This window comes from Streptomyces hilarionis (assembly GCF_024539675.1).
In the GTDB taxonomy this organism is placed as follows: Bacteria; Actinomycetota; Actinomycetes; order Streptomycetales; family Streptomycetaceae; genus Streptomyces; species Streptomyces hilarionis.
The window spans coordinates 16,884-66,570 of sequence record NZ_JAHHIT010000003.1; the positions used below are offsets into that span (position 1 = coordinate 16,884).

Annotated in this window: 48 protein-coding genes; 32 read left to right on the plus strand and 16 right to left on the minus strand. The window is 73.0% G+C overall.

The features are described 5' to 3' along the window. Nucleotides 1-29 precede the first annotated feature (29 nt). A complete protein-coding gene (gene ileS, locus KMS84_RS01410; RefSeq protein ID WP_256914124.1) occupies nucleotides 30-3,173 on the minus strand; it encodes an isoleucine--tRNA ligase in 3,144 nt (1,047 codons plus the stop codon). Nucleotides 3,174-3,779: 606 nt separating this feature from the next. Here ileS and KMS84_RS01415 point away from each other — a divergent pair. The 5 genes from KMS84_RS01415 to KMS84_RS01435 all read left to right on the plus strand — a co-directional run bounded on the left by KMS84_RS01415 (nucleotide 3,780) and on the right by KMS84_RS01435 (nucleotide 8,615). Beyond that, on the plus strand, nucleotides 3,780-4,790 hold the full coding sequence (locus KMS84_RS01415; protein ID WP_256914125.1) for a TraR/DksA family transcriptional regulator: 1,011 nt from the start codon (nucleotides 3,780-3,782) through the stop codon (nucleotides 4,788-4,790). Nucleotides 4,791-4,857: 67 nt separating this feature from the next. Then, nucleotides 4,858-5,454, plus strand: a complete 597-nt coding sequence (gene lspA, locus KMS84_RS01420; protein ID WP_256914126.1) for a signal peptidase II — start codon at nucleotides 4,858-4,860, stop codon at nucleotides 5,452-5,454. 96 nt (nucleotides 5,455-5,550) lie between these two features. Next, complete coding sequence (locus KMS84_RS01425; protein ID WP_108999912.1) at nucleotides 5,551-6,495, plus strand: RluA family pseudouridine synthase; 945 nt, start codon at nucleotides 5,551-5,553, stop codon at nucleotides 6,493-6,495. Beyond that, nucleotides 6,492-6,962, plus strand: a complete 471-nt coding sequence (locus KMS84_RS01430; protein ID WP_256914127.1) for a GNAT family N-acetyltransferase — start codon at nucleotides 6,492-6,494, stop codon at nucleotides 6,960-6,962. The genes KMS84_RS01425 and KMS84_RS01430 overlap by 4 nt, the downstream gene beginning before the upstream one ends. Nucleotides 6,963-7,028: 66 nt before the next feature. Further along, nucleotides 7,029-8,615 (plus strand): Na+/H+ antiporter, encoded by a 1,587-nt coding sequence (locus KMS84_RS01435; protein WP_256914128.1) that lies wholly within the window; start codon nucleotides 7,029-7,031, stop codon nucleotides 8,613-8,615. A 159-nt stretch (nucleotides 8,616-8,774) separates the two neighbouring features. Here KMS84_RS01435 and KMS84_RS01440 read toward each other — a convergent pair whose 3' ends face one another. Further along, nucleotides 8,775-9,887, minus strand: a complete 1,113-nt coding sequence (locus tag KMS84_RS01440; RefSeq protein ID WP_256914129.1) for a mechanosensitive ion channel family protein — start codon at nucleotides 9,885-9,887, stop codon at nucleotides 8,775-8,777. 98 nt (nucleotides 9,888-9,985) lie between these two features. Between KMS84_RS01440 and KMS84_RS01445 the strand changes: the two genes are divergently transcribed. Further along, nucleotides 9,986-10,555 (plus strand): dienelactone hydrolase family protein, encoded by a 570-nt coding sequence (locus KMS84_RS01445; RefSeq protein WP_256914130.1) that lies wholly within the window; start codon nucleotides 9,986-9,988, stop codon nucleotides 10,553-10,555. Nucleotides 10,556-10,616: 61 nt separating this feature from the next. Here the strand turns inward: KMS84_RS01445 and KMS84_RS01450 are convergent, their stop codons facing one another. From KMS84_RS01450 to KMS84_RS01465, 4 genes are all read right to left on the minus strand, one after another. After that, nucleotides 10,617-12,296, minus strand: coding sequence for an alkaline phosphatase D family protein (locus KMS84_RS01450; RefSeq protein ID WP_256914131.1), 1,680 nt, complete (start codon nucleotides 12,294-12,296; stop codon nucleotides 10,617-10,619). A 119-nt stretch (nucleotides 12,297-12,415) separates the two neighbouring features. Continuing rightward, the gene (locus tag KMS84_RS01455) at nucleotides 12,416-13,228 is read right to left on the minus strand and encodes a thioredoxin domain-containing protein (protein WP_256914132.1); all 813 of its coding nucleotides are present in this window, start codon (nucleotides 13,226-13,228) and stop codon (nucleotides 12,416-12,418) included. Nucleotides 13,229-13,325: 97 nt separating this feature from the next. Then, nucleotides 13,326-14,018, minus strand: a complete 693-nt coding sequence (locus KMS84_RS01460) for a hypothetical protein (RefSeq protein ID WP_256914133.1) — start codon at nucleotides 14,016-14,018, stop codon at nucleotides 13,326-13,328. 67 nt (nucleotides 14,019-14,085) lie between these two features. After that, nucleotides 14,086-15,426 (minus strand): DUF2252 domain-containing protein, encoded by a 1,341-nt coding sequence (locus KMS84_RS01465; protein ID WP_256914134.1) that lies wholly within the window; start codon nucleotides 15,424-15,426, stop codon nucleotides 14,086-14,088. A gap of 214 nt (nucleotides 15,427-15,640) precedes the next feature. Between KMS84_RS01465 and dnaE the strand changes: the two genes are divergently transcribed. Then, entirely contained in the window at nucleotides 15,641-19,180 is a 3,540-nt protein-coding gene (gene dnaE, locus KMS84_RS01470) for a DNA polymerase III subunit alpha (protein WP_256914135.1), read from the plus strand. 87 nt (nucleotides 19,181-19,267) lie between these two features. Here the strand turns inward: dnaE and KMS84_RS01475 are convergent, their stop codons facing one another. Beyond that, nucleotides 19,268-19,432 carry a hypothetical protein gene (locus KMS84_RS01475; RefSeq protein ID WP_256914136.1) on the minus strand — a complete coding sequence of 55 codons (165 nt, stop codon included), beginning with the start codon at nucleotides 19,430-19,432 and terminating at the stop codon, nucleotides 19,268-19,270. A gap of 223 nt (nucleotides 19,433-19,655) precedes the next feature. Here KMS84_RS01475 and KMS84_RS01480 point away from each other — a divergent pair, with 223 nt between their 5' ends. From KMS84_RS01480 to KMS84_RS01495, 4 genes are all read left to right on the plus strand, one after another. Next, nucleotides 19,656-20,876, plus strand: a complete 1,221-nt coding sequence (locus KMS84_RS01480; protein ID WP_256914137.1) for an NYN domain-containing protein — start codon at nucleotides 19,656-19,658, stop codon at nucleotides 20,874-20,876. Between the two features lie 108 nt (nucleotides 20,877-20,984). Beyond that, the gene (locus KMS84_RS01485; protein ID WP_256914171.1) at nucleotides 20,985-21,959 is read left to right on the plus strand and encodes an ABC transporter ATP-binding protein; all 975 of its coding nucleotides are present in this window, start codon (nucleotides 20,985-20,987) and stop codon (nucleotides 21,957-21,959) included. 103 nt (nucleotides 21,960-22,062) lie between these two features. Beyond that, nucleotides 22,063-22,890 carry an ABC transporter permease gene (locus KMS84_RS01490; protein WP_256914138.1) on the plus strand — a complete coding sequence of 276 codons (828 nt, stop codon included), beginning with the start codon at nucleotides 22,063-22,065 and terminating at the stop codon, nucleotides 22,888-22,890. A gap of 34 nt (nucleotides 22,891-22,924) precedes the next feature. Further along, entirely contained in the window at nucleotides 22,925-23,623 is a 699-nt protein-coding gene (locus KMS84_RS01495) for a DUF2567 domain-containing protein (RefSeq protein WP_256914139.1), read from the plus strand. A 47-nt stretch (nucleotides 23,624-23,670) separates the two neighbouring features. On the opposite strand, the gene ybaK is transcribed toward KMS84_RS01495, so the two are convergent. The 4 genes from ybaK to KMS84_RS01515 all read right to left on the minus strand — a co-directional run bounded on the left by ybaK (nucleotide 23,671) and on the right by KMS84_RS01515 (nucleotide 27,732). After that, complete coding sequence (gene ybaK / locus KMS84_RS01500) at nucleotides 23,671-24,174, minus strand: Cys-tRNA(Pro) deacylase (RefSeq protein ID WP_256914140.1); 504 nt, start codon at nucleotides 24,172-24,174, stop codon at nucleotides 23,671-23,673. 19 nt (nucleotides 24,175-24,193) lie between these two features. Further along, nucleotides 24,194-24,934 (minus strand): LON peptidase substrate-binding domain-containing protein, encoded by a 741-nt coding sequence (locus KMS84_RS01505; RefSeq protein ID WP_256914141.1) that lies wholly within the window; start codon nucleotides 24,932-24,934, stop codon nucleotides 24,194-24,196. 11 nt (nucleotides 24,935-24,945) lie between these two features. Next, nucleotides 24,946-25,989 (minus strand): hypothetical protein, encoded by a 1,044-nt coding sequence (locus KMS84_RS01510; RefSeq protein ID WP_256914142.1) that lies wholly within the window; start codon nucleotides 25,987-25,989, stop codon nucleotides 24,946-24,948. Between the two features lie 153 nt (nucleotides 25,990-26,142). Continuing rightward, nucleotides 26,143-27,732 carry an oxidoreductase gene (locus tag KMS84_RS01515; protein WP_256914143.1) on the minus strand — a complete coding sequence of 530 codons (1,590 nt, stop codon included), beginning with the start codon at nucleotides 27,730-27,732 and terminating at the stop codon, nucleotides 26,143-26,145. 166 nt (nucleotides 27,733-27,898) lie between these two features. Here KMS84_RS01515 and hisD point away from each other — a divergent pair, with 166 nt between their 5' ends. From hisD to KMS84_RS01565, 10 genes are all read left to right on the plus strand, one after another. Continuing rightward, nucleotides 27,899-29,224, plus strand: coding sequence for a histidinol dehydrogenase (hisD, locus tag KMS84_RS01520; RefSeq protein ID WP_256914144.1), 1,326 nt, complete (start codon nucleotides 27,899-27,901; stop codon nucleotides 29,222-29,224). Continuing rightward, entirely contained in the window at nucleotides 29,221-30,330 is a 1,110-nt protein-coding gene (locus KMS84_RS01525) for a histidinol-phosphate transaminase (protein ID WP_256914145.1), read from the plus strand. The genes hisD and KMS84_RS01525 overlap by 4 nt, the downstream gene beginning before the upstream one ends. Further along, on the plus strand, nucleotides 30,327-30,920 hold the full coding sequence (gene hisB / locus KMS84_RS01530) for an imidazoleglycerol-phosphate dehydratase HisB (RefSeq protein WP_256914146.1): 594 nt from the start codon (nucleotides 30,327-30,329) through the stop codon (nucleotides 30,918-30,920). Before KMS84_RS01525 ends, hisB begins: the two co-directional genes overlap by 4 nt. Before the next feature lie 4 nt (nucleotides 30,921-30,924). After that, nucleotides 30,925-31,089, plus strand: a complete 165-nt coding sequence (locus tag KMS84_RS01535; protein WP_256914147.1) for a CG2302 family histidine operon protein — start codon at nucleotides 30,925-30,927, stop codon at nucleotides 31,087-31,089. Beyond that, nucleotides 31,086-31,739 carry an imidazole glycerol phosphate synthase subunit HisH gene (gene hisH, locus KMS84_RS01540; RefSeq protein ID WP_285893004.1) on the plus strand — a complete coding sequence of 218 codons (654 nt, stop codon included), beginning with the start codon at nucleotides 31,086-31,088 and terminating at the stop codon, nucleotides 31,737-31,739. The genes KMS84_RS01535 and hisH overlap by 4 nt, the downstream gene beginning before the upstream one ends. Beyond that, on the plus strand, nucleotides 31,736-32,461 hold the full coding sequence (gene priA / locus KMS84_RS01545) for a bifunctional 1-(5-phosphoribosyl)-5-((5-phosphoribosylamino)methylideneamino)imidazole-4-carboxamide isomerase/phosphoribosylanthranilate isomerase PriA (RefSeq protein WP_256914149.1): 726 nt from the start codon (nucleotides 31,736-31,738) through the stop codon (nucleotides 32,459-32,461). The genes hisH and priA overlap by 4 nt, the downstream gene beginning before the upstream one ends. Continuing rightward, nucleotides 32,458-32,856, plus strand: a complete 399-nt coding sequence (locus tag KMS84_RS01550) for a RidA family protein (protein WP_256914150.1) — start codon at nucleotides 32,458-32,460, stop codon at nucleotides 32,854-32,856. Before priA ends, KMS84_RS01550 begins: the two co-directional genes overlap by 4 nt. Next, nucleotides 32,853-33,608, plus strand: a complete 756-nt coding sequence (gene hisF / locus KMS84_RS01555) for an imidazole glycerol phosphate synthase subunit HisF (protein ID WP_256914151.1) — start codon at nucleotides 32,853-32,855, stop codon at nucleotides 33,606-33,608. The genes KMS84_RS01550 and hisF overlap by 4 nt, the downstream gene beginning before the upstream one ends. 137 nt (nucleotides 33,609-33,745) lie before the next feature. Beyond that, entirely contained in the window at nucleotides 33,746-34,333 is a 588-nt protein-coding gene (locus KMS84_RS01560) for an ArsR/SmtB family transcription factor (RefSeq protein WP_256914152.1), read from the plus strand. Nucleotides 34,334-34,344: 11 nt separating this feature from the next. Beyond that, a complete protein-coding gene (locus KMS84_RS01565) occupies nucleotides 34,345-35,601 on the plus strand; it encodes an MFS transporter (RefSeq protein WP_256914153.1) in 1,257 nt (418 codons plus the stop codon). 30 nt (nucleotides 35,602-35,631) lie between these two features. Here the strand turns inward: KMS84_RS01565 and KMS84_RS01570 are convergent, their stop codons facing one another. Next, the gene (locus KMS84_RS01570) at nucleotides 35,632-36,267 is read right to left on the minus strand and encodes a TIGR03085 family metal-binding protein (protein WP_256914154.1); all 636 of its coding nucleotides are present in this window, start codon (nucleotides 36,265-36,267) and stop codon (nucleotides 35,632-35,634) included. Nucleotides 36,268-36,394: 127 nt separating this feature from the next. Between KMS84_RS01570 and hisI the strand changes: the two genes are divergently transcribed. From hisI to lgt, 11 genes are all read left to right on the plus strand, one after another. Next, nucleotides 36,395-36,826 carry a phosphoribosyl-AMP cyclohydrolase gene (gene hisI / locus KMS84_RS01575; RefSeq protein ID WP_256914155.1) on the plus strand — a complete coding sequence of 144 codons (432 nt, stop codon included), beginning with the start codon at nucleotides 36,395-36,397 and terminating at the stop codon, nucleotides 36,824-36,826. An 11-nt stretch (nucleotides 36,827-36,837) separates the two neighbouring features. Then, complete coding sequence (locus KMS84_RS01580; RefSeq protein ID WP_256914156.1) at nucleotides 36,838-38,322, plus strand: anthranilate synthase component I; 1,485 nt, start codon at nucleotides 36,838-36,840, stop codon at nucleotides 38,320-38,322. Between the two features lie 85 nt (nucleotides 38,323-38,407). Beyond that, on the plus strand, nucleotides 38,408-39,058 hold the full coding sequence (locus KMS84_RS01585; RefSeq protein ID WP_256914157.1) for a TIGR02234 family membrane protein: 651 nt from the start codon (nucleotides 38,408-38,410) through the stop codon (nucleotides 39,056-39,058). 145 nt (nucleotides 39,059-39,203) lie between these two features. After that, nucleotides 39,204-39,455: an HGxxPAAW family protein gene (locus KMS84_RS01590; protein ID WP_256914158.1), complete on the plus strand. Its 252-nt coding sequence runs from the start codon at nucleotides 39,204-39,206 to the stop codon at nucleotides 39,453-39,455. 79 nt (nucleotides 39,456-39,534) lie between these two features. Further along, nucleotides 39,535-39,969 carry a DUF2752 domain-containing protein gene (locus KMS84_RS01595; protein ID WP_256914159.1) on the plus strand — a complete coding sequence of 145 codons (435 nt, stop codon included), beginning with the start codon at nucleotides 39,535-39,537 and terminating at the stop codon, nucleotides 39,967-39,969. 196 nt (nucleotides 39,970-40,165) lie between these two features. Continuing rightward, a complete protein-coding gene (gene trpC / locus KMS84_RS01600; protein ID WP_256914160.1) occupies nucleotides 40,166-40,975 on the plus strand; it encodes an indole-3-glycerol phosphate synthase TrpC in 810 nt (269 codons plus the stop codon). A gap of 21 nt (nucleotides 40,976-40,996) precedes the next feature. Then, nucleotides 40,997-41,170 carry a tryptophan biosynthesis modulator TrpM gene (gene trpM, locus KMS84_RS01605; protein ID WP_256914161.1) on the plus strand — a complete coding sequence of 58 codons (174 nt, stop codon included), beginning with the start codon at nucleotides 40,997-40,999 and terminating at the stop codon, nucleotides 41,168-41,170. A 113-nt stretch (nucleotides 41,171-41,283) separates the two neighbouring features. Then, a complete protein-coding gene (trpB, locus tag KMS84_RS01610) occupies nucleotides 41,284-42,567 on the plus strand; it encodes a tryptophan synthase subunit beta (RefSeq protein ID WP_256914162.1) in 1,284 nt (427 codons plus the stop codon). Then, entirely contained in the window at nucleotides 42,564-43,382 is an 819-nt protein-coding gene (trpA, locus tag KMS84_RS01615) for a tryptophan synthase subunit alpha (protein ID WP_256914163.1), read from the plus strand. The genes trpB and trpA overlap by 4 nt, the downstream gene beginning before the upstream one ends. A 77-nt stretch (nucleotides 43,383-43,459) precedes the next feature. Continuing rightward, a complete protein-coding gene (locus KMS84_RS01620) occupies nucleotides 43,460-44,236 on the plus strand; it encodes a thioredoxin domain-containing protein (protein ID WP_256914164.1) in 777 nt (258 codons plus the stop codon). Nucleotides 44,237-44,332: 96 nt separating this feature from the next. Beyond that, entirely contained in the window at nucleotides 44,333-45,568 is a 1,236-nt protein-coding gene (lgt, locus tag KMS84_RS01625; RefSeq protein ID WP_256914165.1) for a prolipoprotein diacylglyceryl transferase, read from the plus strand. A 69-nt stretch (nucleotides 45,569-45,637) separates the two neighbouring features. Here the strand turns inward: lgt and KMS84_RS01630 are convergent, their stop codons facing one another. The 4 genes from KMS84_RS01630 to KMS84_RS01645 all read right to left on the minus strand — a co-directional run. After that, on the minus strand, nucleotides 45,638-46,471 hold the full coding sequence (locus tag KMS84_RS01630) for an HpcH/HpaI aldolase/citrate lyase family protein (RefSeq protein WP_256914166.1): 834 nt from the start codon (nucleotides 46,469-46,471) through the stop codon (nucleotides 45,638-45,640). Continuing rightward, a complete protein-coding gene (locus KMS84_RS01635; RefSeq protein ID WP_256914167.1) occupies nucleotides 46,468-47,664 on the minus strand; it encodes a CaiB/BaiF CoA transferase family protein in 1,197 nt (398 codons plus the stop codon). Before KMS84_RS01635 ends, KMS84_RS01630 begins: the two co-directional genes overlap by 4 nt. Beyond that, nucleotides 47,661-48,554 (minus strand): ribokinase, encoded by an 894-nt coding sequence (gene rbsK, locus KMS84_RS01640; protein ID WP_256914168.1) that lies wholly within the window; start codon nucleotides 48,552-48,554, stop codon nucleotides 47,661-47,663. The genes KMS84_RS01635 and rbsK overlap by 4 nt, the downstream gene beginning before the upstream one ends. Beyond that, nucleotides 48,551-49,687 (minus strand): ADP-ribosylglycohydrolase family protein (locus tag KMS84_RS01645; protein WP_256914169.1); only part of this gene is annotated, 1,137 nt, incomplete at its 5' end. The genes rbsK and KMS84_RS01645, both read right to left, overlap by 4 nt.

Here is a 49,687-nt window from a genome sequence, read left to right on the forward strand (position 1 = left end):
CCGCGTCGTGCGGCCTTGCGCCTTCCGCCCTACGCCTTGCGCAGGCGGAAGGTCAGGGTCAGGGCCTCGTCCGTGAACGGGGCGCCGTAGGAGTCGTCCGCCTCGCCCAGGGCGAAGTCCGTGGCGAGGACCTCGTCGGCGATGAGTCCCGCGTGCCCGGACAGGGCGTCGACGGTCGCCGGGTCGGTCGCGCTCCAGCGCAGCGCGATGCGGTCGGCCACGTCGAGGCCGCTGTTCTTGCGGGCCTCCTGGATCAGCCGGATCGCGTCGCGGGCCAGGCCGGCGCGGCGCAGCTCCTCGGTGATCTCCAGGTCGAGGGCGACCGTGGCGCCGGAGTCGGAGGCGACCGACCAGCCCTCGCGCGGGGTCTCGGTGATGATCACCTCGTCGGGGGCCAGGGCGACCGTCTCGCCGTCGACGTCCACCGACGCGGTGCCCTCGCGCAGGGCGAGGGAGAGCGCGGCCGCGTCGGCGTTCGCGACCGCCTTGGCCACGTCCTGGACGCGCTTGCCGAACCGCTTGCCCAGGGCGCGGAAGTTGGCCTTGGCGGTCGTGTCGACCAGGGAGCCGCCCACCTCGGAGAGCGAGGCCAGCGATTCGACGTTCAGCTCCTCCGTGATCTGCGCGTGCAGTTCGGGGGAGAGGGCGTCGAACCCGGCGGCGGCGACCAGCGCGCGGCGCAGCGGCTGGCGGGTCTTCACGCCCGACTCCGCGCGCGTGGCGCGGCCCAGCTCCACCAGGCGGCGGACCAGGACCATCTGCTTCGACAGCTCCGGGTCGATCGCCGAGAGGTCCGCCTCGGGCCAGGAGGACAGGTGCACCGACTCCGGGGCGCCGGGGGTGACCGGCACGATCAGGTCCTGCCAGACCCGCTCGGTGATGAACGGGGTCAGCGGCGCCATCAGCTTGGTGACCGTCTCGACGACCTCGTGCAGGGTCCGCAGCGCCGCCTTGTCGCCCTGCCAGAAGCGGCGGCGGGAGCGGCGCACGTACCAGTTGGACAGGTCGTCCACGAAGGCGGAGAGCAGCTTGCCGGCGCGCTGGGTGTCGTAGGACTCCAGGGCCTGCGTCACCTGGTCGGTGAGGGCGTGGAGCTCGGACAGCAGCCAGCGGTCGAGCAGCGGCCGCTCGGCCGGGGCCGGGTCGGCCCCGCTGGGCGCCCAGCCGGACGTGCGCGCGTACAGGGCCTGGAAGGCGACCGTGTTCCAGTACGTGAGGAGCGTCTTGCGGACGACCTCCTGGATGGTGCCGTGGCCCACCCGGCGGGCCGCCCACGGGGAGCCGCCGGCCGCCATGAACCAGCGGACCGCGTCGGCGCCGTGCTGGTCCATGAGCGGGATCGGCTGAAGGATGTTGCCCAGGTGCTTGGACATCTTGCGGCCGTCCTCGGCGAGGATGTGGCCGAGGCAGACGACGTTCTCGTAACTGGACTTGTCGAAGACCAGCGTGCCGACCGCCATCAGCGTGTAGAACCAGCCGCGGGTCTGGTCGATGGCCTCGGAGATGAACTGGGCCGGGTAGCGGGACTCGAACAGTTCCTTGTTCTTGTACGGGTAGCCCCACTGCGCGAACGGCATGGAACCCGAGTCGTACCAGGCGTCGATGACCTCCGGCACGCGCGTGGCCGTCGCGCCGCAGCCGTCGTGCGGACAGGCGAAGGTGACGGCGTCGATGAACGGGCGGTGCGGGTCCAGCTCGGACTGGTCCGTGCCGGTGAGGGCGGTGAGCTCCGCGCGCGAGCCGACGACGGTGAGGTGGTCCTCCTCGCAGCGCCAGATCGGCAGCGGGGTGCCCCAGTAGCGGCTGCGCGACAGGGCCCAGTCGATGTTGTTGTTCAGCCAGTCGCCGAAGCGGCCGTGCTTGACGGTGTCGGGGAACCAGTTGGTCTTCTCGTTCTCCTGGAGGAGGCGGTCCTTGACGGCCGTCGTGCGGATGTACCAGGAGGGCTGCGCGTAGTACAGGAGCGCGGTGTGGCAGCGCCAGCAGTGCGGGTAGCTGTGCTCGTAGGGGATGTGCCTGAACAGCAGGCCGCGCTGCTGGAGGTCCTCGGTGAGCTGTTCGTCCGCCTTCTTGAAGAAGACGCCGCCGACCATCGGGACGGACTCCTCGAAGGTGCCGTCCGGGCGGACCGGGTTCACCACGGGCAGCCCGTAGGAGCGGCAGACCTTGAGGTCGTCCTCGCCGAAGGCGGGGGACTGGTGGACCAGTCCGGTGCCGTCCTCGGTGGTGACGTACTCGGCGTTGACGACGTAGTGCGCCTCGGCCGGGAACTCCACGAGCTCGAACGGACGTTGATAGGTCCAGCGCTCCATTTCGGCGCCGGTGAAGGTCTGGCCGGTGGTCTCCCAGCCCTCGCCGAGCGCCTTGGCGAGCAGCGGCTCGGCGACGACGAGCTTCTCCTCGCCGTCGGTGGCGACGACGTAGGTGACCTCCGGGTGCGCGGCCACGGCCGTGTTGGACACCAGGGTCCAGGGGGTCGTCGTCCACACCAGGAGTGCTGCCTGGCCGGCGAGCGGACCGGAGGTGAGCGGGAAACGGACGTACACGGACGGGTCGACGACCGTCTCGTATCCCTGCGCCAGCTCGTGGTCGGACAGGCCGGTGCCGCAGCGGGGGCACCAGGGGGCGACGCGGTGGTCCTGGACGAGCAGGCCCTTGTCGAAGATCTCCTTCAGCGACCACCAGACCGACTCGATGTACTCGGGGTCCATCGTGACGTAGGCGTCGTCGAGGTCGACCCAGTAGCCCATGCGGGTCGTCAGGTCGGAGAAGGCGTCGGTGTGGCGGAGCACGGACTCGCGGCACCGGGCGTTGAAGTCGGCGATGCCGTACGCCTCGATGTCCTTCTTGCCGCTGAAGCCGAGCTCCTTCTCGACCGCCAGCTCCACCGGCAGGCCGTGGCAGTCCCAGCCGGCCTTGCGGGCCACGTGGTAGCCGCGCATGGTGCGGAAGCGGGGGAAGACGTCCTTGAAGACGCGCGCCTCGATGTGGTGGGCGCCCGGCATGCCGTTCGCGGTGGGCGGGCCCTCGTAGAACACCCACTCGGGGCGGCCCTCGGACTGCTCCAGGCTCTTGGCGAAGATCTTCTGCTCGCGCCAGAAGTCGAGCACCGCGTGCTCGAGGGCGGGCAGGTCGACCTGGGCGGGCACCTGGCGGTACTGCGGCGTTGTCATCTGCGAGCTTCCTCCGGCGGACGTGCTGCCTTCCGTCGGAGGGACGAGAGCCTTCTTGCCTGTCTACGCCGTGTGCGGCGCGCTCCCGCGGTACCACCCTCCTTGGCCCTCCGGGGCGTCCTGCGCTCCGGTGAGCCCCCTCATTGGGGTCGCGATGCCGGTTCTACCAACCCCTGCGGGGTCTTCTTCCGGCGGCTCCGGGGTGATCTTCACGTCGCGCTCGCCCCCGGGCTTCCACCGTCCCCGGGTCGCTCTGGGCTGCGTACGCCGCTACTCGTCCCCATCCACGCTTCTCGCTGCGCCCAGTGTACGGCTCGGCGACGACAGCGGCCGACCGGTTTACGGAGGCGACGGGTGGGGCGGGCCGGCTGGTCCGGTATGCCCCGAATGGTGGCTGAATGGGGAGGTGTGCGTGTTCGCATCGCGGGACGCCGGGTTCGGCGGATTACCGGGCGGGGAGCTGGGCACAACGCAGGCAGGCTTGCCGCGTGGCGTGCGCGAGGCGGGCGAATCGGGCGGTGTGCCCCGTTGCCGCGGGCTCCAAGTCGATTTATCGTCCCAGCACGATTCGCGTGCAAGATCACAATATGTGAAGGGGCCGCGGCCATGGTGGCGAAGAAGACCGCCGTACAGCACTCGGCGTCCGACCGGGACACGGATGCTGCCTCCGGCGCGGCCGGCGAGAAGAAGGCGGGGCGGGCCGCGGGGACGGTGCGCTCGGCCGCCGCGGGAAGAGCCGCGAAGACGACGGCCGGGAAGGCGGCGGCCGGGAAGGCGGCGCCCGGCAGGAAGGCCGCGGCCAGGAAGACCCCTGCCGCCGGGAGCGTCCCGGAAGGGACCGCGACGGAGGCCGGCTCCGCGACGGAGGCCGGCTCCGCGACGGAGGCGGGGTCGGCGCAGCAGGCCACGGTGAGGAAGGCGGTCGGCGAGAAGGCCCCCGCCCGCAAGACCGTGGCCAAGAAGGCGGCCGCCGGGAGGGCGACCGCGAAGAAGGCGGTCGCCGGGAAGGCCGCCCCCAGGAAGGCGCCGGCCGGGAAGGCCGCCGGCGCCGGGAGCGTGGCCGCGACGAGCGCGGGCAGGAAGAACACGGCCAAGAAGGTGGGCGCGGCCTCGGCCGCGGAGCAGACGGGAGCCACGACTGTGGTTGCGAAGAAGACTCCGGGTACGGCCACGGCGGCGAAGACCGCCGTCCCCAAGGCACGCCTCGCCGCGGCGGAGCCGGGCGAGCTCGCGGTGCGCCCCGGCGAGGAGCCGTGGACGCCCGAGGAGGTCGAGGAGGCCCGCGGGGAGCTGCAATCCGAGAGGGAGCGGCTGCGCGCGGAGCTGTCCTCGTCCGAGGCGGCCCTGATGGGCCTGATGCGCGACTCGGGGGACGGCGCCGGCGACGACGAGGCCGACACCGGCACCAAGAACATCACGCGCGAGCACGAACTGGCGCTGGCCGCCAACGCGCGCGAGATGCTGAACCAGACCGAGCACGCCCTGGAGCGCCTGGACGCCGGCACCTACGGACTGTGCGAGAACTGCGGGAACGCCATCGGCAAGGCCCGGATGCAGGCCTTCCCGCGAGCGACCCTGTGCGTCGAGTGCAAGCAGAAGCAGGAGCGCCGGTACTGATCGCCTGACGGCCGGGGGGCGTGCCGTACCCTCGTCCTCAGTCAGGCACCTAGGTTGAGGGACTCACGTGGCAGAGGCGGAGCGCGTCATCGGTACGCCGGACACCCCAGAGACGGGATCCGAGCCGGAGCAGTCGACCGGCCCGGGCGAGCAGGAGAGCGCGGGGGAGCGGCCCAGGGGCCAGCGCCGTATCGCCGTGCTCTTCGCCGTGGCCGCCTTCGCGTACGCCCTCGACCTGGTGAGCAAGATGCTCGTGGTCGCCAAACTGGAGCATCACGCGCCGATCGAGATCGTCGGGGACTGGCTCCGGCTCGAGGCCATCCGCAACGCCGGCGCGGCCTTCGGCTTCGGCGAGGCCTTCACCGTGATCTTCACGGTGATCGCCGCGGCCGTGATCGTGGTGATCGCCCGGCTCGCCCGCAAGCTCTACAGCCTGCCCTGGGCGATCGCCCTGGGCCTGCTGCTGGGCGGTGCGCTGGGCAACCTCACCGACCGGATCTTCCGCGCGCCGGGGGTCTTCGAGGGCGCCGTCGTGGACTTCATCGCGCCGAAGCACTTCGCGGTGTTCAACCTCGCCGACTCGGCGATCGTGTGCGGCGGCATCCTGATCGTGCTGCTGTCCTTCCGCGGGCTGGACCCGGACGGCACCGTCCACAAGGACTGAACCGCACCCGTCGGGCCGGGGGCCGGACCCCGCGGCCCGGGGCGGTTGTCCACAGGGCCGTACGGCGGTGTCCCGCCCGTCCTGCATACTCGACGGGTGAGCACGATTCCCGAGATCCGTACCCTGCCCGTGCCGGACGGCCTGGAGGGCGAGCGCGTCGACGCCGCCATCTCCCGCATGTTCGGCTTCTCCCGTACGAAGGCCGCCGAGCTGGCCGCGGCGGGGAAGGTCACGGTCGACGGCTCGGTGGTCGGCAAGTCCGAGCGGGTCAGCGGCGGCGCCTGGCTGGAGGTCGAGATGCCCCAGGCCCCGGCGCCCGTGCAGATCGTCGCCGAACCGGTCGAGGGCATGGAGATCGTGCATGACGACGACGACGTGGTCGTCATCGTCAAGCCGGTCGGCGTGGCCGCGCACCCCTCGCCCGGCTGGAGCGGGCCGACGGTGATCGGCGGGCTGGCCGCCGCCGGCTACCGGATCTCCACCTCCGGCGCGGCCGAGCGCCAGGGCATCGTGCACCGGCTCGACGTCGGCACGTCCGGTCTGATGGTCGTCGCCAAGTCGGAGCGGGCGTACACGTCGCTCAAGCGCCAGTTCAAGGAGCGCACGGTCGACAAGCGCTACCACACCCTCGTCCAGGGGCACCCGGACCCGACCAGCGGCACCATCGACGCCCCCATCGGCCGCCACCCCCAGCACGACTACAAGTGGGCGGTCACGGCCGAGGGCAAGCCGTCCGTCACGCACTACGACCTGATCGAGGCCTTCCGCGCGGCCTCCCTGCTGGACGTGAAGCTGGAGACGGGCCGCACCCACCAGATCCGCGTGCACATGGCCGCCCACCGCCACCCCTGCGTGGGCGACCTCACGTACGGCGCGGACCCCACCCTCGCCAAGCGCCTGGGGCTGACCCGGCAGTGGCTGCACGCCGTGCGCCTGGGCTTCGAGCACCCCGGCGACGGGCAGTGGGCGGAGTTCGCCAGCGACTACCCCGAGGACCTGGCCAAGGCCCTCGACCAGGTCCGCGAGGAGACCTACGGATGAGCGCGGCGCGCGCGTACGAGGTGCGCGTGGCCGCGGACCTCGCCGACCGCGAGGCCTGCTTCGCCGTCCGCAAGGACGTCTTCGTCGGCGAGCAGGGCGTGCCCGAGGACCTGGAGTACGACGAGCACGACGCCGACGCCGTGCACGTGCTGGCCGTCGCCGAGGACGGCCGGCCGATCGGCGCGGGACGGCTGCTGCACGGCGAGGCGGCCGCGGCCAGGACCGGCGATCCGTCGGTGGGCTCGCTGGGCCGGCTCGCCGTGACCCGCGAGGCACGCGGGCTGGGCGTCGGCGCCGCCCTGGTGCGGGGCATCGAGGACGCGGCACGCGCGCGGGGGCTCTCGGCGGTGGACCTGCACGCACAGACGCAGGCGCTGGGATTCTACGAACGACTGGGGTATACGGCCTACGGGCCGGAAGACCTGGAGGCGGGCATTCCGCACCGGTTTATGCGGCGTTCGCTGTAAGGGGCGCGGGGCGTGCGACGCTGGGGATCCGGATGTTCTTGATCGTCTAGACCCGGAGCGCTGACCGTGGACCAGTTGGCCCTGTTGTTCGTCCTGCTGCTCGGGGCCGTGGTGAGCGTCCCCGTCGGCGACCGGTTCGGATTGCCCGCGCCGGTGCTGATGACCCTGCTGGGGATAGTCCTCGCGGTGCTCGACTTCGTGCCCAACGTCGAGGTCCCGCCCGACCTCATCCTGCCCCTCCTGCTGCCGCCGCTGCTGTACGCGGCGGTGCGGCGGACCTCCTGGCGCCAGTTCGCGGCGAACGTGCGGCCCATCTTCCTGCTCGCCGTGGCGCTGGTCTTCGTCACGACGGTCTGCGTGGCGGCCGTGGCCCACGCCATCGTGCCGGGGCTGCCGGTGGCCGCCGCCGTCGCGCTGGGGGCGCTGGTCGCGCCGCCCGACCCCGTGGCCGCCACCGCCGTCGCCGGACAGCTCGGCCTGCCCCGCCGGCTGGTGTCCATCCTGGAGGGCGAGGGGCTGTTCAACGACGTCACCGCCATCGTGCTCTACCACGTGGCGATCGCGGCGGCCGTGAGCGGGAGCTTCTCGCCCTGGCGGGCCGGGCTCGACCTGGTGCTGTCCGCCGTGGTGGCGGTGGCCGTGGGCGTCGCGCTCGGGTGGGGCGCCAACCGGCTGCTGGACGTCCTCGGCGACACCACGCTCCAGATCGGCCTGACGCTGCTGGTGCCGTACGCCTCGTACGTGCTGGCGGAGGAGTTCCACGGCTCCGGGGTGCTGGCCGTGCTGACCACCGCGCTGTTCCTCTCCGAGTACGCCACCGACCCCGACGACGTGCTGACCCGGCTGGCCGGCCACACCTTCTGGGACATCGTCGACACCCTCGTCACGGGCGTCGCGTTCGGGCTGATCGGCCTGGAACTGCACAACGCGATCCGCACGGCCGCCGGGCGGTGGCAGGAGATGCTCGGGTGGGCCGGGGTGATCGTGGCGGTGGTCGTCGTCGTACGGCTGCTGTGGCTGATGCCGGCGACCTGGCTGACGCAACGGCTGCACGCCCGCAAGGACCACCTGGAGGACATCCCGACGAACTGGCGGGAGACCGTCGTCATGTGGTGGGCGGGGATGCGCGGGGTGGCCTCGGTGGCGCTGGCGCTGGCCGTGCCGCTGAAGACCGAGGACGGGGGCCCCTTCCCGGACCGCGACGAGATCGTCTTCATCGCCTTCGGCGTGATCATGGCGACGCTGGTGCTCCAGGGGCTCACCCTGCCGTGGCTGGTGAAGCGGCTCGGCGTGCAGTCGGACACCGACCGGGAGAAGGCGTTCGAGAAGGAGCTTGCGGTGCGGGCCGCGAAGGCGGCGAAGAAGCGGCTGCGCGAGATCGAGTCCGAGGAGGCCCTCTCCGAGGAGCTGTCCGAGCAGATGCTGCGGCGGGCCTTCGACATCGGGCTGCGCATCAGCCCGGACGTCGCGGAGGACGAGCGGCGCGAGGGGCACGACCAGCGGGTGCGCCGCCTCAAGCGGGTGCGGCGGATCCAGAACGAGATGCTGAGCGCGGCCCGTCACGAGGTGGTGGCGGCCCGCAGTGAACTGGGCGCCGACCCCGAGATCGTCGACCGGGTGCTGCGGCACCTGGACGTCCGCAGCCTGCGCTGAGACGGCCGCCCGGGCGGTGGACGGCGGGCCGGTGGCCGTCCCGGCGGTGGGGGGACCCGTAGGCGGGCCGCCGAGCGGCCGGGCGGGCCGGGGGGTCTCCCTTTCCGACGGTCGCGTGAACCGTCGCGTCCCCGGCCCGCCGAGCGGGGCGGCCGGCGCTCAGCGTCCCGTGCGGGGCGACTCGGTGGCGCGGTGCGCCGAGCCGTCGGGGGAGGAGCTCTGGGCCGGCAGCCGGCCCGGTGCCAGGGCCGCGTTGGCGGTGTTCACGCGCGGCAGCGCGTACGGGTGCTCCTCCCACAGCCAGCGGATCATCTCCTCGCGGACCCTGACCCGCACCGTCCAGATGTCGTCGGAGTCCTTGGCCGTGACCAGCGCCCGCACCTGCATGGTGTTGGGCGTGGTGTCCGTGACGTCCAGACCGCAGGCGCGGCCGTCCCAGGCCGGGCACTCGCGCAGGATGTCGCGCAGCTTCTCGCGCATCGCCTCCACGGGCGCCGCGTGGTCGACGTGCCAGTAGACGATGCCGGTCATCTGCGGCGTGCCGCGCGACCAGTTCTCGAACGGCTTGGAGGTGAAGTACGACACGGGCATCGTGATGCGGCGCTCGTCCCAGGTGCGCACGGTCAGGAAGGTCAGGGTGATCTCCTCGACCGTGCCCCACTCGCCGTCCACCACCACCGTGTCGCCGATGCGCACCATGTCGCCGAACGCGATCTGGAGACCGGCGAACAGGTTGCTCAGGGTGGACTGGGCGGCCACACCGGCGACGATGCCGAGGATCCCGGCGGAGGCCAGCAGGGAGGCGCCCGCCGCGCGCATCGCGGGGAACGTCAGCAGCATCGCGGCGGCCGCGACCACGCCGACGACGGCCGAGACCACCCGCATGATCAGCGACACCTGGGTGCGCACCCTGCGGACCCGGGCGGCGTCGCGGTGCATCCGCGCGTAGTGCGAGTACGACGTCTCGACGACGGCTCCGGCGATCCGGATCACCAGCCAGGCGGCCGAGCCGATCAGCACCAGGGTGAGGGTGCGGCCGATGCCGACCTTGTGGTCCTGGAGCATCTGCGCCTGGTCGTAGGAGCCTCTCAGCATCGCCGCGCACAGCACCAGCTGATACGGGATGCGACCACGGCGCAGCAGGCCCCACAGAGAGGTCTCGGGGTGCCGTCGGTCGGCCTTGTACAGCAGACGGTCGGTGGCCCAGCCGATGAGGAAGGTCAGCACCACCGATCCGCCCACCACGATCACGGGGCGGAGCAGGTTCTCCATGCCTTCGAACGTAACCAGGTCTACGCGACCTTGAACCTGCCACTTCTGTGAGGAGGCGCACGCACGGCGCTGTCGGCGCAGGCTGGCACCATGGGCGCATGAACATCATGCTCTTCCATTCGACCTACGGTCTGCGGCCCGCGGTGTCCGCCGCGGCGGACCGGCTGCGCGCCGCCGGACACGAGGTCAGCACCCCGGACCTCTTCGACGGGCGCACGTTCGACACGGTCGAGGAGGGCATGGCGTACAAGGAGGAGATCGGCAAGGACGACCTGCTCAGGCGGGCGGTCCTGGCCGCGGCCCCCTACTCCGGGCGCGGGCTGGTCTACGCCGGGTTCTCGCTCGGCGCCTCCGTGGCGCAGACCCTCGCGCTCGGGGACGCCGAGGCGCGCGGCCTGCTGCTCCTGCACGGCACCTCGGACCTCGCGCCCAACGCGTCGGTGGACGGCCTGCCGGTGCAGCTGCACGTGGCCGAACCGGACCCGTTCGAGACGGACGACTGGCTCAGCGCCTGGTACCTGCACATGGGCAGGGCCGGCGCCGACGTGGAGGTCTACCGCTACGCGGGCGCCGGGCACCTGTACACCGACCCCGGCCTCCCCGACTACGACGAGGAGGCCGCCGAGGCCACCTGGCGGGTGGCGCTCGGCTTCCTCGACTCTCTGTGACCGGGAGCCGGGCGGCCGGAGCCGCCCGGCGGGCCCGGCCGGCGCCCGCACCGCCCGGCGCCTACACCGGGTCGTACGTGCGCTCCACCTTCTGCGTGCCGCTGCGCGTGCGGTAGGAGCGCCACCACGACGAGGTCGCGGCGGGGTTCGTCCGGTCGGAGACGACGTAGTAGTCCATCTGCGCGCGGTCGGCGGTGATGTCCAGGACGCCGTAGCCGTGCCGGTCGGTGTCCACGAAGTGCACGTGCCGGTTGGCGGCCCGGATGACCGGCGAGGCGACCGCGGTCAGGGTGCCCTCGGGGACCTTCACGATGTCGTCGAGGTTGTCGGAGGTCACCGAGGTGACGACGAACTCCGTGGCGGCCGAGGCGGACAGGGGGTAGGTCCCCGCGTCCACCGGCACGTCGTTGGCCCACGCCATGTGGATGTCGCCGGTCAGGAAGACCGTGTTGCGGATGGCGTTCGCGCGCAGGTGGGCGAGGAGTTCACGGCGGTCGTCGGTGTAGCCGTCCCACTGGTCGGTGTTGAGGCCGAGGCCGTCCGCGGGCAGGCCGAGCAGCTTGGCCAGCGGCTTGAACAGGTCCGCGGAGAGCGAGCCGATCACGAACGGCGAGATCATCACCGAGTTGCCGACCAGCCGCCAGGCGGTGTCGGAGGCCTTCAGCCCCGCCTTGAGCCAGTCCAGTTGGGCGCGGCCGGTGATCGTGCGGTCGGGGTCGTCCACGGCGCCCTTGCCCACGCCGACCTGCTGGGAGCGGAAGGACCGCAGGTCCAGCAGCGACAGGTCGGCGAGCTTGCCGAAGCGCAGCCGCCGGTAGGTGGTGCCGGCGATCGCCGGGCGGACCGGCATCCACTCGAAGTAGGCCTGCTTGGCGGCCGCCTGACGGGCCGACCAGGCGCCTTCGGCGCCCTCGGTGTGGTTCTCCGCGCCGCCCGACCAGGTGTCGTTGGCGAACTCGTGGTCGTCCCAGATCGCGATGACCGGCGCCTTGGTGTGCAGCGCCTGGAGGTCCGGGTCGGTCTTGTACTTGCCGTGCCGGGTGCGGTAGTCGGCGAGCGTGAGGATCTCGTGGGCGGGCGCGGTCTGCCGTACGACGGTGCCGCGCGTGCCGTACTGGCCGGTGCCGTACTCGTAGATGTAGTCGCCGAGGTGCAGCCAGGCGTCGAGGTCGCCGCGCGCCGCGAGGTGGCGGTACGAGGAGAAGTAGCCGGCCTCCCAGTTGGCGCAGGAGACCACGCCGAAGCGCAGCCCGGTCACCGCCGCGTCCGCCGCCGGCGCGGTGCGGGTGCGCGCCACGGGGGAGTCGACGCCGCCGGCCGAGAAGCGGAACCAGTAGTCGGTGGCGGGCGCGAGGCCGCGGATGTCGGCCTTGACGGTGTGGTCGGACGCGGCGGTCGCGGTGGTCGTCCCCCGGGAGACGACGTCCGTCAGCGCCTTGTCCCGGGCGACGACCCAGCTCACCTCGGTGTCGGGGCCGAGTCCGGAACCCGGTGTGGCCTCGGCGGTGGGCGTCACCCGGGTCCACAGCAGGACGCCGTCGGGCAGCGGGTCCCCGGAGGCGAGGCCGTGCAGGAAGACGGGGGCCTCGGCGGCGCGGGCGGGCAGCGCGGCGACGAGCGGGCCGGCCAGCACGGCGGTGGCGGCGGCCGCCTTGACCACCGTGCGGCGGCGCGGCAGAAGCGTGTCGGGGCGCTGCGACGGGATGGCGGCGCTCTCGGATGTTCCGTGTCTACTGGTCACGGCCGATCAGATTACTGACCGGTATGACAAAAGAGCGGGCGAACTCCCAAAAGTTCGCCCGCTCTTCGGCGGAGCGTCGGATCGGCCTTTGCTCAGGAGCCGGTCGGCCGGTCGGCCGGTCAGCCCTTGAGGGCCGCGTTCAGCGCCGTGTTGAAGTCGGCGACCGTCATCGGGGCGTTCTTGCCGCCGCCGTCGGTCAGCGCCTTGCCGTCCATCTTCAGGGTCGGGGTGCCCGAGACGCCGCTGCTGTCGAAGGTCTTGGACATCTCCAGGGCCCAGCGGTCGTAGGTGCCGTTCTTGACGGCCTTCTGGAAGGCCGCGTTGCCCTTCAGTGCCGGGACGGTGTCGGCCACCTTGATCAGGTAGGAGTCGTCCTTGAACTTGTCCTCGGTCTCCTTCGGGTGGTACTTCGCCGAGTACAGCGCGGTCTTGTACTCGAGGAAGGCCTCGGGGCCGACGTTCAGCGAGGCGCCGAGGGCGCTCAGCGCGTTCTTGGAGCCCTCGCCGGTCAGGCTCCGGTCGAGGAAGGTCGCGCCGACGAACTGGATCTTGAACTTGCCGGCGTCGAAGTCGCTCTTCACCGTCGGGCCGACGGTCTGCTCGAACTGGGCGCAGATGGGGCAGCGCGGGTCCTCGTACATCACGAGGGTCTTCTTGGCGCTCGCCTTGCCCATGACGACGGTCGTGCCGTCCTTGCCGCTGGTGTTGGCCGGCGCGACCAGCTTGGCCTTCGCCGCGTCCTCCCAGTAGCTCGGCTTGTTGGCCTGGACGACGGCGTAGCCTATGCCGCCGGCCACGGCCAGCACGGCGACGGCCGAGCAGGCGACGATGATCTGCCGCCTGGTCTTGGCCCGCTTGGCCTCGCGCTCGCGCTCGATGCGCAGCCGCTCCCGGGCCGCCGTCTTCGACGCCGCGCTGTTCCGCTTGCTCATGGTTTCTCCAAAGGGACGCGCACCCGTGGGTACGCGGAAGTCTTGTGGGGACGTGCGGGGACTCGGGCCGAGCCGTGCTCGGCGGCCGCCGGTCCGGTCAGACCGCGGCGGCCGGGCACGGCGGGCCGCGCCGTCCCAGGGAGTGCACGAGGATCCGCTCGCGGGCGGTCGCCGTACGCGGCGCGGTGCGCGGCAGGCGGCGGGCCGCCGGGGCGCGGCGTACGGTCACGGCCGCGACGGCCAGCAGCAGCGGCCGGAAGGTGTTCGCGGTGGCCGCCCGCAGCAGCTGGGCCAGCGCCCGCTCGCCCCGGCGCAGCCAGGCGGCGGCGAGCAGGCCGACGCCGACGTGTGCCGCGAGCAGCAGCCAGGCGGTGGCCGGGTCGGCGTGGGCGAGCAGACCGCCGAGCCGGTCGGGGTCGGCGCCGGTGACCTGCGCCAGCGGGGTGCCGAAGGGCGTGCCGTCGCCGCACAGCACGTCCCAGCCGACCGAGGCCAGCGGGCCGGCCACGGGACCGCCCGCCCGGCCGTAGCAGACGTGCTGCCCGGTGGTGAAGACGGTGTCGGCGGCCAGCTCCAGCGGGATCAGCAGGGCGGCGATGCGCCCGAAGCCGCGCTCGCGGCCGGCGAGGGCGTACGCCAGCGCGAACACGGCGGCCGCGACGGCGGCCACCGTGTTGAGCGGCAGCGGGACCCGCGACAGCAGCACGTGCGACGCGCTGCTGAGCGTCACGACGAAGGCCGTGAACAGCGCCGCGCGTACGGCTCTGAGGCGGATCCCGGATATGTCCATAGCGCAGGAGAGTGTGTCACGTACTGCTGTAGGAGGCCGCTAAAGGGTCCCTGTGAGCAGCGGACCGTTAGAGACCTGGAATGCGGCCGTTGCGGAAGAGGTCGACGAAGATCTGGTGGTCGGCACGCGCGCGGGCGCCGTAGGCGTGCGCGAAGTCGACCAGCAGCGGCGCGAAGCCGTCCTCGTCGGCCGCGATGGCCGCGTCGATGGCCCGCTCCGTGGAGAACGGCACCAGCGACTCGCCGGACTGGTCGTCCGCGGCCGCGTGCATGGTGGCCGTGGCCCGGCCCAGGTCGGCGACGACGCCGGCGATCTCCTCCGGGTCGTCGATGTCGCCCCAGTCCAGGTCGACCGCGTACGGCGAGACCTCGGCGACCAGCTGGCCCGCGCCGTCCAGCTCGGTCCAGCCCAGCCACGGGTCGGCGTGCGCCTGGAGGGCGCGCTGGGAGATCACCGTGCGGTGGCCCTCGTGCTGGAAGTAGCCGCGGATCGCCGGATCGGTGATGTGCCGGGAGACGGCCGGGGTCTGGGCCTGCTTGATGTAGATCACGACGTCGTTCTCGAGGGCGTCGCTGTTGCCCTCCAGGAGGATGTTGTACGACGGCAGGCCCGCGGAGCCGATGCCGATGCCGCGGCGGCCGACGACGTCCTTGACGCGGTAGGAGTCCGGGCGGGTCAGCGACGACTCCGGCAGCGTCTCCAGATAGCCGTCGAAGGCGGCCAGGACCTTGTAGCGGGTCGCCGCGTCCAGCTCGACGGAGCCGCCGCCCGGCGCGAAACGGCGCTCGAAGTCGCGGATCTCCGTCATCGAGTCCAGCAGCCCGAAGCGGGTCAGCGAGCGGGCGTCGCGCAGCGCGTCCAGCAGCGGGCCCTGCGCGGTGTCCAGGGTGAAGGGCGGCACCTCGTCGCTCTTGGCGCCGGTGGCCAGCGCGTGCACGCGCTCGCGGTAGGCGCCCGCGTAGACCTCCACCAGCTCGGAGATCTGGTCGTCGGAGAGCGCCTTCGCGTACCCGATCAGGGCGAGGGAAGCGGACAGCCGCTTGAGGTCCCAGGTGAAGGGGCCGACGTAGGCCTCGTCGAAGTCGTTGACGTTGAAGATCAGCCGGCCCGTGGCGTCCATGTACGTGCCGAAGTTCTCCGCGTGCAGGTCGCCGTGGATCCACACGCGCGAGGTGCGCTCGTCCAGGTACGGACCGCCCCGCCTGGGGCCGAAGCCGTCGTCGGCGGTCAGGTCGTGGTAGAAGAGGCCCGCCGTGCCCCGGTAGAACGCGAACGCCGAGGCCGCCATCTTCCGGAACTTCACGCGGAACGCGGCCGGGTCGGCGGCCAGGAGCTCGCCGAACGCGGTGTCGAAGACGGCGAGGATCTGCTCGCCGCGGTGCTCGTCGTCGAGCTGCGGAACCGACATCGCTGGGTGCCTCCTGGTGCATGACGTGTACGACAGCGTTTCTGTCGTCTCCAACGGGCGGAGCCGTGCGAAAGTGCCCGTGCCCCTCGCTGTGAAGGTACGCGGGGCAGGCCCAGGAGTGTCAGTGGCGAGGCATAGACTTCGACGCTGTCCCCCGGACCGTCCGCGACCCGTGGGGCGCCCGTCGACCCGTGTTTCCCTGGAGGCCGCAGCCGTGTCAAAGCCGCCGTTCACGCACCTGCACGTCCACACCCAGTACTCGCTGCTGGACGGTGCCGCGCGGCTGAAGGACATGTTCGACGCGTGCAACGAGATGGGCATGACGCACATCGCGATGTCCGACCACGGCAATCTGCACGGGGCCTACGACTTCTTCCACACCGCGAAGAAGGCCGGGGTCACCCCGATCATCGGGATCGAGGCGTACGTCGCCCCCGAGTCGCGCCGTAACAAGCGCAAGATCCAGTGGGGCCAGCCGCACCAGAAGCGCGACGACGTCTCCGGTTCCGGCGGTTACACCCACAAGACGATCTGGGCGGCGAACGCGACGGGCCTGCACAACCTCTTCAAGCTCTCCTCGGACGCGTACGCCGAGGGCTGGCTCCAGAAGTGGCCCCGGATGGACAAGGAGACCATCTCCCAGTGGTCGGAGGGGCTCATCGCCTCCACCGGCTGCCCCTCGGGCGAGCTCCAGACCCGGCTGCGCCTCGGCCAGTTCGACGAGGCCCTGAAGTCGGCCGCCGAGTACCAGGACATCTTCGGCAAGGACCGCTACTTCCTGGAGCTGATGGACCACGGCATCGACATCGAGCACCGGGTCCGCGACGGCCTGCTGGAGATCGGCAAGAAGCTCGGCATCCCGCCGCTGGTCACCAACGACTCGCACTACACGTACGCGCACGAGGCGACGGCGCACGACGCGCTGCTGTGCATCCAGACCGGCAAGAACCTCTCCGACCCGGACCGCTTCCGCTTCGACGGGACCGGCTACTACCTGAAGTCCACGGACGAGATGTACGCCATCGACTCCTCGGACGCCTGGCAGGAGGGCTGCGCCAACACGCTCCTGGTCGCCGAGCAGATCGACACGACCGGCATGTTCGAGGCCAAGAACCTCATGCCGAAGTTCGACATCCCCGAGGGCTACACCGAGGTCAGCTGGTTCAAGGAGGAGGTCCGCCGGGGCATGGACCGCCGCTTCCCCGGCGGCGTCCCCGAGGACCGGCAGAAGCAGGTCGAGTACGAGATGGACGTCATCATCCAGATGGGGTTCCCGGGGTACTTCCTCGTCGTCGCCGACTTCATCATGTGGGCCAAGAACAACGGCATCGCGGTCGGCCCCGGCCGAGGCTCCGCGGCCGGCTCGATCGTCGCCTACGCGATGGGCATCACCGACCTCGACCCCATCCCGCACGGTCTGATCTTCGAGCGGTTCCTCAACCCCGAGCGCGTCTCCATGCCCGACGTCGACATCGACTTCGACGAGCGCCGGCGCGTCGAGGTGATCCGCTACGTGACCGAGAAGTACGGCGCCGACAAGGTCGCCATGATCGGCACCTACGGCAAGATCAAGGCGAAGAACGCCATCAAGGACTCCGCGCGCGTGCTGGGCTACCCGTACGCGATGGGCGACCGCCTCACCAAGGCCATGCCCGCCGACGTCCTGGGCAAGGGCATCGACCTCAACGGCATCACCGACCCCTCGCACCCGCGCTACAGCGAGGCCGGCGAGATCCGCGCGATGTACGAGAACGAGCCGGACGTCAAGAAGGTCATCGACACCGCCAAGGGCGTGGAGGGCCTCGTCCGGCAGATGGGCGTGCACGCGGCCGGCGTGATCATGTCCAGCGAGCCCATCGTCGACCACGCCCCCATCTGGGTGCGGCACACGGACGGCGTGACCATCACGCAGTGGGACTACCCGCAGTGCGAGTCGCTCGGCCTGCTGAAGATGGACTTCCTCGGCCTGCGCAACCTGACGATCATGGACGACGCCGTCAAGATGGTGAAGTCCAACAAGGGCATCGACCTCGACCTGCTGGCGCTGCCGCTCGACGATCCCAAGACCTTCGAACTGCTCCAGCGCGGTGACACCCTCGGCGTCTTCCAGTTCGACGGCGGCCCCATGCGCTCGCTGCTGCGTCTGATGAAGCCCGACAACTTCGAGGACATCTCCGCCGTCTCCGCGCTCTACCGTCCCGGCCCGATGGGCATGGACTCGCACACCAACTACGCGCTGCGCAAGAACAAGCTCCAGGAGATCACCCCGATCCACAAGGAGCTGGAGGAGCCCCTCCAGGAGGTCCTGGCCGTCACCTACGGCCTGATCGTCTACCAGGAGCAGGTGCAGAAGGCCGCCCAGATCATCGCCGGGTACTCCCTCGGCGAGGCCGACATCCTCCGTCGCGTGATGGGCAAGAAGAAGCCCGACGAGCTGGCGAAGAACTTCGTCCTCTTCCAGAAGGGCGCCCGGGACAAGGGCTACAGCGACGAGGCGATCCAGGCCCTGTGGGACGTGCTGGTCCCCTTCGCCGGCTACGCCTTCAACAAGGCGCACTCCGCCGCGTACGGCCTGGTCTCGTACTGGACCGCCTACCTGAAGGCCAACCACCCGGCCGAGTACATGGCCGGACTGCTCACCTCGGTCAAGGACGACAAGGACAAGTCGGCCGTCTACCTCAACGAGTGCCGGCGCATGGGCATCAAGGTGCTCCCGCCGAACGTCAACGAGTCGGTGCACAACTTCGCCGCGCAGGGCGACGACGTGATCCTCTTCGGCCTCGAGGCCGTGCGCAACGTCGGCACGAACGTGGTGGAGTCGATCATCCGGAGCCGCAAGGCCAAGGGCAAGTACGCCTCCTTTCCCGACTACCTCGACAAGGTCGAGGCGGTCGCCTGCAACAAGCGCACCACCGAGTCGCTGATCAAGGCGGGCGCCTTCGACACCCTCGGGCACACCCGCAAGGGCCTCACCGCGCAGTTCGAGCCGATGATCGACAACGTGGTCGCGGTCAAGCGCAAGGAGGCCGAGGGGCAGTTCGACCTGTTCGGCGGGATGGGCGAGGAGGACACCAGCGAGCCCGGCTTCGGCCTGGACGTCGAGTTCACGACCGACGAGTGGGAGAAGACGTACCTGCTCGCCCAGGAGCGGGAGATGCTCGGTCTGTACGTCTCCGACCACCCGCTCTTCGGCCTGGAGCACGTGCTGTCCGACAAGGCCGACGCGGGCATCGCCCAGCTCACCGGCGGCGAGCACGCGGACGGCGCGGTGGTCACCATCGGCGGCATCATCTCCGGCCTCCAGCGCAAGATGACCAAGCAGGGCAACGCCTGGGCGATCGCCACCGTGGAGGACCTCGCGGGCTCCATCGAGTGCATGTTCTTCCCCGCGACCTACCAGCTCGTGTCGACCCAACTCGTCGAGGACGCCGTCGTCTTCGTCAAGGGCCGCCTCGACAAGCGCGAGGACGTGCCGCGGCTCGTCGCGATGGAGTTGCAGGTCCCCGACCTGTCCAACGCGGGCACCAACGCGCCCGTGATCCTCACCATCCCCGCCACCCGGGTCACCCCGCCGATGATCAACCGCCTCGGCGAGATCCTCACCCACCACCGGGGCGACAGCGAGGTCCGCATCCGGCTCCAGGGCCCGACGAAGACGACCGTGCTGCGGCTGGACCGCCACCGGGTCAAGCCCGACCCCGCCCTGTTCGGCGATCTGAAGGTGCTGCTCGGCCCGTCCTGTCTGGCCGGCTGATCGAGGGACCGCGAACACGAGGGGGGCATCCGGCATCGGATGCGCCCCTCGTGCGTGTCCGGGCTGCAACAGCCCGTCGCGCCGACGTCAGTTGTGGCCGAAGCGCTTCTGCCGGCCCTTGCGGGCCATGTCGGCGGGTGTCACCTGGGCGATGTGCTGCTCGGCCTGCGCCTCCATCGTGGACGGCCGTCCCGTCTGCTGACCACGCTCGGACTGCGGCTGCTTACGTTCCTGCTTCTTGTTCTTGGCCATGGTGCTCTGCCTCCTGGGGGGATCTAGGGGCCAGGGCCGGGACCAGATTCACATAGGCTGACTTACGACGCATTTCGGATAATTACCCTGTGTAACAGGGGGTGTCGGCACGCATGGGCGCGAAACGCCACGCCGAAGATCGAGTTCCGGCCGTTAACCTCCGCACCGTCGGGCAGACTCGAAGGAAGCCCGAAGCAAACCTCCCGGAAAGAGGGTGAGTCGTGTGGACCGCTGCATCGTCCTGGTGGACGCCGGGTATCTGCTGGGGGCGGCCGCGAGTCTCCTCGCCGGAGAGCCCTCGCGATCCCGCATCACCGTCGACCACGCCGCCCTTGTGCAGGGCCTTCGCGAACAGGCCGAGTCCGAGACCGAGCGCCCGCTGCTGCGCATCTACTGGTTCGACGGCGCGCCCGACCGCGTTCCGCAGCCGGAGCACCGCAGGCTGCGGGTGATGCCCCGGGTGACCGTCCGGCTGGGCGCCCTCACCCGCAGCGACGGACGGTGGGCCCAGAAGGGCGTCGACGCCGCCATGCACGCCGAACTGACCGAGCTGGCCCGCAACCGCGCCTGCTCCGACGTCGTCCTCGTCACCGGCGACGGCGATCTGCTGCCCGGGATGATGGCCGCCAAGGAGCACGGCGTCGCCGTCCACCTGTGGGCCGTGCAGGCCGCCGACGGCGACTACAACCAGTCCGAGGACCTGGTCGCCGAGGCCGACGAACGGCGCGTCCTGGACCGCACCTGGATCACCAAGGCCGTCCGCGCCAGGGAACTCGGCGGGATCTGCGCGCCGCCGCCGGCCCCCCGCCCCGAGATCGCCGCCATCCTCTCCGCCCCGCTGCCCGACTCCGGCCTCGCGCCCACCGCCGAGCGCACCCCCGAGGAGACCGAGCACCCCTCCGGGGGCGGCGGCTCCGACAACGGCGTCCAGGAGCGCGTCCCCGCCCCCAAGGGCGTGCCCACCCCCAAGGACCTGGCCGCCCTGCGCGCACCCGGCGCCCCCGCCGCGCCGCACCCCGCCACCGCCACCCTGCGCTGGTCCTCCGACAGGGGCTGGGTCGACCGTCCCGGAACGGCCCCCGAGCCCTCCGAGGTCGCCTCGATGCCGACGCTCGCGCAGGTCACCACGGCCGAGCAGCGGTGGGCCGACCGCGAGGAGGACATCACCACCGTCGGCGGCGACCCCTACGAGGTGGGCCAGGTCTTCGCCCGCCGCTGGATGGGCCGCCTCGGCGACCAGGGCCATCTGCAGAAGCTCTCGGGGATGTACCCGCGCATCCCGCACCGCATCGACGGCGAGCTGCTGCGCTACGCCGCCCGTTTCGGCCTGCTCGCCCACAAGGACGACCAGATCGACGAACACGACCGCTACGCCATCCGGGCGGGTTTCTGGCGCGAGATCGACGTCCGCACGGCTGCCGAGCACGCTCCGGCCGGGGACTGACCCGGGCGTCCCCCGCGCCCCCGACGGCGGGCGGACGTCCCCGACCCCGTACCCTCGTGCCTTGTGAGTACGCGCGCGGCATCGGCACTTCGGCACGGGGACGAGGTCGTGTGCGCCGTGCGCGGGCTGACGAAGTCCTACCCGGCGGTGCGGGGCCGGCGCGGCGCTCCCGCGACCCCCGAGGTCCGGGCCACCGACGACGTGCGGCTCGACATCCGCCGCGGTGAGATCTTCGGGCTGCTCGGCCCGAACGGCGCGGGCAAGACCACGCTCGTGCGGCAGATGACCGGCCTGATGCGGCCCGACGCGGGCCGGGTGGAGATCCTCGGCCACGACATCGTGCGCCACCCCGACCGGGCCGCCCGGATCCTCGCCTACCTCGGGCAGGAGTCCACCGCCCTCGACGAGCTCACGGTCTCGCTGGCCGCCGAGACCACCGGCCGGCTGCGCGGCCTGGACGTGCACGCGGCCCGCCGCGAGCGCGACGCCGTCCTCGACGAACTGGGCCTCACGCCGCTGGCCGGGCGGCCGCTGCGCAAGCTGTCCGGCGGACAGCGCCGCCTCGCCTGCTTCGCCGCCGCGCTGGTGGGCGAGCGGCCCCTGCTGGTGCTGGACGAGCCGACCACCGGCATGGACCCGGTGGCGCGCCGGGCCGTGTGGGCCGCGGTGGACCGGCGGCGGGCCGAACGAGGGACGACCGTGCTGCTCGTCACCCACAACGTCATCGAGGCGGAGACCGTGCTGGACCGCGTCGCCGTCCTGGACCAGGGCCGGGTCATCGCCTGCGACACCCCCGCCGGGCTCAAGGAGCAGGTCGCCGGCGAGGTGCGCGTGGAGCTGGTGTGGCGCGAGCGCGCGCCGCTGGACGTGCCCGAGGTCGCCGCGCTGCGGGAGCGGGCCGTGGAGGCCGGACGCCGCTGGACGCTGCGGCTGGCCCCCGACGAGGCCCGGGCCGTCGTCGCCACCGTCACCGGTGGGGCCGCCTTCGCCGCGCTGGACGACTTCACCCTGGCCACCCCGAGCCTGGAGGACGTCTACCTGGCGCTGGGCGGGGCGGCACGGCAGGGACTGGTGCGGGCGTGAACACGTGGGCGATCAGGAGCGCGAGGCGCGCCGGGGTGAGCGGGCGGGCCGGCGGGGCCGTATGGGACGGTATGAGAACCGTAGGGAAGAGGAGCAGCGCCACGTGAGTGTCGTACCCGCCGAGGTTCTGCCGGGCGGCGCCCGGGCCGCCGTCACACCGACGGCCCGCACCGGCGCCGCCGAGCTCGCGCCGCGCGCCCGGCTGTGGCCGTCGCTCGTGGCCGTGTACCGGGCCCAGCTCTCCCGGGCCCGGGTGGCGCGGATCCCGCTGCTGTTCGTGGCGACCTTCCAGTCGGTCGGCATCCTGATCATGATGCGGGGCGTGGTGGACGGCGGCCACGAGGCGGAGTCCGTCGTCGCGGGCTCCGCGGTGCTGGTCGTCGCCTTCGTCGCGCTGAACCTGCTCGCCCAGTACTTCGGACAGCTGCGGGCGAGCGGGGGCCTGGACCACTACGCGACGCTTCCCGTGCCGCCCGCGGCCGTGGTCCTGGGCGCCGCGGGCGCCTACGCCTCCTTCACGGTGCCGGGCACGCTGGTGACCGCCGTCTTCGGATCCGTGCTGTTCGGGCTGCCCCTGACGCACCTGTGGGTCCTCGCGGCCGTGATCCCGCTGGCCGGCGCCGCCCTGTCCGGGCTCGGCGCGGCCTTCGGGCTGCTCGCCCCGCGGCCGGAGCTGGCCACGGTGCTCGGCCAGCTCGGCATGTCGGCCGCGCTGCTGCTGGGCGTGCTGCCGCCGGACCGGATGCCGCAGGCGGTGCGCTTCGCCCGTGACCTGCTGCCGTCGACGTACGGGGTGGACGCGTTCGCCCGGACCTTCGGGACGGACCCGGACTGGGCGCTGGTGCTCGGCGACCTCGCCGTGTGCGCGGGTGTGGGCGTCGTCTCGCTCGCCGTCGCCACCTGGGCGTACCGCCGGGCCGCCGTCCGGTGACGCGCGGCTCGGGCGGGCCTGGCACGATGTCAGGGTGACCGCACCGCTGACTCCGCCTCCGCCGCCGCACGAACCGTCCTCGCACGAGGCCCGGCCGCCGTCGCCCGCGGGGCACGCGGGAGTGGCCGCCGCGCCCCATGACGTCGCGTACGGACAGGACGGGCCCGGGATGAAGACCGAACTGCGCGAAGCCGCCGTGATCACGGTCGTGGTCGCCGTCGCCGGCGCGCTGCTCGGGCTGCTGTGGGTGTGGCTGGCCCCGCACGTGCCGCTCGTCGGGGACCTGGCGGACGACCAGTGGGTCGTCTACTTCAAGGACACCGAGGGCGAGCAGGCGATCGGGGTGGACGGGACGTTCACCCTGCTGGCCCTGGCGTGCGGCGCGGTGAGCGCGGTCGCGGTGTTCCTGTGGCGGCGGCGTGGCGGGGTGCCGCTGGTCGTCGCGCTCGCGGTCGGCGGGTTCCTCGGGTCGCTGCTGGCGTGGCGGCTGGGGGTGTGGCTCGGGCCCGAGTCCGACGTGATCGCGCACGCGCGGTCGGCGGGCAAGGGGGTGACGTTCTCCGCGCCGCTGAAGCTCGGGGCGAAGGGCGCGCTCCTCGCCTGGCCGCTCGCCGCCTCGCTCGTGCACCTGGGACTCACGGCGCTGTTCGGCCCCCGCGACCCCGAGCCGTTCGATCCCTACGGGTCCTACGGAAAGTCCCCCAAGGACGGGTACGGGACCCCCCTGGCCTAGAGCCCGCCCGTCGGATCCGGCGGGCCGGGGGCTCGGGCCGAAGTCGCTCAGGCCCGGCCGACCGGGGACAGCACCGCCGTCGTGAGCCGGGCCAGGTCCTCGGGGGAGAGCTCCACCTCCAGGCCCCTGCGCCCCGCGGAGACGCAGATCGTGGCGTGGGCCGTCGCCGAGTCGTCCAGGACCGTGGGGAGCTTCTTGCGCTGGCCCAGCGGGGAGATGCCGCCCCGGACGTAGCCCGTGGTGCGTTCGGCCAGCGCGGGGTCGGCCATCGCCGCGCGTTTGCCGCCCACCGCCGCCGCCAGGGCCTTCAGGTCCAGGGAGCCGGCCACCGGCACCACCGCCACCGTCAGGGTCCCGTCCACGTCCGCGACCAGCGTCTTGAAGACGCGGTCGGGGGAGACGCCCATTGCCTCGGCCGCCTCCTCGCCGTAGGAGGGGTGGCTCGGATCGTGCTCGTAGGCGTGGACCGTGAAGTCCACGCCGGCCGCCGTCAGGGCCACCGTCGCCGGCGTGCCCCCGGACTGCTGCTGCTTCTTCGACTTCTTCGCCATCGGGGCCTTCCCGGGAACGTCAGTTGAGACTCGTCGGGCCGCGGGTCAGCTCCGCCGCGGGCAGCGAGGGCAGGTTGCGGATGATCGCCGTCTCCGCGCGCAGGAGGGTCAGCTCGTCCCGCAGCCGGGAGGCCGTGTCCGGCGCCTGGAGCAGCCGCTGCTTGGTGGGGGTGTCCAGCATCATCGCGGCGGCCACCAGGTACGACACCACCGACGGGTCGTCGGGGAGGTCGGCGCCCGTGGTCAGCGAGCGCTCGCGGGCGCCCGCCAGCCGCTTCTGGTACTGGCGGAAGGACCGCAGCACGCCCTCCGCGAGGGCGCCCGCCTCGTCGCCCGGGTCCTCGGGCAGCTCCTGCAACTCCGCCGTCAGGAAGGGCCCGGAGGCGTCCACGGACAGGAGCTTGACGCGGGTCGTGCCGGTCGCCAGGACCTCGAAGGTGCCGTCGGCGCGCTCGCGGACGGTCGCGGCGTCGGCCACGCAGCCGATGCCGTGGAAGGTCTTGAGCGGGTCGTCGCCGAAACCGGCCGCGGGGCCGCGTTCGGGCAGCGCCGTCTGGTCGGGCAGACCGGGGGAGCTGGGCGCCACCTCGTGGCCGTCGCGGATGGCGACGACGGCGAACCGGCGCGATTCGTCCTCGGGGGTCTTCAGAAGGTCGCGCATCATGGCGCGATAACGCTCCTCGAAGACGTTGAGCGGGAGTACGAGTCCCGGGAACAACACCGAGTTCAGGGGGAAGAGCGGCAGACGGACGGTGGTCACGACGCAGAAGCCTAGTGGTCCTGCGGACGGGCTCGTCCGCCGTGCCCGTTCCCCGGCTCCCAGGGGGGCTGCTCCGACGGTCCCGAGCGCACTTCCTCGCGGACCGCCAGGAAGTGGCCGAGAGGGTCCTCGGACAGCCGGTCCCAGGGGAAGGAAGTGGCGTACGGGCCGATCAGACGCAGCTGGGCGAGGGCCTCGTCGCGCCGGTCGAGGCGGACCAGGACGTACGTCAGCAGGTTGCGTATCTCGGCCGGCCACGGGTCCGCCGCCGGGAAGCGGGCCGAGAGCGCGACGGCCCGGTCGGCGGCCGCGTCCAGCCGTTCGCGCGGCACCTCGGGGCCGCAGCCGTCGATCAGGTAGGCGAATGCGGCGCGGGCCGGGAGCGCCTGGACGAGGGAGCCGGCCGGCGCGTCCTGGGCGGCCCGGTCGGCGAAGTCGAAGCACTCGCGGTGCGAGCCGTGCCAGGACTCGGCCAGATAGCGCTTGGCGGCCACATGGCAGCCGTAGTGGTGCGGGGCGCGGCGCACCGCGGCCTCCCACAGCTCGCCGAAGTACTTGTGCCCGGCGCGGGTTCCGCGGGCGTGGTCCAGGGCTATCCGCCACGGCACCGGGTCGCGCACGTCGCTCTGCGCGGCCGCCGTGATCAGCGGGCTCACCTCGCGCAGCAGCTCGGCCCGGGCGGGCGACCCCCAGGCGCGGTCCACGGCGAGCTGCGCGCCGACGAGCAGGACGTCGGGGTCGCGGGGGGCGGCGGCGCGCCAGTCCTCGAACCACTCGGGGCGCGAGCGGGCGAAGGACGCCAGCCGGGTGGCGTACCGGTCGCGGTACTCCCACTCGGCGCGTTCGCGGGTGTGAAGCAGCAGTTCGGCGGCGGGAGCGTACGCGCCGAGGCCGGCGGCGACCAGCGCGGGGCCGAGTCGGTCGTCCGGCACGTCGAGGAGCACCTCGTCGTCGGCGGGGAGCCCGGCGGCGCTGTGGGGGGCGACGTACCGTGCCGACCGGGACGTCCGGGCGGTGCGGATGAAGGGGGGCAGCAGAGCCATGGTGTCGCCCATTGAAAAGCCGCGGGTTCAGATCGCGCCAGAGGGCGCGGGCAACCTGTGGAAAGTTGTACGCCGTCAGGTCAAGGGACGGTAAAATGCAAACGGTCGCGCGGCCGTGCCCGACGGCCTCGGCGAGGGCGGCGGACGGCCGCCCCGCGCCGGCCGTCAGTTGCGGCGCAGCAACCGCGTCGCGCCCGCCGCCACCGCCGTCGCGAGGATCCAGCCCAGCAGGATCAGCGCCGTCGACAGCCACTGCCAGCCCCCGTGCAACTGCCACTGCCCGACCTGCCCCAGGTCGATGACCGGCAGCAGCAGGTCCAGGGCGAACAGGGCCGGGTTCCAGGGCGGATGCCCCGCGGGGTCGACGGCCGGATGCGCGGCGTGCGCGAAGGCCAGCGAACTCGCGGCCCACAGCACCGCCATCCACACCGCGGCCCGGCCCGGCCGGTACCCGTAGGCGACCGTCCAGTCCTGCGCGTAGCCCCAGAGCTTCGCGGCCGGCGGCAGCGTCTCGCGGCGGCGGCGCTGCTTGGCCAGCAGGACCTCGCGGGCGTCCTCGTCCTCCCCGCCGGCCCGCAGCACGGCCGCCAGCCGCTCGTACGGCTCGGGGGCGTACTCGGCCGTCGCGGCGGCCACCCAGTGCAGCCGCTCCGCCAGCGAGAAGGGGCCCTGCGGCACCAGGTTCTCGTACGTGAAGCCGCCCATGTGCAGACTCCCGGGGCCCGGCCACGCGCTCGCCCGGTCCACCAGGTTGACCACCCGCGCGCCGGACAGCACGACCTTGCCGCGCCTCGGCTGCTCCCCCAGGAAGCGCAGCTCGGACGTCTGGATCCGGCGCAGCGACAGTTCCTGGTCGTCGGCGAGCGCGAACCGGGCCCGCTCCAGGTCCACGGCGTCGCCGAACCGGCCGTCGTCCAGACGCAGGCCGCCCCGGCACTCGAAGCGCTGGACGCGCGTCCCGCGCGCGGGGGTGGCGCCGCTGAGCGCCTGGCCCCCGACGCCGGCCGGGGTCAGGTACAGCGAGCGCTCGACGGTGAGCTGGGGCGCGTTCAGCGCCAGCCGCGTGTAGGGGTTCGCCAGGCGGGCCCCGCGCAGGCTCAGCGAGACGCCGATCTTGGCGCTGCGCAGACTCAGCTCGCCGTGCGACTCCAGCAGCTCCGCCTGGAGGTCCTGGCCGACCGTCATGCCGTCGGCGGCGATCGAGCGGCCGGTGCGGTCGCGGTAGACGATCGCCTGGTTGAGCAGCAGGTCCGTGCCGATGTGCGCGTCGGTGAGCCGGACCCCGTTGTGGAACCGGCAGCGCGGCAGGTGCAGGTCGCCCTCGGTGTGCAGACGGGCGGCCTCCAGGCGCGGCACCGAGCAGTCCACCATCCGCAGGGTCGTGAACCGCGCCTCCGGCATCCGCACCTCGCGCTCGAAGCGGCAGCGCTTCATCTCCACGTACGGCACCACCGTGCCGCCCGCGAGGTCCAGGGAGCCGCTGATCTGCACGCCGGCCAGCTTCAGCGAGGCCACCCGGCCGGCCAGCGCGGGCGGCCCGGCCAGCAGCAGCCAGGCGACGATCCGGGCCCGCACGGTGCGCGAGGCGCCCCACGGATGCCCGCCGTGCGGATCGTCGACGATCGTGTCCCCGCTGCTGAGGTCGTAGACGCTGCCGTTGCGGAAGGCCTGCCACATGCCGGCCTCCGCGGCGGTCAGGTCGTCCGGCAGATCCCCGGCGTCGTCCCCCGTTCGGATGCCCGCCCCCTCGGTCACACCACGCTCCCTTTCCTCACCCCATGCCGTCGCACGGCTGTTCATGCCCGGTGCGCCGCCCCCGGACGCCGCGCCCGAAGAGGATCTTCCGGATTCCGGCCATGTTCTGTATCAGCCATTGATACGCGCGGACGACCCCGGATCCCGGTCTGAGAGAATTGACCACGTGATCTCCCGAATCGATCTGCGCGGCGACGCCCTCCCCGAGGGCCCCGCCCTGCGCGACCTGCTGCCCCGAGCCGACTTCGACGTCTCGGCCGCCCTGGAGAAGGTGCGTCCGATCTGCGAGGCCGTGCATCATCGGGGCGACGCGGCGCTGATCGACTTCGCGGAGAGGTTCGACGGGGTGCGGCTGGAATCCGTGCGCGTTCCCGCGCGCGCGATCGCCGAGGCGCTGGAGCGGCTCGACCCGGCCGTGCGCGCGGCCCTTGAGGAGTCCGTCCGCCGGGCCCGTGTCGTCCACCGCGCGCAGCGCCGCACCACGCACACCACCCAGGTCGTGCCCGGCGGCTCGGTCACGGAGAAGTGGGTGCCGGTCGGGCGGGTCGGGCTGTACGCGCCCGGCGGCCGGTCGGTCTACCCCTCCTCGGTGATCATGAACGCGGTGCCGGCGCAGGAGGCGGGCGTCGAGTCGATCGCCCTGGCCTCCCCGCCGCAGGCCGAGTTCGGCGGCCTCCCGCACCCGACGATCCTCGCCGCGTGCGCGCTGCTGGGCGTCGACGAGGTGTACGCGGCCGGCGGCGCCACCGCGGTCGCCATGTTCGCGTACGGCACCGAGTCCTGCGCCCCCGTGAACATGGTCACCGGCCCCGGCAACATCTGGGTGGCCGCCGCCAAGCGCCTCCTCACGGGCAGGATCGGCATCGACGCCGAAGCGGGCCCCACCGAGATCGCCGTCCTCGCCGACTCCACCGCCGACCCGGTGCACGTGGCGTCCGACCTGATCAGCCAGGCCGAGCACGACCCGCTGGCCGCCGCCGTCCTGGTCACCGACTCGGTGGAGCTGGCGGACGCCGTCGTCAAGGAGCTGGAGCCGCAGGTCGCGGCCACCCGGCACATCGACGACCGGATCGTCCCGGCGCTCGCCGGCCGTCAGTCGGCCGTCGTGCTCGTCGACGGCGTGGAGGAGGGCCTGCGGGTCGTCGACGCCTACGGCGCCGAGCACCTGGAGATCCAGACCGCGGACGCGGCGGCGGTCGCCGACCGGGTCCGCAACGCGGGCGCGATCTTCGTCGGCCCCTGGGCGCCGGTGTCCCTCGGCGACTACGCCGCCGGCTCCAACCACGTGCTGCCCACGGGCGGCTGCGCCTGCCACTCCTCCGGGCTGTCCGTGCAGTCCTTCCTGCGCGGCGTCCACATCGTCGACTACACGCGCGAGGCGCTGGCCGACGTCGCCCACCACGTGGTGACGCTGGCGGAGGCCGAGGACCTGCCGGCGCACGGCGCGGCGATCAAGGCGAGGTTCGGGTGGAAGGTGCCGACGGTCCAGTGAACATCGGAATCGACGACCTCCCCGTCCGCGACGAGCTGCGCGGCAAGTCCCCCTACGGCGCGCCCCAGCTCGACGTCCCCGTACGGCTGAACACCAACGAGAACCCCTACCCGCTGCCCGAGCCGCTGGTCGAGCGGATCGCCGAGCGGGTGCGCGAGGCCGCCCGCCACCTCAACCGCTACCCCGACCGGGACGCCGTCGAGCTGCGCACCCGGCTCGCGCAGTACCTCACCGACACCACGGGGCATGCGGTCGGCCCTTCCGAGGTGTGGGCCGCCAACGGGTCCAACGAGGTCCTCCAGCAGCTGCTGCAGACCTTCGGCGGGCCCGGCCGCACGGCGATCGGCTTCGAGCCGTCCTACTCGATGCACGGGCTCATCGCGCGCGGCACCGGGACCGGGTGGATCTCCGGCCCCCGCAACGAGGACTTCACCGTCGACCTCGCCGCGGCGGGGAAGGCCATCGCCGAGCACCGCCCGGACGTCGTCTTCGTCACCACCCCCAACAACCCCACCGGCACCGCGGTCCCCGCCGAGACGGTCCTCGCGCTGTACGAGGCCGCCCAGGCGGCGAAGCCCTCGATGGTCGTCGTCGACGAGGCCTACGTCGAGTTCAGCCACAGCCCGTCACTGCTGCCGCTGCTCGAAGGACGGCCGAATCTCGTCGTCTCGCGGACGATGTCGAAGGCCTTCGGCGCGGCGGGACTGCGCCTCGGCTACCTCGCCGCGCACCCGGCGGTCGTGGACGCCGTGCAACTGGTGCGGCTGCCCTACCACCTGTCGGCCGTCACCCAGGCGACCGCGCTGGCCGCGCTGGAGCACACCGACACCCTGCTGAAGTACGTCGAGCAGCTGAAGTCGGAACGCGACCGGCTGGTGGGCGAACTGCTCGCCGCCGGGTACGAGGTCACGGCGTCCGACGCCAACTTCGTGCAGTTCGGGCGGTTCGAGGACGCCCACGCGGTCTGGCGGCAGATCCTCGACCGGGGCGTCCTGGTCCGGGACAACGGCGTGCCCGGCTGGCTGCGGGTCACCGCCGGAACCCCCGAAGAGAACGACGCGTTCCTCGACGCGGTCCGTGAAGTCAAGAAGGAGCAGAGCGCATGAACCGCGTAGGACGTGCAGAGCGCACCACGAAGGAGACGTCGGTCCTCGTGGAGATCGACCTCGACGGCTCCGGCAAGGTCGACGTGGCGACCGGCGTCGGCTTCTTCGACCACATGCTCGACCAGCTCGGCCGCCACGGTCTGTTCGACCTCACCGTGAAGACCGACGGCGACCTGCACATCGACTCCCACCACACCATCGAGGACACCGCCCTCGCGCTCGGCGCCGCCTTCCGGCAGGCCCTCGGCGACAAGGTGGGCATCTACCGCTTCGGCAACTGCACGGTCCCGCTGGACGAGTCGCTCGCCCAGGTGACCGTCGACCTGTCCGGCCGCCCCTACCTCGTGCACACCGAGCCCGAGAACATGGCGCCGATGATCGGCGCGTACGACACGACGATGACCCGGCACATCCTGGAGTCCTTCGTCGCCCAGGCGCAGATCGCCCTGCACGTGCACGTGCCCTACGGGCGCAACGCGCACCACATCGTGGAGTGCCAGTTCAAGGCGCTGGCCCGGGCGCTGCGCTACGCCTGCGAGCGCGACCCGCGCGCGGCCGGCATCCTCCCCTCCACGAAGGGCGCGCTGTAACCCCATGAGCGGACTGTCCACCGTCCTGATCGTCGTCGGTCTCTTCCTCGCCGGCGGCGTCTACTCCTTCGTCAAGCAGAAGATGCCCAAGAACCTCATCGTGCTGCTGTCGATCGGCGCCGCGATGTGTCTCGTGGCGGGCATCGTGAGGCTGGAGGTGTGGAATTGAGCGGCCCCGCGACGGGCACGAAGAAGGTCGTCGTCTTCGACTACGGCTTCGGCAACGTCCGTTCCGCAGAGCGTGCCCTCGCGCGCGCCGGCGCCGACGTCGAGATCACCCGTGACTTCGACGCGGCCATGAACGCCGACGGGCTGCTGGTGCCGGGCGTCGGCGCCTTCGCCGCCTGCATGCGCGGCCTGAAGGAGGCCCGCGGCGACTGGATCATCGGCCGCCGGCTGTCCGGCGGACGCCCGGTGATGGGCATCTGCGTCGGCATGCAGATCCTCTTCGCCCGCGGCATCGAGCACGGCGTGGAGACCGAGGGCCTCGACGAGTGGCCCGGCGCGGTCGAGCCGCTCCAGGCAGAGATCGTGCCCCACATGGGCTGGAACACCGTCGACGCCCCGGCCGGATCCGAGCTGTTCGCCGGCCTGGACGCGGACGCGCGCTTCTACTTCGTGCACTCCTACGCCGTCCAGGACTGGTCCCTGGAAGTGCTCAACCCGACGATGCGCGCTCCCAAGGTGGCCTGGTCGACGCACGGCAAGCCGTTCGTGGCCGCCGTGGAGAACGGCGCCCTGTGGGCCACGCAGTTCCACCCCGAGAAGTCCGGCGACGCCGGAGCCCAGCTCCTCACCAACTGGATCGGAACACTGTGAGCAAGCTCGAACTCCTCCCCGCCGTCGACGTCCGCGACGGCCAGGCCGTCCGTCTCGTGCACGGCGAGTCCGGAACCGAGACCTCCTACGGCTCCCCGCTGGAGGCGGCCCTCGCCTGGCAGCGCTCGGGCGCCGAGTGGCTGCACCTGGTCGACCTGGACGCCGCGTTCGGCACCGGCGACAACCGGGCGCTGATCGCCGAGGTCGCGGGCGCCATGGACATCAAGGTGGAGCTCTCCGGCGGCATCCGTGACGACGACACCCTCGCCGCCGCCCTCGCCACCGGCTGCACCCGCGTGAACCTGGGCACGGCCGCCCTGGAGACGCCCGAGTGGGTCGCCAAGGTCATCGCCGAGCACGGCGACCGGATCGCGGTCGGCCTGGACGTGCGCGGCACCACCCTGCGCGGCCGCGGCTGGACCCGCGACGGCGGCGACCTGTACGAGACGCTGGCCCGCCTCGACAAGGAGGGCTGCGCGCGCTACGTCGTCACCGACATCGCCAAGGACGGCACGTTGCAGGGCCCGAACCTGGAGCTGCTGCGCAACGTGTGCGCGGTGACCGACCGCCCGGTCGTGGCGTCCGGCGGCGTCTCGTCCCTGGACGACCTGCGCGCCATCGCCGAACTGGTGCCGCTCGGCGTCGAGGGCTCCATCGTCGGCAAGGCGCTCTACGCCAAGGCGTTCACCCTGGAAGAGGCCCTGGAGGCGGTGGCCCGGTGAGCGAGCTGCGACGCGTCACGACGGGCGCGCCCTGGGAGGACGCCTTCGGCTACTCGCGCGCGGTGGAGCTGCCCGGCGGCCTGGTGCTGGTCTCCGGCTGTACCTCGATCGTGGACGGCGAGATCGCCGGCGGCGGCCCCTACGACCAGACGCTCAACGCCTTCACCGTGGCCTTCGCGGCCCTGGCGGAGCTGGGCCTCGGACGCGAGGACGTCGTGCGCACCCGCATGTACCTGACCCACGCGCGGGACGTGGAGGACGTGGGGCGCGCTCACAAGGAGCTGTTCGACACCGTCCGGCCCGCCGCGTCCATGCTGATCGTGGCCGGTCTGGTGGACCCCAGCCTGGTCGTCGAGGTCGAGGTCGAGGCGTTCCGACGGGGGGCCGCGGCATGACGCTCGCCGTACGGGTCATCCCCTGCCTGGACGTGGACGCCGGCCGGGTCGTCAAGGGCGTCAACTTCCAGAACCTGCGCGACGCGGGCGACCCCGTCGAGATGGCCAAGGTGTACGACGCCGAGGGCGCCGACGAGCTGACGTTCCTGGACATCACCGCCTCCTCGGGCAACCGCGAGACCACCTACGACGTGGTGCGCCGCACCGCCGAGCAGGTGTTCATCCCGCTGACCGTCGGCGGCGGCGTGCGCACCCCCGAGGACGTCGACAAGCTGCTGCGGGCCGGCGCCGACAAGGTGGGCGTGAACACCGCCGCGATCGCCCGCCCGGAGCTGATCAGGGAGATCGCCGAGCGGTTCGGCAGCCAGGTGCTGGTCCTGTCGGTCGACGCCCGGCGCACGCCGTCCGGATCCTTCGAGGTGACGACGCACGGCGGCCGCGAGGGCACCGGCATCGACGCCGTCGAGTGGGCGCACCGGGCGGCCGAGCTCGGCGCGGGCGAGATCCTGCTCAACTCGATGGACGCCGACGGCACGAAGGACGGCTACGACCTGGAGATGATCGCCGCGGTCCGCCGGCACGTCAGGATCCCGGTGATCGCCTCCGGCGGCGCCGGCCGGCTCGCCGACTTCCCGCCGGCCGTCGAGGCGGGCGCGGACGCCGTGCTGGCCGCGTCGGTGTTCCACTTCGGCGACCTGAGGATCGGCCAGGTCAAGGACGCGCTGCGCGAGGCGGGCCACCCGGTGCGGTGACGCCCGCACGGGCCTGCCGACGCCGGACGGACGAGCCCCGGCCGCAAGAGCGGCCGGGGCTCACCCATGAGGAGACGCGAAAGGAAAGTTGCGCAAGAACAGTTGCGCAATTTCTCCTTCGCTTCTACGGTGGGGGCATGACAAGCGGGGAGAACCGGCGCATCACCGACCTGGGCTCGCTGAAGGCGCTCGCCCACCCGTTGCGGCTGAACCTCTACCGGGCGCTGTACCTGGAACGCGTGGCCACGGCCTCACGGCTGGCCGAACTCGTCGACGAGGCCGTCTCGCTGGTCAGCTACCACCTGCGCAAGCTCGCCGAGCACGGACTGATCGAAGAGGCCGAGCCGCAGAGCGCGGACGGACGCGAGCGCTGGTGGCGGCCCGCCTCGGACGGCGTCAGCATCCACGACGAGGACTTCAGCGACGCCCCGGAGAAGGCGGCCGCGCATCGCTCCGCCTCCCGGCTCTTCTTCGCGCACCGCAGTGAGCTGTACCACCGCCACCTCGACGAACGCGCCCACTGGGGCCCCGAGTGGAACGGAGCCTCGTTCGACTCCGAGTACCTCTCCCGGCTGACCTCGGCCGAACTGGCCGAGCTCGGCCGGGAGGTGCACGCCCTGATGACCCGGTACGTCGACAAGGGGCGCGCGGCCGAGGCCGCCGGAGACACCGAGGGGCGCGAGAACGTCGCCCTGCACCTGTACGGCTTCCCGTTCCGCCCCTGAGAGGCCCGGCCATGACCACCCTGTCCCGGACGCCCGCCGCCCGCGCCGCCGCCGAGCGCCCCGCCCACCGCGACGGCAACGTCCTGCGCTGGCTGGGCGCCTACGCCTCCTCGATGGCCGGCGACGGCGTCTACTACGTCGCCCTGTCGTGGGCCGCCGTCCAGGCCGGCACCCCCGCGCAGGCGGGCCTGGTGCTGTCGGTGAGCGCGCTGCCGCGCGCGGTGCTCATGCTGGGCGGGGGAGTGATCGCCGACCGGTTCGGACCGCGCCGCGTCGTCGTCGGCAGTGACGCGGTGCGCTGCGCGGCCGTCCTCGCGGTCGCGGGGCTGCTGCTCCTCACCGGCCCGCGCCTGTGGCCGCTCACGGTCCTCGCCCTGGTGTTCGGCACGGTGGACGCCGTGTTCGTCCCCGCCGTCGGCGCCCTGCCCCCCCGGATCACCGACCGCGGCCAGCTCGCCCGGGTGCAGGGCATGCGCGGCCTCGCCTACCGGTTCGCCGTCATCGTGGGCGCACCGCTGGGCGGACTCGGGGTCGCCACGGGCGGCGCGGCCGCCGCGTTCGGGCTCGCCGGGCTCCTCATAGCCGTGTCCGTGCCCCTGCTGCTCTGTGTGAGAGTGCGCGAGCTGCCGCCCGACGACACCGCGGACGCGCGCGGCCGGACCGCCTGGGCCGATCTGGTGGCCGGGCTGCGCCACATCCGCCGCCACCCGGTCCTCGCCCCGCTCACGGCGGCCATCGCCCTCGGCGACCTCGGCTTCGTCGGACCGCTCAACGTGGGCCTGACCCTGCTCGCCGACGAGCGCGGCTGGGGCGCCTCCGGCATGGGCTGGGTGCTGTCCGGGTTCGGCGTCGGCGCGGGCGCCGCCTCACTCCTGCTGACCCTGCGCGGACGGCTCCCGCACGCCGGCCGGGTGGCCGGGTGGTCGATCCTCGCGGGCTCCCTGGCCATCGGCGCCCTCGCGTACGCGCCGAACCTCGCCGCGGCCGTCGGCACCGCCCTGCTGATCGGGCTGCTCGCCGGGCTCAGCGGCGCCGTGTGCGCGGCCCTGCTCCAGACCCAGGCAGACCCCGCCTACCTGGGCCGCGTCACCGCCGTCACCAGCCTCGTCAGCCTCGGCCTCACCCCGCTCAGCATGCCCCTGTCCGCCGCCGCCGTCGGCGCCTGGGGCACCGGCCCGGTCTTCGTCGTCAGCGCCGGCGTCTGCGGGCTCGGCGGCCTCGTCGCCCTGGGCGTGCCCGCACTGCGCCGCGCGGAACTCCCGCGCTGACCACGGCCCCCGGCAGAACGTCGAAGGGCCTCAGATGCCGAGCTGCTTGCCGCCGTGCAGCCGCTCGATCGCCTCCTTGTCACCCGCCAGCTCCACCTCGGCGACGCCCTGCCGGCCGTACAGGAGCAGCAGCAGCTCCGACGGCTCGCCCGTCGCCGTCACCACCGGGGTGCCCCGGTGGGCGACCGCCGTACGGCCGTCCGGGCGGCGCAGCACCAGCCCGGTGGGCGCGCTGCGGCCCATCAGCCGGGCGGTGCGCTCCAGCCGGGACCACAGGGCGTCCTGGAAGACGGGGTCGAGGGCGCGCGGCGTCCACTCCGGCCGTGCGCGGCGGACGTCCTCGGTGTGGACGTAGAACTCGATCGTGTTGGACGCCTCGTCCAGCGGCTTGAGCTGGAACGGCGAGAAACGCGGCGGACCGGTGCGGATCAGCTGGAGCAGTTCCTCGTACGGCTTGGCGGCGAACTCCTCCATCGCCCGGTCCAGACGGGACGCGAGCTGCTTGATCAGCAGACCCCCGGCCGCGTCCGGGCGGCGCTCGCGCACCACCACGTGCGCCGCCAGGTCCCGGGTCAGCCAGCCCTCGCAGAGGGTCGGCGCCTGCGGGCCCGCCGTCTCCAAGAGGTCGGCGAGCAGAAGCCGTTCACGCTTGGCGAAAGTCGACATGCCGCCAGCCTACGGCGACGCCGCGGCCGCGCCCACCCGTCGGGATCGCGCCACCGCCGCCCGGACCGCCGCCCACCCACTGGACACCGCGCCGTCACTGTCCGTGGCGCGCGGCACAATGGCACCCATGACCAGCACGCCCGAGCCCGCCCGTCCCACGAGCAGCCGTCTCGCCCCCGAGATCGCCGCGCGCCTCAAGCGCAGCGCCGACGGACTCGTCCCCGCCATCGCCCAGCAGTACGACACCGGAGAGGTGCTCATGCTCGGCTGGATGGACGACGAGGCGCTGCACCGCACCCTCACCACCGGCCGCTGCACCTACTGGTCCCGCAGCCGCCGCGAGTACTGGGTCAAGGGCGACACCTCCGGCCACGTCCAGCACGTCAGGTCGGTCGCCCTCGACTGCGACGCGGACACCGTGCTGGTCAAGGTCGACCAGGTCGGCGCCGCCTGCCACACCGGCGCCCGCACCTGCTTCGACGCCGACGTGCTCCTCACCCGGGGCGGGACCGACGCCGTCACGGCCGCCGATTCCGGCCTCCCGGCCCCGGGTCAGTAAGGTCAGCCGCCATGGACCTCGAGACGTTCCGCAAGCTGGCCTCCGACCGCCGCGTCATTCCGGTCACCCGCAAGCTCCTCGCCGACGGCGACACCCCGGTCGCGCTCTACCGCAAGCTCGCCGCCGAGCGCCCGGGCACCTTCCTCCTGGAGTCCGCGGAGAACGGCCGCACGGCGTTTCGATGGTCCCGCTACTCCTTCGTGGGCGTGCGCAGCGCCGCCACGCTCACCGTGCGCGAGGGCGCCACCCACTGGCTCGGCACCCCGCCGGTCGGCGTCCCCGTCGACGGCGACCCGCTCGCCGCGCTGCGCGCCACCATCGAGACCCTCCACACCCCGCACACGGACGGCATGCCGCCCTTCACCGGCGGCATGGTCGGCTACCTCGGCTACGACATCGTGCGCCGCCTGGAGAAGGTCGGCCCCGGCGAGCGGGACGACCTGCAACTCCCCGAACTCACCATGCTCCTGACCAGCGACCTCGCCGTCATGGACCACTGGGAGGGCTCCGTCCTGCTGATCGCCAACGCGATCAACCACAACGACCTCGACACCGGCGTCGACGAGGCCTACGCGGACGCCGTGGCCCGTCTCGACGCCATGGAGGCCGACCTCTCGCGCCCGGTCGCCCAGCCCCCGGCCGTGCTGCCGCCCTCCGAACTGCCCGACTACACCGCCCTGTGGGGCGGCCCCGACTTCCGCGCGGCCGTCGAGGACATCAAGGAGCGCATCCGCGCGGGCGAGGCCTTCCAGGTCGTCCCCTCCCAGCGCTTCGAGACGCCGTGCACGGCGAGCGCGCTCGACGTCTACCGCGTCCTGCGGGCGACGAACCCCTCGCCGTACATGTACCTGTTCCGCTTCGACGGCTTCGACGTCGTGGGCTCCTCCCCGGAGGCCCTGGTCAAGGTCGAGGACGGCCGCGCCATGGTCCACCCCATCGCCGGCACCCGGCACCGCGGGGCCACCCCGCAGGAGGACCAGGCCCTCGCCGACGAGCTCCTCGCCGACCCCAAGGAGCGCGCCGAGCACCTCATGCTCGTCGACCTGGGCCGCAACGACCTGGGCCGGGTCTGCGAGCCGGGCTCGGTCGAGGTCGTCGACTTCATGTCCGTCGAGCGCTACTCGCACGTGATGCACATCGTCTCCACCGTCACCGGCAAGGTCGCGCCCGGCCGCACCGCCTTCGACGTCCTCACCGCCTGCTTCCCCGCCGGCACCCTCTCCGGCGCGCCCAAGCCGCGCGCCCTGCAGATCATCGACGAACTGGAGCCCTCCCGGCGCGGACTGTACGGCGGCTGCGTCGGCTACCTGGACTTCGCGGGCGACTCCGACACCGCCATCGCCATCCGCACCGCCCTGCTGCGCGACGGCACCGCCTACGTCCAGGCCGGTGCGGGCATCGTCGCCGACTCCGACCCGGTCGCCGAGGACCAGGAGTGCCGCAACAAGGCGGCGGCCGTCCTGCGCGCCGTCCACACCGCCAACCGGCTCGGCTGACAGGGCCCTTCGCGCCGCGTCCGGCGCAGATAGGACGCGTCTCACGTGAACCCCGGGTGCCGGTTCGCCCGGGGTTCAGGCGATAGTGGAGCACGTGACTGCTGCTGTTCCTTCTCCACGTCCCGAAACCGCCGCCGCCCGGTCGAGCCGCCGAAGCCTCGCCGTCGCCCTGCTGAGCGGCGCGCTGGGCTCGGCCCTGACCCTGCTGGCCACCCGCCAGCGCTGGTCCGAGGGCACCGCGACGGTCGCCGGCGCCCCCTTCTCCCTGACCGCCCGCGGCAGTGACGTCACGGGCGTGCCCGCGGCGCTCGCCATAGTGGGCCTGGCCGCGCTCGTCGCCGTCTTCGCGGTGCGCAGGGCCGGCCGCCTCGCCGTCTCCGCCGTGCTCGCGCTCGCCGGAGCCGGGATCATGGCCGCGGCCCTGCTCGGCGCCGGCGACAGCTCCGCGCTCGACGAGCAGGCCGCCAAGGCCACCGGCGACACCTCCGCCGTCGTCGCCTCGTTCGGCCACACCGCCTGGCCCTACGCCGCGGCCGCGGGCGGCGCCCTGATCCTCCTCGCCGGTCTGCTGGCCCTGCGCTACGGCCGCCGGTGGCCCGCCATGTCCGGCCGCTACGAGCGCGACGGCGCCCCCCGCGCGCGGCGCACGGCCCGGCCCGCCGACCCCGAGCGGCCCGAGGAGATGTGGAAGGCCCTGGACCGGGGCGAGGACCCGACCGGGATGGACCCGGCCTGACCTGGTCGCGCCCGCCGCTCCCCGGTGTGGTGAATCAGACTCGACGGGACCCCGACCCCCGGGTCCGGCGCGCCCGCGCGTACGGGACAATGGACGGCGAGCGTCCGGCTCGGACGGACACAGAGACAGCAATGAGGAGCAAGTCATGGCGGGCAGCAGCCACGGACACACCCCGGCCGCCTGGACCGGCGTCACCATCGCCTTCATCGGTTTCGCGGTCGCGGGCCTGTTCATGGTGATGGCCGAGCCGCTCGGTTTCTGGGCCGGCATGGTGATCGTGGCCCTCGGCGGCGTCGTCGGCGCGGGCATGCGCGCCGCGGGTCTGGGCCAGCCGAAGGAGTCGCACCCCGTGCACCAGGTCTCGGCGACCGCCAAGCCGGCCGGCGCCGAGGGCTGAGACCCGCAGCACCTCGTGAGGGGCGGCCGGTGCGCGACCGGCCGCCCCTCACGCGCGCGCGGCGCGCCGCCGGGGCAGAATGCGAGGCGTGAACGCCGACACCCGGCGGGTGACGCCGACCGCCGCGGGCAGGCTGGCCGTGCCCGCCTCGATCCTCGCGGCCGTCGTCGCGGCCTTCGCGTACGTGGGAGTCGTCGACCCCAACGAGCCCGGCCACTACCCCGTCTGTCCGCTGCTGCGCGTCACCGGCCTGTACTGCCCCGGCTGCGGCGGTCTGCGCAGCGCGCACGCCTTCGTGCACGGGGACCTCGCCACCGCCCTGCACGACAACGCGATGGCCGTCGTCGCCTATCTGGGCTTCGCGGTGGTGTGGACCCTCTGGGCGGTCCGCGCGGCACGCGGACGCCCCCTGCGCGTGGAGCTCACCCCGGCGCGGCTGTGGACCCTGGGCGCCGTCCTGCTGGCCTTCACGGTCGTCCGCAACCTGCCCTTCGGCGGCCTGCTGCATCCGTGACCGGCTCGCGGACGTCCTGGTGGAGGGGCCCGTCCGCCCGCGTCGTGCGAAGCTGGTGCGAGGGCGCGCGCGGGCCCTCGCCGACCGGATGCGAGGCCTTCGCCCTCGGCCGGATACCATCGCAGTGACCACCTTTTTCTCCATGGGTCGCTGGAAGTTTCCACCGTCTCTCAGGCATCGGAAGGGGGCCGCTCGCGTGAGTGTGCTCGACGAGATCATCGACGGAGTCCGTGCCGACCTCGCGGAGCGGCAGGCGCGCGTCAGCCTCGACGAGCTCAAGGAGCGCGCGGCGAAGGCCCCCGCCGCCAAGGACGGAGCGGCCGCGCTGCGGGGCGACGGCGTCAAGGTGATCTGCGAGGTCAAGCGTTCCAGCCCCTCCAAGGGCGCGCTGGCCGCGATCGCCGACCCGGCCGGGCTGGCCGCCGACTACGAGGCGGGCGGCGCCGCCGTCATCTCCGTCCTCACCGAACAGCGCCGCTTCGGCGGCTCGCTCGCCGACCTCGAAGCGGTCCGCGCGCGGGTCGACATCCCCGTCCTGCGCAAGGACTTCATCGTCACGTCCTACCAGCTGTGGGAGGCCCGCGCCTACGGCGCCGACCTCGCGCTGCTGATCGTCGCCGCCCTGGAGCAGTCGGCCCTGGAGTCGCTGATCGAGCGTGCCGTCTCCATCGGCCTCACCCCGCTCGTCGAGGTCCACGACGAGGACGAGGTGGACCGCGCGGTCGACGCGGGCGCCAAGGTGATCGGCGTCAACGCCCGCAACCTGAAGACCCTGGAGGTCGACCGGGGCACCTTCGAGCGGGTGGCCCCCGAGATCCCGGCGCACATCGTCAAGATCGCCGAGTCCGGGGTGCGCGGCCCGCACGACCTCATCGCGTACGCCAACGCCGGCGCCGACGCGGTCCTGGTCGGCGAGTCCCTGGTGACCGGGCGCGACCCGAGGACCGCGGTCGCCGACCTGGTCGCGGCGGGCGAACACCCTGCCTTGCGCCACGGCCGCGGCTGAACCTTCGCTAGGCTTGCGCCGATGACTCCCACGCCCTCCCGGACGCTCACGGACCGGTACGCCCGCCTCGCGCGCGGCTGCCGCCCCCGTGGCTGCCGCGCGCCCGCCCGCAGGGTGCACGGCCGCAGGGTGCGCTACGTCATCGGCGACGAGCCCGGCCAGGTGAACGGCATGCGATGGCAGCCGCGCCGCTAGGGGCGCGGGGAACTGTTCGACAAGCCGGCGACGGCCATCAGCCGTCCGACCACCCCCGCCCCACGGCGCTGTTCCGTGTCCGCACACGAACCGTCTCACCGTGAGGTTTCCGCATGCCCAGCGAGTTCTTCATTCCCGACCCCGAGGGCCGGGTCCCCAGCGCCGAGGGCTACTTCGGCGCGTTCGGCGGCAAGTTCATCCCGGAGGCCCTCGTCGCCGCCGTGGACGAGGTCGCCGTCGAGTACGACAAGGCCAAGCACGACCCGGAGTTCGCCCGCGAGCTCGACGACCTGCTCGTCCACTACACCGGCCGCCCCAGCTCCCTCACCGAGGTGCCGAGGTTCGCCGAGCACGCCGGCGGCGCCCGGGTCTTCCTCAAGCGCGAGGACCTCAACCACACCGGCTCCCACAAGATCAACAACGTGCTCGGCCAGGCCCTGCTCACCAAGCGCATGGGCAAGACCCGCGTCATCGCCGAGACCGGCGCGGGCCAGCACGGCGTCGCCACGGCCACCGCGTGCGCGCTCTTCGGACTCGAGTGCACCATCTACATGGGCGAGATCGACACCCAGCGCCAGGCCCTCAACGTGGCCCGCATGCGCATGCTGGGCGCCGAGGTCGTGGCCGTGAAGTCCGGCAGCCGCACGCTGAAGGACGCCATCAACGAGGCCTTCCGCGACTGGGTCGCCAACGTCGACCGCACCCACTACCTGTTCGGCACGGTCGCGGGGCCCCACCCCTTCCCGGCGATGGTCCGCGACTTCCACCGCGTCATCGGCGTCGAGGCCCGCCGCCAGATCCTGGAGCGCGCCGGCCGCCTGCCCGACGCCGCGATCGCCTGCGTCGGCGGCGGCTCCAACGCCATCGGCCTCTTCCACGCCTTCATCCCCGACGCCGGCGTCCGCCTGATCGGCTGCGAGCCGGCCGGCCACGGCGTGGAGACCGGCGAGCACGCGGCCACCCTCACCGCGGGGGAGCCCGGCATCCTGCACGGCTCGCGCTCCTACGTCCTCCAGGACGACGAGGGCCAGATCACCGAGCCGTACTCCATCTCGGCCGGCCTGGACTACCCGGGCATCGGCCCCGAGCACTCCTACCTCAAGGACACCGGCCGCGCCGAGTACCGCGCGGTCACCGACGACGCGGCCATGCAGGCGCTGCGCCTGCTCTCGCGCACCGAGGGCATCATCCCGGCCATCGAGAGCGCGCACGCGCTGGCGGGCGCCCTGGAGGTCGGCCGCGAACTCGGCGAGGACGGGCTGATCGTGGTCAACCTGTCCGGCCGCGGCGACAAGGACATGGACACGGCCGCCCGGTACTTCGGCCTGTACGACACCGACGCCGAGGTCGCCGCCGACGCGGCCGACACCGCCGAGATCGAGGGAGACGCCAAGTGAGCGGGAACATCCAGCTGCTGTCGGACACCCTCGCCGAGGCGAAGGCCGAGGACCGCGCCGCGCTCATCGCCTACCTCCCGGCCGGGTTCCCGACGGTGGACGGCGGCATCGCGGCGATCGAGGCCGTCCTGGACGGCGGCGCCGACGTGGTCGAGGTCGGCCTGCCGCACAGCGACCCGGTCCTCGACGGTCCGGTCATCCAGACCGCCGACGACATCGCCCTGCGCGGCGGGGTGCGCATCGCGGACGTCATGCGCACGGTCCGCGAGGCGTTCGAGGCCACCGGCAAGCCCATCCTCGTCATGACGTACTGGAACCCCATCGACCGCTACGGCGTCGAGCGGTTCACCGCGGAGCTGGCCGAGGCGGGCGGCGCGGGCTGCATCCTGCCCGACCTGCCGGTGCAGGAGTCCGCGCTGTGGAGGGAGCACGCCGACAAGCACGCTCTCGCCACGATCTTCGTCGTCGCGCCGAGCAGCCGCGACGCACGCCTGGCGCAGATCACCGAGACGGGCAGCGGCTTCGTCTACGCGGCCTCGCTGATGGGCGTCACCGGCACCCGTGAGTCGGTGGGCGCGCAGGCCCACGACCTGGTGGAGCGGACCCGGGCCACCGGCTCCGGCCTGCCGGTCTGCGTCGGCCTCGGCGTCTCCGACGCCCGGCAGGCCGCCGAGGTGGCCGGCTTCGCCGACGGCGTGATCGTCGGCTCGGCCTTCGTCAAGCGGATGCTGGACGCGCCGGACGACGCGGCCGGCGTCGAGGCGGTCCGCGCGCTCGCGGGCGAGCTGGCGAAGGGCGTGCGCCGCCAGGCGTGACCCGGGGTTCGGTCACCCGAACGGGTGGACCTGGGACCGGGGAGGCGCATTGCGCCTCCCCGGTTCGTTCTGGGGGTGTGAGCGAGAAGAATCGTGACGGAAAGCGCAACGCCCGCGAACGGCTGGCCGCGGACCGCGAGAAGCAGAAGGCCGCGGAGCGGCGCCGGCGCACACTGATCGTCGGCGCGAGCGTGGTCTGCGTGCTCGGCCTGGCCGCCGTGATCGGCGTCGTCGCCGCGAACTCCGGCAAGGACGACGGCGCGAAGAAGGCGGGCCCGGTCGTGGCCCCCTCCGGCGCCCAGGGACAGGACGCGCTGGCGATCCCGGTCGGCAAGGAGGGCGCCAAGTCCACGCTCACGGTGTGGGAGGACTTCCGCTGCCCCGCCTGCAAGGGGTTCGAGACGGCGTACCGGCCCACGGTCCACGAGCTGGCGAACTCCGGGAAGCTCAAGGTCGAGTACCACCTGGCCACCCTCATCGACGGGAACATGGGCGGCAGCGGCTCCCGCCGGGCGGCCAACGCGGCGGCCTGCGCCCAGGACGCGGGCAAGTTCTCCGCCTACCACGACGTGCTGTACGAGAACCAGCCCGAGGAGACGAAGGACGCCTACGCCGACAACGGGCGGCTGATCGAACTCGCGGGCAAGGTCGACGGGCTCGACACGCCCGCCTTCCGCAGCTGCGTCGAGAACGGCACGCACGACAGCTGGGTCGTGAAGTCCGACCAGGCCTTCCAGAACGGCCACTTCGGCGGCACCCCGACCGTGCTGTTCAACGGCAAGAACATCTACCAGGACCAGTCGATGACGCCGGCGAAGCTGAAGCGGATGGTGGAGGAGGCCGACCAGGGGTGAGCGCCGGGGTAAGGCCTCTTCACACCCGCCCGTTATGGAGCCGTAGCCGGGCTGCCCGCCGTCGGCCCGGCCCGGCACGGTAGCGTCGACCCTGCCATGGAACTTGCCTACATTCCCAGCCCGTCGCACGGGGTGCTGTACCTCGGCCCCGTACCGCTGCGCGGCTACGCGTTCTGCATCATCATCGGCGTCTTCGTCGCGGTCTGGCTCGGCAACCGGCGCTGGGTCGCCCGGGGCGGGCGGGCCGGGACGGTGGCCGACATCGCCGTCTGGGCGGTGCCCTTCGGCCTGGTCGGCGGCCGGCTCTACCACGTGATCACGGACTACGAGCTGTACTTCAGCGAGGGCCGCGACTGGGTGGACGCCTTCAAGGTCTGGGAGGGCGGCCTCGGCATCTGGGGTGCGATCGCGCTCGGTGCGGTGGGAGCCTGGATCGGCTGCCGTCGCCGGGGCATCCCGCTGCCCGCGTACGCCGACGCCATCGCGCCCGGGATCGCCCTCGCGCAGGCCATCGGCCGCTGGGGCAACTGGTTCAACCAGGAGCTGTACGGCAAGGAGACCGACCTGCCGTGGGCCCTGCACATCACGTCCTCCGCGGACGGCCGGGTGCCGGGCTACTACCACCCGACGTTCCTGTACGAGTCGCTGTGGTGCATCGGCGTCGCCCTCCTCGTGATCTGGGCCGACCGCCGCTTCAAGCTGGGCCACGGCCGGGCGTTCGCCCTGTACGTCGCGGCGTACTGCGTGGGCCGCGCGTGGATCGAGTACATGCGGGTCGACGACGCCCACCACATCCTGGGCCTGCGGCTCAACGACTGGACCGCGCTGATCGTCTTCCTGCTCGCGGTGACGTACATCGTCGTCTCGGCGAAGAAGCGCCCCGGGCGCGAGGCCGTCGTCGAGCCGGGCGCGGACGCCCCCGGCGACACGGCGGCGGACGACGCCGGGACCGACGGCGAGGGCACGCCGAAGGACGCCGCCGGGGCGAAGAAGGGCGCGCAGAGCGCGAGCGCGGCGACGGACGCCGAGAAGGAGCAGGAGCAGGCGAAGAGCGGCTCCGAGGACGATTCCGCCGCGGCTGCTTCCGCCAAGCCCTCGGAGACGAAGACCTCGGAGACGAAGACCTCGGCCACGAAGGGCACGGCCACGAAGGCCGGCGCGACGTCCAAGGTCGAGGCCAAGGCCGACGCAAAGGCCGACGCAGAGGCCGGGACCGATGCCAAGGCCACGGCCACGGACGAGACCGACGTCCGGGCGGACGCGGCGGGTGAGGCCGGGGCCGCCGGCGGGGTGAAGAAGGACGAAGCGGAGTCGGCCGGCAAGAAGGCCTGACGGCCGACGGCACGACGACGAGGGGCGCCCGGGCACTGCCGGGCGCCCCTCGGTCGTGTGCGGGCGGGGTCAGCCGGTGCGGGTTCCCAGCGACAGCGTGCGCCGGGCGGCCGCCACCACGGCCGCGTCGACGAAGCGGCCGTCCGGGAGGGCCTGGGCGCCCTGTTCGGTGGCCGCCGCCTTCACGATCGTCTCGGCGTCCTCCAGCTCCTGCTGGGTGGGCAGATAGGCCCGTTCGATGATCGGGAGCTGGCGGGGGTGGATGGCGGCGCGGCCCAGGAAGCCGAGGGTGCGGCCGTGGGCGCAGCTGACGGCGAGGCCGTCCAGGTCCCGGATGTCGGGGTGGACCGACTGGGGCGGCGGCGCCAGGCCGGCGGCCCGGGCGGCGACGATCACCCGAGAGCGGGACCAGTCGAGGCCGGCGTCCGCGCGCACGCCCAGGTCGGCGCGCAGGTCCGCCTCGCCGAGGGCGATGCCGCGCAGGGCGGGGTGGGCGGAGGCGATGGCGTAGGCGTGTTCGACGCCGAGGGCCGTCTCCAGCAGGGCGTGCAGCGGGGTGGTCCCGCCGTCGCCCCGCGGCGCGGACCGCGCCGCGCGGGTGATCTGGTGGGGTGACGTCACCTTCGGCAGGCGCAGACCGCGCACGCCGGGCAGGGCGGCCAGCGTGCGCAGGTCCGCCGCGGCGAACGGGGTGTCCAGGGCGTTGACCCGGACGTGGACCGGGACCGGCTGGGGCTCGCCGAGACGCTCGGCGGTGGCGGCGCGGGCGTACTCCTTGCGATCCGGGGCGACCGCGTCCTCCAGGTCGACGATGACGACGTCGGCGCCGCAGCCGAGCGCCTTGGTCACGGTCTGCGGGCGGTCGCCCGGGACGTAGAGCCAGGTCAGCGGGGGTGCCGTCATACGGCGCCCTCCGCGCGCAGAGCGGTCAGCTCGGCCGGCGTCAGGCCCAGCTCCGTCAGCACGGCCTCCGTGTCCGCGCCGTGCGGGCGACCGGCCCAGCGGATCGCGCCGGGGGTCGCCGAGAGGCGGAAGAGGACGTTCTGCATGCGCAGCGGGCCCAGCTCCGGGTCGTCGACGGCGGCGAGCGTGCCGAGGGCCTGGTACTGGGGGTCGGTCATCACGTCCCGCACGTCCTGGACGGGGGCCACGGCAGCCTCGGCCTTCTCGAAGGCGGCGAGCACGTCGGTGCGGGTGCGGGCGGCGATCCAGGCGCCGACCGCCTCGTCGAGGACGTCGGCGTGCGCGGCCCGCTCCGCGCCCGTCGCGAACCAGGGCTCGTCGATCAGGTCGGGCCGGCCGACCAGGCGCATCACCCGTTCCGCGACGGACTGCGCCGACGTCGACACGGCGACCCAGTCCCCGTCGGCCGTGCGGTACGTGTTGCGGGGCGCGTTGTTCGCGGACCGGTTGCCGGTGCGGGCCTGGACGTAGCCGAGCTGGTCGTACCAGAGGGGCTGGGGTCCCAGGACGGTGAGGATGGGCTCGATGATCGCCATGTCGACGACCTGGCCCTCTCCGGTGCGCTCGCGGGCGGCGAGGGCCGTCATCACGGCGTAGGCGGTGGCCAGGCCGGCGATCGAGTCGGCCAGGCCGAACGGCGGCAGGGTGGGCGCCGCGTCCGGCTCTCCCGTGATGGCCGCGAACCCGCTCATCGCCTCGGCGAGGGTGCCGAAGCCGGGGCGGTGCGCGTAGGGGCCGAACTGGCCGAAGGCGGTGACCCGGGCGAGGACCAGTCGCGGGTTGGCCGCCGACAGCTCCTCCCAGCCGAGATCCCACTTCTCCAGGGTGCCGGGCCGGAAGTTCTCGATGATCACGTCGGCGGTGGCGGCCAGCCGCAGCAGGGTGTCGCGCCCGCCCGGCCTCGACAGGTTCAGGGTGATGGCGCGCTTGTTGCGGCCGAGGAGCTTCCACCACAGGCCCACGCCGTCCTTGGCGGGGCCGTGCCCCCGGGACGGGTCGGGGCGGCCCGGGTGCTCGACCTTGACGACGTCCGCGCCGAAGTCGCCGAGCAGGGTGGCGGCGAGGGGGCCGGCGAAGAGGGTGGCCAGGTCGAGGACGCGCACGCCGTGCAGGGGAGGAGTCGTCGCGGTCATGAGGCGTACTGCGTCTCGATCTCGGAGCGGTAGGGCATCGAGGCGGACGCGCCGGGGCGCTGGACCGACAGGGCGGCCGCGGCGGCCGCCCAGGCGAGCGCCTGCCGCACGGGGCGGTCCTCGCCGAGGGCCACGGCGAGTGCTCCGACGAACGTGTCGCCCGCGCCGGTCGAGTCGACGGCGGTGACCCGCGGGGCGGGGACGGTCAGGGGCTCGGCCCCGCGGGCCGCGTAGAGGCTGCCGGCCGCTCCCAGCGTGATGATCACCTCCGGCACGCTGTCCAGCAGGGCGTGGGCCGCCTCGTAGGGGTCGGTGCGCCCGGTGAGTGCGGCCGCCTCGTGCTCGTTGGGGACCAACAGGTCGGTGGCGGCGAGCAGTTCGGGCGGCAGCGGCTGGGCGGGGGCGGGGGTGAGGATCGTCCGCACGCCGTGGGCGCGGGCCGCCCGGGCGCCGGCGACGACCGCGGCCGACGGCACCTCCAGCTGGAGGAGGAGGGCGTCGGCGGAGGCGATGAGTCCTTCGTCGCCGGGGACGAGGTGGTCGACGGTGCCGTTGGCGCCGGGGACGACGACGATGGCGTTGCCGCCCTCGTCGTCCACGACGATGTGCGCGGTTCCCGAGGGCGCCTCGACGGTGCGCAGGTGGTCGGTGTTGACGCCCGAGTGTTCCAGTGTGGAGCGCAGCCGGGCGCCGAAGGCGTCGTTGCCGACGGCGCCGATCATCGAGACCGTGCCGCCCGCGTGGGCGGCGGCGATCGCCTGGTTGGCGCCCTTGCCGCCGGGGATCGTGCGGAACTCCCGTCCTGTCACGGTCTCTCCGCGCTGCGGGGGTTTCTCGACGTAGGCGACGAGGTCCATGTTCGTGCTGCCGAGCACGACGATGTCGGTCATGGGCGGGACGCCTCCCGGTGGGTGAGGGACCAGGTGAGCTGGGCCAGGGTGTCGAAGCCGACGCCGTTGAAGTCGGCCACGGAGGTGGCCAGCCGGTTCTTGAGGGGGGCCGTCCAGTGGTCGGGGAGGGCGGCCGGGTCGCCGGCGAGGAGGGCGGCGACCCCGCCTGCCGTCGCGCCGGCCGAATCGGTGTCGAGGCCGCCTGCCACGGCGTTGCGGACGGAGCGGGTGAAGTCGCCGTCCGCGTGGGTGAGCGCGGCGGCGATCAGCGCGGTGTTGGGGACCGCGTGGACCCAGTGGGACGCCCGGTGCACGGCGTGGAGTTCGTCCACGACGGCGTCGAACCCGTCGGGGCCGGGGTGTTCCCCGGCGAGCCGGACGGCGTGCGCGACGGCCCGGGCGAGGCGGGAGCGCGGGGGGACGACGGCCAGTCCCGTGCGCAGACAGGCGTGGACGTCCTGGGCGCCGGCCGCGGCCGCGGCGGTCACGGCGGCCGTGAACATCGCCGCGTAGACGCCGTTGGCGGTGTGGGTGAGACAGGCGTCGCGGTGGGCCTGTCGCGCGGCGGCGGCCGGATCGCCGGGGTTGGTCCAGCCGTGCACGTCGGCGCGGATCAGGGCGCCGATCCATTCGCGGAACGGGTTGCGGTGACGGGCGGTGTGCGGGGGTTCGACGCCGCAGAGCAGGTTGCGCAGGGCGATGCGCTCCGCGGTGAAGGCGCGGCCGGGCGGGAGTGCGTCGAGCCAGAGCCGGGCGACGTCCTCGGTGGTGAAGTCCTTGCCGTGCCGTTGCAGCAGGAGCAGGTTGAGCAGCGGGTAGTTGAGGTCGTCGTCCTCGGGCATGCCGTCGATGTTCTCGGCGAGCGAGGTGCCCGCCGAGCGGCGGTTCCACGGGTGCGCCTCGAGGAGGGGGCCGGGTACTCCCCGGGCCGTGAAGTACCCGGTGAGGGGCCAGTTCCCGGTGGCGCGGGCGAGGGCGCGGACGGCGTCCAGGGGAAGCTTCTCGACGGGTTTGCCGAGGAGGCAGCCGACGGCACGGCCCAGCCAGGCCGCCTCCAGCCGGGCCGGCGCGGCAGCGGGCGTCCCGGCGGGGAGGGCGGCCGCGCGACCCGCGTCGTCGGGGGAGGCCGGGGG

Bases quoted from the DNA above. Each gene is read 5' to 3' on its own strand.
- ileS (WP_256914124.1), bottom strand. From the start codon at position 3,173: ATGACAACGCCGCAGTACCGCCAGGTGCCCGCCCAGGTCGACCTGCCC.
- KMS84_RS01415 (WP_256914125.1), top strand. From the start codon at position 3,780: ATGGTGGCGAAGAAGACCGCCGTACAGCACTCGGCGTCCGACCGGGAC.
- KMS84_RS01430 (WP_256914127.1), top strand. From the start codon at position 6,492: ATGAGCGCGGCGCGCGCGTACGAGGTGCGCGTGGCCGCGGACCTCGCC.
- KMS84_RS01440 (WP_256914129.1), bottom strand. From the start codon at position 9,887: ATGGAGAACCTGCTCCGCCCCGTGATCGTGGTGGGCGGATCGGTGGTG.
- KMS84_RS01445 (WP_256914130.1), top strand. From the start codon at position 9,986: ATGAACATCATGCTCTTCCATTCGACCTACGGTCTGCGGCCCGCGGTG.
- KMS84_RS01455 (WP_256914132.1), bottom strand. From the start codon at position 13,228: ATGAGCAAGCGGAACAGCGCGGCGTCGAAGACGGCGGCCCGGGAGCGG.
- KMS84_RS01460 (WP_256914133.1), bottom strand. From the start codon at position 14,018: ATGGACATATCCGGGATCCGCCTCAGAGCCGTACGCGCGGCGCTGTTC.
- KMS84_RS01465 (WP_256914134.1), bottom strand. From the start codon at position 15,426: ATGTCGGTTCCGCAGCTCGACGACGAGCACCGCGGCGAGCAGATCCTC.
- KMS84_RS01475 (WP_256914136.1), bottom strand. From the start codon at position 19,432: ATGGCCAAGAACAAGAAGCAGGAACGTAAGCAGCCGCAGTCCGAGCGT.
- ybaK (WP_256914140.1), bottom strand. From the start codon at position 24,174: ATGGCGAAGAAGTCGAAGAAGCAGCAGCAGTCCGGGGGCACGCCGGCG.
- KMS84_RS01510 (WP_256914142.1), bottom strand. From the start codon at position 25,989: ATGGGCGACACCATGGCTCTGCTGCCCCCCTTCATCCGCACCGCCCGG.
- hisB (WP_256914146.1), top strand. From the start codon at position 30,327: ATGAACCGCGTAGGACGTGCAGAGCGCACCACGAAGGAGACGTCGGTC.
- KMS84_RS01535 (WP_256914147.1), top strand. From the start codon at position 30,925: ATGAGCGGACTGTCCACCGTCCTGATCGTCGTCGGTCTCTTCCTCGCC.
- hisF (WP_256914151.1), top strand. From the start codon at position 32,853: ATGACGCTCGCCGTACGGGTCATCCCCTGCCTGGACGTGGACGCCGGC.
- KMS84_RS01560 (WP_256914152.1), top strand. From the start codon at position 33,746: ATGACAAGCGGGGAGAACCGGCGCATCACCGACCTGGGCTCGCTGAAG.
- KMS84_RS01565 (WP_256914153.1), top strand. From the start codon at position 34,345: ATGACCACCCTGTCCCGGACGCCCGCCGCCCGCGCCGCCGCCGAGCGC.
- KMS84_RS01570 (WP_256914154.1), bottom strand. From the start codon at position 36,267: ATGTCGACTTTCGCCAAGCGTGAACGGCTTCTGCTCGCCGACCTCTTG.
- hisI (WP_256914155.1), top strand. From the start codon at position 36,395: ATGACCAGCACGCCCGAGCCCGCCCGTCCCACGAGCAGCCGTCTCGCC.
- KMS84_RS01580 (WP_256914156.1), top strand. From the start codon at position 36,838: ATGGACCTCGAGACGTTCCGCAAGCTGGCCTCCGACCGCCGCGTCATT.
- KMS84_RS01590 (WP_256914158.1), top strand. From the start codon at position 39,204: ATGGCGGGCAGCAGCCACGGACACACCCCGGCCGCCTGGACCGGCGTC.
- KMS84_RS01595 (WP_256914159.1), top strand. From the start codon at position 39,535: ATGCGAGGCGTGAACGCCGACACCCGGCGGGTGACGCCGACCGCCGCG.
- trpM (WP_256914161.1), top strand. From the start codon at position 40,997: ATGACTCCCACGCCCTCCCGGACGCTCACGGACCGGTACGCCCGCCTC.
- trpB (WP_256914162.1), top strand. From the start codon at position 41,284: ATGCCCAGCGAGTTCTTCATTCCCGACCCCGAGGGCCGGGTCCCCAGC.
- lgt (WP_256914165.1), top strand. From the start codon at position 44,333: ATGGAACTTGCCTACATTCCCAGCCCGTCGCACGGGGTGCTGTACCTC.
- KMS84_RS01630 (WP_256914166.1), bottom strand. From the start codon at position 46,471: ATGACGGCACCCCCGCTGACCTGGCTCTACGTCCCGGGCGACCGCCCG.
- KMS84_RS01635 (WP_256914167.1), bottom strand. From the start codon at position 47,664: ATGACCGCGACGACTCCTCCCCTGCACGGCGTGCGCGTCCTCGACCTG.
- rbsK (WP_256914168.1), bottom strand. From the start codon at position 48,554: ATGACCGACATCGTCGTGCTCGGCAGCACGAACATGGACCTCGTCGCC.